Origin of the sequence: Idiomarina seosinensis (genome assembly GCF_003987275.1) — a bacterium.
GTDB classification, from domain to species: domain Bacteria; phylum Pseudomonadota; class Gammaproteobacteria; order Enterobacterales; family Alteromonadaceae; genus Idiomarina; species Idiomarina seosinensis.
Genome location: NZ_PIQF01000001.1, coordinates 1,036,405 through 1,091,850, shown reverse-complemented (window position 1 = coordinate 1,091,850; position 55,446 = coordinate 1,036,405). Strand labels below are relative to the sequence as shown.

Genomic DNA, 55,446 nt, shown 5'->3' with positions numbered 1-55,446 from the left:
GCTAGGGCGTCTAGCTGTGTAAAGCTAAAGCGTTCACCGGCTGCCTTGCAGATTTTGCTATGCAATGGCTCACACGCAATCATGTTTTCTAAGGTTTGTTCTAAGAAACCAAATGGACCTTCTGCGCTTAAGAACTGACCGTCACCTAAGCGGCTACGAGTGCTGCTTGGTTCCATCAGGATACGCGCGACCTTGTGGTCAGTCTTATCACTTGGACGCTTAGCAATGCGACCAAATGGATACATGATAGTGCGTAACACGGTACCGATAGCACCAAAGTTTTCCAGCATCGCCAACTGTGATTCTTGTAACTTATACAAGGTGTCCTGCATCGCCCAATGCATCAGTGGTTTGTCACCGTCTAAACGACCTTGATCTTCAAACCGTTTGACCGTTGCAGATGCCAGATACAAGTAACTCAACATATCGCCTAAGCGAGCAGAGATGCGCTCTTTACGCTTTAAGCTACCGCCCAGTACACCCATTGCAACGTCGGATAACAATGCTAAGTTGGCACTAAAGCGGTTCATTTGCTGGTAGTAGATCTTAGTCGAATCTGTGGTTGGTGCGGCGCTTAAACGATAGCCACCAAAGCCAAAGAAGATTGAGCGAATAAAGTTGCTCGCCGCAAAGCCAATATGACCGAAGATGGCTTTGTCGAACTCAGCTAATGCTTTTGAACCTTCTTGCGCCGATGCTTCCATCTCTTTTAAGACATAAGGATGGCAGCGAATTGCGCCCTGGCCGTATATCATCATGCTGCGGGTCAGGATGTTAGCGCCTTCTACTGTAATAGCGACAGGCACGCCTTGGTAACCACGGCCCAGATAGTTATTTGGACCTAAACAGATACCTTTACCACCATGAATATCCATTGCGTCGTCCATACAGGCACGCAGCTTTTCAGTCATGTGGTATTTGGCGATAGCTGAAATAACTGACGGCTTCTCACCGAGATCGATGCCTTTCGTCGACAACGTCGTAACAGCATCCATTAAGTAGGCATTGCCGCCGATACGTGCCATTGGCTCTTCAACGCCTTCCATTTTACCAATCGGTAATTTGAACTGACGACGAATGCGTGAATAAGCGCCTGTTGCCAAGGCCATTTGTTTAATACCACCGGCACTGTTAGACGGCAATGTAATGGCACGACCAACAGACAGACATTCAACCAGCATACGCCAGCCTTTACCGGCCATTTGCTGACCACCGATAATGTAATCCAGTGGCACAAACACATCGTTACCGCGGATTGGACCATTCTGGAATGGAACGTTTAGTGGGAAGTGGCGACGGCCAATTTCGACACCATCGGTATCGCGTGGAATTAACGCGCAGGTAATTCCCAGTTCTTGTTGCTCACCGATCAGGCCATCCGGATCGTACATTTTAAAGGCCAGACCAAGTACAGTAGCGACCGGTGCCAGAGTAATATAACGCTTATTAAAGTTAAGCTTAATGCCGACGATTTCTTCGCCGTTCCAGTTACCCTTACAGACCACACCCGAATCAGGGATAGCACCCGCATCTGAGCCAGCCTCAGGACTGGTTAGCGCGAAACATGGAATCTCATCACCGTTAGCAAGACGCGGTAAGTAATGGTCCTGCTGTTCTTTGGTACCATAATGCTGTAACAATTCGCCCGGACCTAGAGAGTTAGGTACACCAACGGTTGATGCCAGTACAGTACTGACGCCCGCTAGCTTTTGCAGTACCCGCGATTGTGCGTAGGCTGAGAATTCTAAGCCGCCGTATTCTTTCTTGATGATCATGGCAAAGAACTTATGGTCTTTCAGATATTGCCAGACATCGTCAGGCATATCGGTCAGTTCATGGGTAACCTGCCAGTCGTCGAGCATCTTGCAGACTTCATCGCAAGGTCCGTCTAAGAACGCTTGTTCTTCTTCACTAAGCTCGGCTTTTGGAATGTCGTGCAGCTTTTTCCAGTCTGGATTGCCACCAAACAGTTCGCCTTCCCACCACACGGTACCGGCTTCTAACGCATCACGTTCAGTATCCGACATTTCCGGCATGACTTTACGGTATGCTTTTAAAATTGGCTTCGTCATGAAGTTTTGACGGATGCTGGTAATATTCAGCGGAACCAGGGCAATGGCAAGCAAAACCCATAGCACAGGGCCGACGATATTGAATATATTGCCGACAGCAAACATAATAACCATGCCTAAGCTGAAACCGATTAGGCTGGCTCGTTTGTACGTTAAAACACCAGCAACGATTATCGTTGCGATGATCCATAATGCGACACTCATAGTGATACTCCAAATTAGAGGTCTGACCAGTAATACATGCAAGTTAGATCATGCGAGGATTATTTTCAAGAGAAAATTGAACGCGCGTTTGAAAAAGAAGTCTGATGGAGTGGAAAGTGAACTTTGCGGCAGGAGATAGGCTGATGAAATGGTTAGTGGCTGCAGTAGCTCTGCTGAGTTTTAGTACCGCTGCTGAACAAATAGAACTGGAACCTTACGAAGCCGAGTATCAAGTCACTCGGGGAGGAAGTGAGTATGGTGAAGGTTACCGGAAACTAGAAGTTTCCCCCGAAGGAGAATGGCAGTTACGCGGTAAAACAGATATTTCCTGGTTTATTTTGTCGGATACCCGCGAGACTAGGTCGGTATTCACTTATAACGAAGATAAGCAGCGTTTCATTCCTATAGAGTTTTTGTATATGCGTAGCGGCACAGGTTCGGATAAATCATTTCATGCCAGCTTTGACGCGCAACAAAAACAGGTGAAAAACGTTGATAGTGGCAGGCTGTTGGAGATTGGCTGGAATAATGGACTGTACGACGAAGCGAGTGTCATAGAAAAGCTGCGGCTGGATGTTGCTGCGGGCAGTGAGGATCTAACCTATTCTATTATCGATGAAAAAGGTCGAGAGGATACCTACCGTTTTGCGATAGTCGGCAATGAACAGCTGAAAACACCATACGGTAGCTTTAAGACCGTTAAAGTAGAACGTGTGCGTGATAACAACCGACGCCAAACGTACTTCTGGTTGGCGCCGGAATTGAATTATTTATTGGTTCAAATGCAGCAATTTAAAGAAGGTGACGAGCAAGCCAAAATGACCCTGCGGTCATTAACTCAGTAGCTTGCGCCATTGGTTGTAGCTTGCGTCCCTGACGGTAGCTTGCGTCCTTGACGCAAGTACAAACTACTCCGCAGCGTAGCCACTCTCACCCAAGGGTTGGCCTTCAAGAGTCGCACGGCCACCTTCCAGTTTAAGCCGGTCCTGGCAGAACCAGTTAACCACCATCGGGTAAATACGGTGTTCCTGCTCATGTACGCGCGCCTGCAAGTCATCCGTGCTATCGCCGTCAAAAATTGGGACTTTTGCCTGTAGCACGACCGGCCCGCCATCGAGCTCTTCGGTGACAAAGTGCACACTAACCCCATGCTCCTCATCGCCAGCATCTAATGCTCGCTGGTGGGTATTAATACCTTTGTACTTCGGTAATAAAGACGGGTGAATGTTAAGCATGCGGCCTTCGTAATGGCGGGTGAATTCGCCAGTAAGAATACGCATAAATCCTGCTAGTACCACTAAGTCTGGCTGATAGCTGTCAATCAGAGTTTTAAGCTCTGTGTCGTAAGCTTCACGGCTGGCGAATGACTTATGTGATAAAACGTCGGTATCAATGCCTTTAGCTGCCGCTTTTTCAAGGCCTTTTGCGGACGCTTTATTAGAAACTACGGCAACAATGCGCCCGGCAATTTTGTGCTCTTCACACGCTTTTTGAAGGGCGAGCATGTTGGAGCCCGTGCCGGAAATAAGTACCACAATGCGCTTCATTATTCAGCCTTAGCGAGTTTCGTCAGCTAAAATTTCAACTTGCTCATCAGCATCAGTTGCAGTTGCTATATGGCCGATATTCCAGGCAGTTTCTCCGGCGGCAGTAAGTACTTCGACCGCACGCTCAGCATGCTCATGGGGAACGGCAATGACCATACCAACACCACAGTTGAAGGTTCGGTACATCTCTTTCATGTTGACGTTGCCGTTGTCTTTTAACCAATCAAAAATAACCGGCCAGTCCCAGCTGTTACCATCAATCACCGCTTTTGTGCCTGCCGGCAGCACACGTGGGATGTTTTCCCAGAAGCCACCACCGGTAATGTGAGAAAGAGCGTGCACAGGGACTTGCTTGATTAACTCTAGTACCGACTTAACATAAATTCGGGTTGGCTCAAGTAAATGCTGAGCTAAACTGCGGCCGTGTAGGTCTGATTCAAGGTCGGCTTCGCTCACTTCGATAATTTTGCGAATAAGTGAGTAACCATTTGAATGAGGTCCACTTGATGCCAGGGCTATTAATGCGTCGCCTTCAGCAACTTTTGAGCCGTCAATAATTTCTTCTTTTTCGACCACGCCGACACAAAAGCCTGCTAGATCGTAATCGCCATGCTCGTACATGCCCGGCATTTCGGCGGTTTCGCCACCAATTAAGGCACAGCCTGACTGCTCACAGCCATCGCCGATGCCGGTGACGACGTCCGCTGCAACATCAACGTCGAGTTTGCCTGTGGCATAATAATCGAGGAAAAATAGTGGTTCAGCACCTTGTACGATCAAGTCGTTAACACACATTGCAACTAAGTCGATGCCGACGCCGCGATGCTGCTTAAGGTCTATTGCTAAGCGTAATTTAGTGCCAACGCCGTCGGTGCCGGCAACCAGTACTGGCTTTTTATAACCCTCAGGAAGTTCGCACAGCGCTCCAAAACCACCAATGCTGCCCATGACCTCCGGGCGACTTGTCCGTTTTGTGACCCCTTTAATGCGGTCAACTAGGGCATTGCCGGCGTCAATATCGACCCCTGCGTCTTTGTAGCTAAGAGATGGTTTGTTATTGCTCACGAAAATTCCTCAACAGGCGCAAAATTTGCGCGCAAGTTTACCACGAATTGTGGTACAAAAGGTACTCCAAAACCGGTTGGATTTTAGGCCCCGCGAAATGCTTACAGTTATGCCCGCCACAAAGCTGCATTTAGACGCTGTGGTAGCGTTAGAAAAACAAACCTTTCCTGAAGATGCAATCAGTCGTCGCAGCTTTAAGCGTTTTATTGAGTCAGTATCGGCCGACTTCCAGGTGGCGCTGATTGACGATGATGTCGTTGGCTACTTCGTGGTGTTATACCGAAACAATACCAATCTGGCTCGATTATACGCATTAGTTATAGCGCCCGGCCATCGTCAGGCTGGATACGGACAGCAGTTGCTCGTAACAGCAGAGGAGGCCGCCGACACGCGTCACTGCTTATTCTTACGAACCGAAATTGCCACCTCGAATCAAATTGCAGAGCAGCTTTTAGTAAAGGAGGGGTTCCGTACTATCGAACTACGCGAAGCCTACTTCCCACCCAGTCATAGTCAATCGCGCGATGCGCTGGTGATGCAAAAATTATTGCCGCGTTACGAAATTGGCGATGATTCGGGCGTGGGTGCGACCGAAGAATATGTACCAATGTTAACGCAAACCACAGAGTTTACCTGTGGTCCGGCGAGCTTATTGATGGCGATGGACTATTTTGACCGACCGAGTACCGATCCCGCCGCTGAAGAGCTAGAAATTTGGCGCGAAGCAACCACTATTTATATGACTTCAGGGCATGGTGGTTGTGGTCCTCATGGTCTGGCGCGCGCAGCTCTCAAAAGGGGGTTGTCGGTAACAGTAGAAGTGAATGCTGATGGGCCGCTGTTTATTGATTCTGTGCGGCAGGCACAGAAAAAAGAGGTGATGCAGCGGATACAAGAAGCCGATCGCACCTTTTTAATGGAGCAGGGCGTTGCAATTAATGTACGTGACTATACGACAGCTCTATTAAAAGCCGATTTAGCCAACGGTGCCTTGGTCATGGCACTCATTTCGACCTACTCGTTTGACGGTATCAGAGCGCCGCATTGGGTACTTATTTGTGCCGCCGACGATGATTTTGTTTATATTAATGACCCTGATTACGACACCTTACCCTGGGAGTCCTCCACCCAGCGGCAGTATCTTCCTATTCCTATTGGCACCTTTAATAAGGCCTTTGGTTACGGTGGTCGTAAGCAAAAAGCGGCGGTGGTATTAACGGAAAAGTGATCAATCAGGCTTGAATTCGCCGTATTACATCGCAACAGCTATGCTTAACCGCATATATCGATAGCCAAGCGAAAAGGATTGAAGTATGAGTTCAGCATTTGACGATTTCGAAGTAAACGGCCATAAATTAGATAATCGTTTTGTGGTGGCGCCAATGACGCGTACCAGTGCGGAAAAGAAAGGTAAGCCCACGGAATTGATGGGCGACTATTACGAACGCTTCGCCAAAGGCGGCTGGAGCATGATCATCAGTGAAGGCGTGTATACCGACCGCCAGGCAAGCCAAGGCTACGCAAACCAACCAGGCATTACTGATGCGCCACAAACAGATGCCTGGAAAAACATTGTAGAACGCGTTCATAAGCACGACTGCAAATTTATTTTGCAGTTAATGCACGCCGGTGCGCAGTTCCAACATAACGAATATACCGACACACCAATTGCTCCAAGTGCGGTAATGCCGAAAGGTGAGCCGCTGGATATGTATGGCAAAACCGATGGCTGGACCGAGGTTAAAGCCATGGATGAATCAGATTTTGATGCGGTTATGCAAGGTTTTGTCGGTGCAGTAAACCGCGCCGAAGAAGCAGGTTTTGACGGTGTTGAGTTACATGCCGCGAATGGCTATTTGCTGAACGAGTTTTTAAGTGATTATTTTAACCAGCGCGGCGACCAGTGGGGCGGAGCTATTGGTAACCGTTTAAAGTTTGTGGCGATGGTGGCTAAGGCGGCGAAGTCCGCAGCAAAAGATAACTTTATCGTCGGCATTCGGTTAAGCCAAATCACAGTAACCGACCCCGACTATCAGTGGCCTGAAGGCGAAGATGCCATGATCAAAATTGTCAAAGCCTTGAAAGACGCGGGTGTCGACTATATCCATACCACAGACACTGACGTTAACCGTAAACCTTTCAAAGGCGGTAGCAATAAATCGTTAGCTGAAATTGTTCAGGAATTTAGCGATATTCCGTTGATTGTGAATGGCGGTATCGATGAATCAAATTACGAACACGTTGCGGCGCATTATCCAAATGCACTGCTAGCTATTGCCAAAAAAGCACTGGCTAACCCAGAATTACCGAAACGCCTGAAGTCGGGCGACCCGGTTGAAGACTTAGACTTCGCCATGCTGCAGCCGACTGCTACCCTGGAGAATGAATGGCAGTGGCGTGATCAGCACGACCAGCATGTCGAAGCCGAATAACGAGCTGAGAAGCGGAGGTTTGTGATGAAAAACGTAGCGGTATTATTGTCAGGCTCTGGCGCTTTTGATGGTGCTGAAATTAATGAGGCCGTACTAACGCTCCTGCATATTAGTAAGCAGGGGGCGAGTTACCAGTGTTTTGCGCCGGACACTCAGCAAACACAAGTGATTAATCACCTAAAGGGCGAAGAAGCCAGCGACAAACGCAACGTGCTGGAAGAGTCTGCGCGAATTGCGCGCGGCGAAATTAAACCTTTGCACGAACTGAATGTTGATGAATTTGATGCGCTGATTTTGCCGGGAGGCTTTGGAGTTGCTAAAAACTTCTGTGACTTTGCGGTTAATGGTGCACAGATGACCATTAATGAGCAAGTACTGAAAGTAGGCGAAGCATTTCGCGATGCGCACAAGCCAGCCGGATACATGTGTATAGCACCGGTATTGTTGCCATATATCTATGGTGATGGCGTTAAAGTAACCGTCGGCAACGACGCTGATGTGTCGTCAGCCATTAATGAAATGGGCGGTGAGCATATCGACTGTGATGTGCGAGATATTGTGGTTGATGATAAACACCAGTTGGTCACCACGCCCGCCTATATGCTGGCGCAAAATATCCCCGACGCTGAAGCAGGTATCAGCAAACTGGTCGAAAAAGTACTTTATATGGCTTAGTTTTTGCTAAAAGCCTAATAAATAACCGCTTAAGTGCGGAACTTATAGCACTTAAGCGGTGTCTCAGGTATAGTAATAAATGTTCTATCAGTAAGACTTTGGGGCTGATTAGGATTCGACGGGATACACGAAACCCAAGGTGCATGCCGAGGTGAGGCAGGCCTCGTAAAAAGCCTCAACTTTATAGTTGCAAACGACGACAACTACGCTCTAGCGGCTTAATAACCCGCTAAGCCCATCCCCCGGCGCTTTGTCTGTGAGACCGGACCAGGATGGCTCAAACTAAAGCAGACTCGCGTGGATGCTTTGTCCGGAGCTGAAGCGTTAAAACCAATCGGACTCGTCAGTTGTGAAGCCTGTCAGTCGGCGTCACACTGATTAATTAAAAGACTGAATAAGCATGTAGGACCGAGGATGTAGGTATTGCGGACGCGGGTTCAAATCCCGCCAGCTCCACCAATTCCATAAAAGGGGATGTCTCACGACATCCCCTTTTTTCTTTCTATTTCACGGAAAACAAGGCTTTCAGAGGAGTTTCTCCTCCCAGTTCTTCCCAAGAAAATTGCTAGCAGCCTGAGTTTTTAGTATTCCAATTTGTATTCCAAGCGATTTGGGATACACTCTTTGGAATACAACGAAGGGAGATCTGCTTATGGCGCGCTCTACTATTGGGCTCACGGATACAGCCGTCAGACAACTCAAACCAAAAGACAAGGACTACGTTAAGTCCGATGGGAAGGGCTTGCAGCTGCGAGTGAGAGTCAATGGCTCTAAGCTTTGGAACTTCAATTACATTCACCCTATTACCAAAAAACGCGTGAACATGGGGTTGGGTAGTTATCCCGATGTGAGCCTTAAACGAGCTCGTGAGTTTACAGAAGCTGCTAGAAGTCAAGTTGCTGAAGGAGTAGACCCTAAGCTCGCCAGAGAGGAAGAAAAGGCGGCACAACGCTATTCAGAGAACGCGACTTTGATAAAAGTCGCTGAAGAGTGGTTCGAGATTAAAAAGAGCGAGGTCACTGCTGACTACGCCGATGATATTTGGCGGTCGTTAGAGCTACATGTATTTAACCGTTTAGGTGAAACGCCGGTTAGCCAGATTAGCGCTCAAACGATAATTGACGTGCTACGACCGGTTGAGAAAACAGGGCGGTTGGAAACCGTTAAGCGTGTGATTCAACGATTAAGCGAGATAATGAATTACGCTGTCATTAAGAACTTAATCACCGGAAATCCAATCGTTGCAATTAAATCTGCGTTTAAAAAGCCTAAAAAGCAGCATTTACCGACAATTACAGCAAAAGAGCTTCCTGACTTCTTAAAAAAGCTCCACGAAACAAATGTTACGTATATTACTCGCCAGGTTATTAAATGGCAGTTGCTGACAATGACCAGGCCATCTGAAGCGGCTGGCGCTAAATGGAGCGAGATCCAATGGCTTGATGACGGCCAAGCAAATTGGGTGATTCCGGCTGAACGGATGAAAAAGCGTCGTCAGCACACCGTCCCCCTGTGTGAACAAGCATTGAAGGTACTGGACGACATGAAGAGCGTAAGCGATCAGTATGAACATATATTCATCTCTTTACGAAAGCCACAAACGCCCATTAACAGCCAAACGGCCAATATGGCGTTAAGACGCATGGGTTACCAGGACAAACTCGTTAGCCACGGTTTAAGAGCCTTAGCAAGCACTATTATGAACGAAGAGGGCAAAGATCCCGACTTGATCGAGTCAGCGCTGGCGCATGGCGACCCCAACCAAGTACGAAGTGCTTATAATCGCGCGGATTATTTAGAGCGTCGTCGCGAGTTGATGCAGTGGTGGGGAGGTTATTTGGATGAGGCTTTTAGAATGGGGTTTGTATAATCAAATCAATTAGGTAAATAAGCTCAACCTGTTCATATTACCCCACCTTAGGTAGGCTTAAAAAGTGCACTCTATAAGTTTCGGATAGTTGTTTTAAACTGTGGGACCGCAACTTTTCAGCTATAGATTTTTTATCAATAAGTTGGATTGAATACTTCTTTGTGGCATCAGCTGCTTTTTTTATTTTTTCGAAAGATTCACTTGATAGGTTTGCGGTTGTCCATAACTGAAATATTAGTTGCTTATTTTGTAAATCTGGATGTTCAAGGCAGTACTTTCTAATTGTACTGATTCTGGTAAATAACCACTTATCTACCTCTTCATCTGACAGTGTTGCATTTGGATTGAGACCCTTGCATTCAGCAAAGATAACTTCGTTATTCGTGTGTTGAGGTGAAAAAACGTCAATCTCTGCCTGTTTTGCGTCACTTGTTCTAACTATCTTGTTTAATTCAACGGTTACTGGTTGAGTAGTAGATCTTATTACTTCAGCTACTAAAAACTCAAATAACGCCCCCCTCACTAGGGATGAAGCACCCTCTAGCTTTCCCAGCTTGTCGAAAAGTTCATTTATTTTTTCGGGGCTATCGATGGTATTGGCTGCTACCGTGAGCGTATAAATTAGATTTGATAGTCCTTCAGCGATATCGACGCCGAAAAGATTTTTAACTGTGGCAGCAGAAACGCCAGATTTTTTCAAAAGATTGAAAGCTTCGGCAGTGTATTCAAAGGCGACGAAAAAATGGATTGAAGAGCCTACATTTTTAAGTTGCTTTAAAGAATTTAGTTTTTTCAGATAAGGAGCAATGTCGTGCTCTGATACAATATAGTTTAGCAGTATATCGATAGCGATAAAGCCAGACTTAATTTCATCGCTACCTTTTTTAAAGCTAGTGATTCCAGAAAGGTATGATGGGCCGGCTAAATCCCAAGCTGTTGTAGAAATAACAGGTAGCTCTCCTTTATCTCTTATTTTAAGCTGATTAAAACTTGCCAGGCCCAAATTTCGGCACCAGCTATATAAGCCTTTTAGTAACATGCTTTCAGCTAGCAATCGCCCTTGAAGCTCTGATAGACGAAGCTCTTTATGATTTTCATCTCGAACTAAGTAGAGTACTTCTCTACTATTGAATGTCATAGTGCGGACGATTCCGGCATCAAGTAATCTTTTCTTTATTTGATCTGGGGACAGGTGCCGTTTTTGTCTCAATGGCGCCCCACAAGCTATCTTAAAATGCTCATAGGGCATCATTCCTTGTCTAGCCGTAAGGGCTGATATTGCTAAACCATATGCTGATTTGGTCTTTAATAGGGATTCGTGTAAGGCAGTCCAATAATCTGGAGAACCGTATTGCGACTTGAGGTAAACGAAAGTCGCATTTCTTGGGAAGGGAAGGTTTTTTAGCTTGTATACATCGCCACTTGCTCTACTAATTTTTTGACGCGCGGCTGCAGGCGAAAGTCCATACTGATTGACTAAGATATCTTTCAAGTCGGAGCTTAGGCTCGGGCCGTGAACTAGTAGTATTTTTTCAATTGAAATGGCCATGTCACACTGCGCTATATATATTAATTGAATCTATCTCGCGAAAAGTTTAATACTTCCTACAAAAGGAGCCCGTTTTTAAAGGTCTGCAGGCTAGGAATCTTTTTTCATTTTGAGTTTTTGTCACAGTGGCAATTATCCTTTTATAAAAGTTATAATTTTTGAGCCCAATTTTGAAGCAATCTGTGAAGGTATTAAGCTTCGACAATTAAGTTAAAATTCAAAGAAAAATAGAGCGACAGCCATCAGCTTACACAACGAACTCAAATGCCAGTAAAGCCCTATAGTAGCTGAATTCTCCACCCGTTTGTCTCCAGTGCTTCTCTGTGCTTACTTTGAACATGGTTTTGATGGATTGCCATGCAGAGTAACTTTCTAGGTCTGCTAGCCGCTACATACACTTGTCGCGCAAACTTAATTTTTCTAACCCCTTTAAGTTTACTACTTTCAGTTAGGGATAACCGGTTTACAAGCACCCCTAAATCGAATTGATGGTTTTTCGTTTCTAAAACCAAGGTAGCATCATGTGTTTCGCCCTTGACTGAGTGAATGGTCGATACCTCTACCTCTCGACCCGAAGAAGCTCTGTAAATATTAGCTTTTGGTGTCGTTTCTATATTTGATGCATTGTTATCGCTTCGTGAATAAGTTAAGTAATCTGTGGCGTCAGTATTGTCGGATGATATATCGAACAAGGACATTAACCGAGCGCAGTCTTCGTTCCATTTAACTTCGTTGCCAGCGCCATTTAGTATCCATGAAGTCAAGAGGGTTCGAAACTCCTCGTACTTATTAGATTCCCTGAGAAAGTTAGTCAAACTGGTGTGTGTATGGAAGCGGTTTGGAGTGACGTTTTGGTTGAAAATTTTTGACCTTTTAAGCAAGTCGAGTATGCATTGCACTAGAAGAGAGTATTGTTGTCCGGATTCTTGCTCAAAATCCCACCAGCACCGAGATACCGCATCTATAAATAACTGTGGCTTTGGATTTTTAATTGATTTGTTCTTGTCGTATGAGGTCCAATACGAGCTGATATAACCTCCGGTCCCTTCTGTTGCGCCAACAGCCTTTACAGAACCCATTAAACGATTAGGGTCAATTGTGTCAATCAGCTCACAGAACTTCTCAAGAACCATATTCTTTGTGGAATCTGTATAAAGAAAAATCGTATGTGGCATGTTATGGTCTTCGGCGCATTTGAGTGATTCAAGTTGGCCGATATCTGTAACGCTCAAACCATGTATTTTCTTAGCGATAGAACTTGTAAACCGGTGTGTGCTTTTTAAGGGAACGAGATTGTGGTTACTATTAAATGTTTGGTTTGGACTGCTGCCCCCCATATTATCAAAAATGGCCTGGTCGGGATCTCCCAACCGCTGTACTGATACATCACAATCAGAAAATATAGCTCCGATAAGCTCGTCCTGAAAGTCTTGTGTATCCTGCATTTCATCAATCAAAACATATGGAAACCTCTTTCGTATTGCTGAGAGCATACCATTATTGTTCTCAAGGCTCCGTTGAGCGAAACAGTACATTTCACTATAAAAGAAATAACCACGTCTAATGCGTTCTTTTAATACCTTTAAAAGATCCTTGTAGGTTTTAGATTCGGATTGTTTTTTGAAACCCGGTATTGAAGCTTTTCCAGTTTGATGGCTTATCTTCAAGTCGAAAAGTGATGCTCTCTTTCTATCTAAATATTGCTGTGTCCCATAAGTTACTAAGCCATGCATTAACGTAACGCATGAGTCATCATCAATTCTAGTTGGTTTCCGGTCTATTGAACGTAAATAAGGCACAGCTAAAAATCTATTTACAAACTCCTGAATGGTTCCGATAAAGTTAGGATACTTCGTTAACCTGTAACCTGCGGGGCTATGTCTTATTTTTGATAGGATTTCATGTTTTGCTACATTCGTGTGAGTAAGAACACAAACTCCAGCATCGGAAAGAGGCAGCTTATTTGCGAGAATTAATAATTTAACCGCTACAAGAGTAGTCTTTCCACTACCTGGGCATGCTTGAACATCACTCCAAGATTTTAATATTCTGCGCCTTTCTCTATCCAAAAATAATTGATTTGACGAATCATCAATCTTTCTATTGAAATAATTTAGAAAATTATCAATATCTTGGTCATCAATTATGGTGTGTTGCAAAACCTATTCTCCACTAGTTTGAAGCTTTGGCGATTGTGCAGCTCTTCTTGAGGGATGTGTTGAATCGGTTACATACTCAAGCGCTGACTTTATGTATTCAGGCAGCTTCTTATATAGCTGGTTGGTAAGCGAAGAGCTTGAATAGACATCTATTAGTTTTTGGCTTAATAGATAAGCGAGCTCTGTCTTTCGATGGTTAGATTCGATCAGACGATATATCTGTATTGCCCTTATTTCGTCATCATCAGATAGCTCGCTATAATCGCAGTCGGCTTTAGTCTTCAAAATTTGGTAGATCTCCTTGCCCAATCCGCTCCGAATAAGACAGTACTCAAATGTCCACTCATCTGAGACAAAGACACGTATATTCTCTGGTTCAGTGATAGACTGTGTTTTCTCATTATGAAGGACGTCAAATGACTTTAGGTCGTCCCTTTTATCCTGGGGAGCAGTGCCGATTTTCTTACCCTCTTCGTTTTCTCGAGGTAACCAGTAAATTTCATTTTTCTTTTTTAACTCTTTAAATCCAAATTTCGGATATTTAACTTTGTCGGATCTTTCCGGCCAAAGATCAAGATCTCTCAAACAAGCAACTTTGACTGGTATAGATGGAGCTTCTGCTTCAATTAAAGAATCCCGCCTTAGAAATATCTTGGCATATCGTGTATATGCAGTATTGCCAACGTTTACAATACTGACACCATAGTCTTCTAATGGCTTGCCAATTAATTTAGCGATTGTCGGTAATAAGATATTTTCAGCATCTCCCTCTACAATTAGGACAGACCTAGCAAAAAATAAGTTAGATTTCGTTATGTCAAGAAATTTCTCTAAAAAAACATAATCTTCGTCATCGAGTAGAGTATCGGTTTTTTTAAGTGGAAAGGCTTCGCCATTAGATAGCAGTATTATGCTCTCCAAAGGAGCTTTAGATGCTAGATTTGGGCTATGAGTTGTCATTATGGTTTGTAACGCGGGAGATTTTGTGTCGCGAATAAATTTTAAAAGCTTCATTTGCAACTGAGGGTGTAAGTGGGCTTCCGGCTCTTCTATCAATAGCAAAGGAAACTCGTCACTTTCCTGCTCTAGTAATATTAACTCTGTGGCCATAAACAGGATGTTATTATAGCCAAGCCCTTGGGTAGGTTGTGACTCATCTAAAACCAAGCTTAGCCTATGCAAAATATCCTGAAAGGCTCGTTCTTTCTCAAGTGTATCTAAATTCTCAAACTCTTTGCTTCCGAGCATTTCTATTGATAACTCAAACCTATCGGTATTAAACGTGAGCTCTTTTATATATTTGTCGATATCAGATTTATTGTTTTGTAATCCGTCGTTTTTCTTTGCCTCTATGCTGGCAGCAATAAGTCCCTCTAAGAGGGTTTTGAAAGATTCGCCATCTCGTTTAAAGTGTTTAGAAGATGACAGAATTTGAGCTAGTCTCGAACCACGTCCTGAAGACAACTCTGCTTCCGCATCGCGTAAAGGTTTGAGATAAGTCGCGGCCAAGTACTCACGAACTTCTCTTTCAACTGAAGGTCCATTACCATTTATTCCTGAGCGCCAGTCACTACGGATTATACGCCGACCTCTGCGTATGGCCTCTGTGCGGTGAGCGGTAAGAGTTATGTATAAAGCTAATTGCTTGTCGCCTTCCTCACCTTTCTCATATGTGAGGTGCTCAACAAACCTTCTCGCATGATCAGGAGTAATACCAGAAAACTTTAGTGTTATATGAAAGTTATCAGCGTCATCGTGAAAATCTGTTTCTGTTATTCTGGTCCACTCCGAAGATTTTGTATCTAAAGTAACTCTTATCGCGTCTATTAAAGCGGACTTCCCTGAATTGTTTTCACCTACTATGACATTTAGCCCCGAGTTCAAAGTTAAATATAGCTCTTCAAATATTCTAAAACGCTGGATATAGATTTGGGATACGTACATCGGCTGACATCCTTTTCCTTTGAGCCTTAACTGACTCCATTAAAAAGTTCTGCTAAAAAACTTTAGTAGCGGGCCCAGTTGTCATTTAAAACGAGTCATCAAATTTTAAGAAATATATCATAGTCGAAATTAAAGCTTGTTCCCGAAATACAATAACGGGAACAAGAAAAACCACTAAAAACGGGCTATTTCCCCCTTTATACCCTCTTAAGTACTCAAAATCACGTTTTACAGCAAAAAAGGAACTAGACTATGGCCGAAGTGCAAGCGGTTAAAGATCTGGATACCGTAAAGCTGATTAGCTACCTTCTCAAACGAACATACGGTCAGCAAATTGCTGATGTTTGGGATGTGGGCTTGAACCTGGCATTACGGATCTCAGATTTACTGTCCATCAAGTTTGAAAACATTAACGACGAACGTCTTACCCTGGTTGAAGGGAAGACGTCGAAACAAGCAACCATTAAATTGAACGACAAAGCACGATCTATTATTGCTCGTATAAAGGATGAGCACCCCGAGCATATTTACCTGTTTCAGTCCTACCGGAACCAATGGTCTAAAGGTTTGGACGAGGCCCCGATTAGCCGCCGTTACGTTTCGCGGGCGTTCGCGGCGATAGGGGAGGAGGTTGGCATTAAACTGGGTACTCACTCAATGCGGAAGACACGAGGTTATCATCTTTACAAGAACACCAACGACATCGCCAGGGTAATGAAGATGCTACGTCATAGCTCTGAGGCTGTGACGCTGCGTTATATTGGCATTACTCAGGAAGATGTTGACCGTGACTTTGTGGAGTTGGAACTATAGGGGCCTAGTAAGCCCCTATTTTATTTTTTGTTTGGTTAAAAAGGTTTGAGTTAATGCAACTTACTGTTTAATGCATCGAGGGCTACGGATATAGCCTTGTGATCAAACATATTGAGTTTGCGTTGTGCCCACTGTTCGCCCGCAGGCCGTTGACGTAATGCTGCAAGGACTTTCTCAGGATTGGGCTCTACACTTCCTTCTGTTATGAGCCAGTCAACGGTTGCAAGTAGTTCTAGTCCGTATGGCGACTCAAATCCCTCAATGACGTCTGTTGCTTTTCTCAATGCACTATCGTATTCCATGGCTTCAGTTTTTAGGTAAGCTTCGACTGTTTGGCGTTTGTTATCATTGAATGCAATGATATCTGTTGGTTTTGCATCTGGAATACGTTTGTCAGATTGCAAATAGCTTCCGTCTAGCCGGTTTAATAAGTGAGTTAGGTTGTTGGCATACGGGCCAAACTTCTCTGGCTGGAAGTCCAACTTTAACGGATTAGCGGTTCCTTCTTTTTGCAGTGCACGCTGCAGAAACCATGCTAATTTTTGTACTTCTAGCAAAGTGCATTCGTTGCCAAGTACCCAATAGCGTCTGATTAACTCAGCAACCATGGCTCTGGCTGCTGTTAATTGCTCTACACCGGTTTGCTTACTGACATTCTGATACTGCTCGGTTGGTTGATAAATTTGAATATCAACATCGCTCAGGTCAGCTAAATGCTGTTCAATCAATGGGAGAACAGAATTCCAGCTTAACCCGCCGTTTCCAGCTCCAAGAGGGGGGATAGCAATAGAGCGAACGTTATTGTTAACAATGAATGCTCGAAGATCTTTAAGCCCCTCATCGATCCATTCAATTTTCGACTTGGCTCGCCAGTGCTGTTTGGTAGGGAAGTTGACGATCCACTGGGGGTTAACCAGTTCATTACTATGGGTAAAGAACATTTTGCCGGTGGCTACTTTGTTTTCTTTACAAGCTCGAGCGTAGGCTTCCATATTTGCAGGGAACCGTTCTTTAAACATCAAAGCGATCCCCTTACCCATGACACCGACTGTATTGACGGTGTTGACGAGGGCTTCAGCATCAGACTCTAAGAGGTTTCCTGTCTTAAAATTTAACATTTAAAAGTACCATTCCGAACGAGCTATTATCTTTAGGTTTTGACCGTGCTTGTCTGCTTTTTGTTCAGCTGACTGTTTTACGCTTTCATTAAAGCACACAATACCCTTTAACAGCGAGGTAGGGAAGTGTCGGTGTATCAAAGCCTCTGCCTGATATCTGTCTAACTTGCCAAGATCATCAGGTGCTCTCTTAAAATCCCGCTTTTGAATCAGCTCCCAATCAATCTCCGATAATGAGTCCGGCTCATTGTAATAATTAGCTAAGGCGGAGTAAGCATGACAGTCAGTGTAAACATAGCTTAACCCAGCCTGATAAACGTCATGCAAGCTAGAAACGAGTATTACAATTTCTTCGTTATTGCGCCGAATCACACCGCCACGGCCTGTCTTTATGTTGTAGAGCATTGGTGAAAAGGGGGTGAAATAAAATGGAACGTAATCACTCAGTGTTCCTCCCGGTGCTACTGGAACTTCACGTCGAGACCGTTTATCAATTAGTTCATCACTACCTATGCTCACCCAGTCATCTGATCGGTGATTGCTGCTTGAAGCATAAACACCGTGTTCAAGAATCCAGTCTAGATTATCTCGATGAACAATTCGCCATATTAGCGCCTTGTCAGGATTTAGGTTTTTATACATTAGGTACGTTGTCCAGCACTAAACATTTGTTGATTTAGGTTTACATGAATATTTAATCTGTATTGTTCGGCCAAGCTAGAAACTAGTTGCCTTTGCTCCGGCGTCTTAGTGTAAATACTCGCAAAGTATCGAGGCTCAACTGTTGCTGGAGCCAAACACTCTGCCATACATATATTTTTGCAGTTTTGGTCGGAATAATCACGTCGATCCATTGTATTCCAATCAATAACTTCCATTCCTTGGTCAAATTCATAAATTTCGAAAGGTTGAGCAAGAGGATGACGAGGTATTATCTGCCAATTTTTCTTCTGGGCTAAGGCTCTGTGAACAGCAATAAGGACGAATGCTTTTTCAGCGTTATTTGCCTGCACGTTTCCATCAAAAGGGTTTTTAGCAAAAAAATGAAAAGGAACCTTGCTATCAAGCTGATGTAACTGACGATGGCCTATGATCTCTCGGTCAGCAACATCGTCAAAGTTGTCGAGTTCTGCTCGGGGGATAAGCCCATGGCGTATTATTCCCTCGATGTTATCGATAGATGTTAGGTGGTAGAGAAGCCTTCCATTACGGATGCTCATAAATCGCCCTCGGTAGAGGTTGGCCTGGACGGACTTATTAAATAGCGACTAATTTCTTCGTCACCCACCTTAACTGTTGAATCTAGTACTCCTCCACATGATTCTATCATTGCTTTCGATGAACTATTCGTCGAGTGACAATGAATGTGAACTTCGTTAATGCCAAGTTCTCGTGCCTTGTTGAGACTCATGTTGAGCAATATTTTTCCTAGCCCTTTGCTTCTGTATGAAGGTCGAATACTTAAGCCTATGTGCCCGCCGGCATGCTCTATTTGTTCGTTGAGTGTGTGCCGAATATTGGTACAGCCAAGTATTTCGTTATTATCAATTAGCCAAAACGTTGAACTACTTACCATACCTACTGGAACGGTTTCACCGGATCTGAAACCTTCGATGCGATCTAGCATTCCAAGGAAATCAGTGTGATCGAAATCAAGCGGGAAAGGGTACCGTTCCTCGTCGCCAAGTTCGTCAATGTAATCGCGATAACTCGATTCAAATTTTGGGTTGGGTAGGTCAAGTTTGAGCACGGTATATTTCCCTATATCAGCCGTTTGCTCCAGATTACCCATCATTTTACGAAATCACAAACCTATATCACCTAATGGCAGTTACGGCTGCAGTTAATTAACTGTCAATTAGGAGAATATTTATGTCGAACGTAACGGTCGTACACACCAAGTCAGAGCTAAAGCGGGCTATCGAAAGGCAGGAGAAGACAATTGCCGTAAGAAGTGCCTCGTTGGCTGATGACGTGAAAACATTAAAGTCAGCATCATCCGGTGCTTTTGCGTTAGCTGTCGGCTCAGCAGGAGTCTTTGCCACCAACTTCTGGAATCCGTTGGGGTGGGGCTCAGGTATTATTGGGACGTTATCTACAGGGACACTAGTCACTGCGATTATAGCCATTGGTCTCAGCTCGACATTGCTATTCGCTATCTACAACGATTACTCGATTAAGGGGCGAACATCGATTCAGCTGGCTGGTGGTAACAGCATTGATGCGGATTTGGTCATGGAGAGGGACTAACTATGGCTAGCATGAAACGAAACATTATTGCTGTTAAAACGCGCCCCGGTGAAGTCCGTTTTGTTGCTGTTGCATCCATAGAGCGTGTGGAAGCGTTTGGTAACTACGTGAAGCTCTACTTCGGTAGTGAGCGCGTTCTTCATAGAGCGACTTTATCTGATATGGAAGAATTACTGGACGATAGATTCATTCGCATTCATCGCAGTCACATAGTTAAGCGTGACCAGTTAAGAAAGCTTCTGTCGGAGCTAGGCCGATACCAGGAAGTAGAATTAGCTGACGAGACGGTTCTCCCGTTGGGAGGCCATTATAAGCGCCAGCTAATGTTTGATATTGGCTTGTAATGGGTAAGTCCAGGGAATACCAACCCTGGGCTTATTTTTTGTCTCGATATTTAGTTGTTTTTATTGTGTCTTATGAGAGCTGATACTTTTTAGTAATTTTTGAAATTGAGGGTTTTCCCTTAGTAGCTTTCGGCCTGTACCAATAAGCAACTCAACTTCCTCTTCTGGTAAGCCGAGAGTTGTCGGGATTAAATTGAGGCGATTTCTTAGACGGTCTGATGATACCGATTTCAACTCGATAGATATTAGGTGCGCTTCGACAGGTATTCCTTGTGTTTTTGTTTCATCGACCCACTGCTCTAATTTAAGCTTTATTAAATCGGTTGTTTCATTATTGTACAATTGAAGTTGCGCATCAGTAACCGCGTTTAACGTTTGACGCATTGATGGAGGGGTCGAACTCTTATCCATGCTTGAGTCGACTTTTACTGATGCGTTTACGGCTATGATGGCAAAATGTCGTGGGATTGAATAACTATCCTCTCCATGGATCATGCTAAAGTAATTTACTATACCTCCTGTTAGCTCAACAGGGTCAGTTATAATCCTGAGACCCAAATTGTCCGATACACCTCCGTCTACGAGGTGAACAAAAGGACGTTCTTTTTTATTGGAATAAGAAAGTGCTGCAGAGGCAGTATTCCGAATACTGTGTTTCCCAATGGAAGTTTTACTGGATAAAAAGTTGATGGAATCCGTAATGTCACATGTATCGTAATTCTTCAGTACGATGGGGTCGAACAGTAAAGGCATAGCTGCTGAAGCTGCTACTGCTCTGGCTACGGGGAAGGTAGATAGATCTGAGCATATTAAATTGAAGTAGTCCTGTAGAAAGGAAAATCTAGCACCTTGAGATAAGTCTGTGGCATTGATGGCTATATAGGGCGGACCTTTTTCGAGCATGTCGCCAAATGTATATTCTCCAAATCCTGCATCAGCATATATTCCGACAGTATGATCAGTTATTCCTAAATTTGAAAACCAACGAAGGGGGTTTAAAACTGTTGAGATTATTTGCTCCTTTAAATCCCGTGTTAGAAGCTTATCTTTGAAATCATAAAAAATTTTGTCTCGAAACAAACCATAGTAAGCCGCCGTTATGCTGCCGCCCGAAACAGATGAAATAAAATCAACTTCATCTAAAAGTCTTGTCGATTTGCCACCTATAGTGACATTAGTATCTCTTAGTTCTTCTAATACGCCATAAGACAGAGCAGAAGCCCGTGTTCCACCTCCGGAAAAAGCCAAAATAAGAGTTATTCCCTTGGGGTTTCCAGCTCGAGCCGCTGAGAATAATGTACCAGAAGTTAATTCAGTATCATTTTTTCCAGAAATAGGCTCATTTTTAATTTGCCCTACTGTGCTGCAGCCTAAGCTGGTAACAGAAGCTGATAGGATTACGAGAAGTCTAATTTTATAAAAAAGAAGCTTCATTTAAACTATTCGCTCTATGGTTTTGAACCGTTAGTGTTTTTTTGTAAACTGTGCTTTTGAGACTTTAGTTGTAATGAGAATAGCACTGCCGCTATAAGCATTGGTATAAAGAAAGTTCCTAATAACGCCTGGAAAGCGGCCAATAAGCGCAAGCTTTCAGTGGGTTGAAAGTCTCCATAACCTAAAGTGGTCCATGTCACTACTGAAAAGTACAGGGCGTCAACAGGACTAAAAGAGATTTCCTGACCGTATAAAATCCCAGCTCTTTGATAAAGAGTGGCAAACGCAAAAATAGTTACATAGATGGCTAAAAACATCTTGCTAAGTTGGAGCCCAACCTTGTACTCGCGATACTTTTTGAAGATATTCCAAAGTGAAGTGATGAATACTGTAGAGATAAAAAAAATAGTGACCGACATATTTATTTCTGCATCAGAGGCGAATAGTAATGCGGTATAAGCAATGGGAACAAAAACAAAAATAATAACCATCCACGCTATACCTAGATACTTTAGTATTCTATTTAGCATTTTTATGACCTATAGCATTCCAACAAAAAAACCGACTAATATGACCATGGTTCGTACATAAAGTGATTAAGAAAAAATGGCGCTTTACCGAGTAAGCCAACTCACTTTTCAAAGCAACCAATCAATGGGTAACAATGAAAAAAATCCGGCCGAAAACCTTTGAAACCAGGTTGTTCCTGGCTCTGTATCGTATCGGCGATGATGGCTGCCGTTTTGCTCAAGCCAGTATAGCGAACCGGATGGAGCTAAGCGCACTTCATAGGCGCTGTAAGGGACTTCTTCGATAAAGACATCTGCCATCGTTGATGCTATTTCGGGGCTCTCAATAACAAAGCCAAGCTCAGTATTGAGCCTTGCTGAGCGAGGGTCAAAGTTAAATGAGCCAACAAAAACACGTTGTCCGTCAACGGCAAACGTTTTTGCATGAAGGCTGCTTGCTGAACTGGAGAAACTTGTTTCGACAGATTCATAGATAGTGGTATCGGTGCCAACAGTACCTGGGCGCATCTCAAATAAGCGTATATCAGCTTCTAAGAGACGTTTCCTCCACTTTGCGTATCCCGAGTGCACAACGGCAACATCGGTAGCGGCAAAGGAATTTGTTAACACACTAATACTCACCCCGTTTTCCGCAATGCTCTCTAGCGCTTTTACTCCCGACAGGGTTGGTACGAAATAGGGAGAAACCAGTAATAATTGCTTTTTAGGTTGACCAATTATCTTTCGGAGTGCGTGAACAATGAGTTGATCCGGCTCCGCTTTACCTAAGGCTTTAAGCGGGCTATCACTCACGATTTGAGTTTCAGCCCAAATAATTGAATCGTTATCCAATAACTCACTGAGATCGGATGGTTGATCAATATTAGTTTGATGAATAAATAAAGGGGAGTCTGATGGCGTCGTCGATTGAGAAATAAGTTCATAGGGGTAAGCTGAGTTACTGTTCCAAAAAGCGTCAAAATCGCTGGATACTTTCGCAACTACATCTCCTATCGCAAGAACATCCAGATCAGCAAAAAGAATACCATCAGAGCGGTAAAAATAGTCATCACCGATGTTTCTTCCCCCGACTATCGTAGCTTGATTGTCCACGGTAAGAGACTTGTTGTGCATGCGTCTGTTTGCTCGTGGGAAGTCGGTTATAAACCCCAGTACTCGAGAGCTTCTGGGGAGAAAGGGGTTAAATAATCGCACTTCTATACTAGGATGACCATTTAGTCTTTGTAAGGGCTCGTCGATATCCCGGGAGTGAAGATCGTCCAATAACAACCTAACCTTTACACCACGATTAGCAGCTCGGAAAATGGCTTTAGTTAAACGTTGCCCAGACTTATCGTCACGCCAGATATAATATTGAATGTCCAGTGCAACTTGTGCATTGTTGATTAATATCAGCCTGGCATCTAAGGACGGCTCTGCTTCGGCTAAAGGTATTATACCGGTACTTTGGGGGGAGTTTCGAAGTACCGGAGATAAGAACTGACCAAGCCGAGTGCTTTGAGTTTTTGAAACTGGCACAGAGTAGCTTGGCGTTCGCTGTTCTAAGTCGGGCAGACTGCTGCAGGCGATACAGCTAGAACAAATAATGACCGTTAACACGATATGGTGTAAGCGCATAGTGAAGCCAAGTTTAATTGGCTTTCTCCCTTCTTTGGCCGTCCCAGGCAAGCATTGCCGGAGTTAATAGAAGCGTAATAAACGTCGCAACTAGCAGTCCGCCAACCAGTGCGGTAGATAACTGGATCCAGTATTGTCCCGAAGGTGCTCCCATAAAAATATCACGCTCAAAAAAGTCGACAGTTAAACCCAAGACCATGGGTAACAATCCAACTATCGTTGTCGTTGCGGTGAGAAGCACAGGGTTTAAACGTTGCATTGCTGCTTTCACTGCTGCGTCCATCGGTGATAATCCATCTGAGCGGTACTCGTTATATGCGTCGATTAGAACGATGTTATTATTCACCACAATACCCGCGAGTGCCATAATGCCAATACCACTCATGACCACGGAAAAAGGCTCTTGTCGAACCAGCAGCGCAAGCAGTACGCCAGCTAGAGAAAAGACAATGGCGGATAGCACTAAAGCCCCCTGAAAAAAGCTATTCAACTGTAATAGTAAAACGAAGAGCATTAAGAAAATGGCTAAGGCAAATGCCAATAGTAAAAAGCTCATGGCTTCATTTTGGTCGTCAAGCTCTCCGGTAAAATCAAATTCCACACCTTTGGCAAAATCACTCTGCTTGATTTTTTGTCGCAACGTTTCCGTTGCTTCGACGACGGTAACCCCGGGAACAAGGCCTGATTCTACAGTTTGTACATTGCGCGAATTGACACGAGTTATAATTGTTGGACTTAAACTCGGCGATAACTGGACAAAGTTCTCTATCGGCATCAGACCCCGGCTCGCGGGGATGCGCAAATTGGCTAGGTCGGCCATTGAGCGCTCTTCCCAGGGATAGCGTATACGAATATCAACCTGCTCTGGCGCCGATTCAGGAAGGTAAGTACCAACTAAGACACCGTCGGTCAATAGACGCGCTAAGGTACCTAAGGTCGCGACATCGACGCCATACTCGGCAGCTTTTTCGCGGTCCACATCAATTTTTATCTGTGGCTTAGGGGTCGCCATGTCACTGGATGTATCGATAAATTCATCTGATTCTTTCATCATTTTGAGCAAGTTGTCTACGGCTTCAGGCAATAAGCTCCGATCTTTCGCTGATACTTCTACAGAGACCGGACGAGAAGAGGACGGACCGCTTTGTTGTTTTTCAATCTTTAGCGCTATCCCGGGTAAGTTGTCTGTTTTAGTACGGATGTTTTGTATAATTTTTGTGGCAGAATCACGCTCCTGCCAATCCAGCAAATCGATTTGTAGTGTACCAATAATTTCAGAATCCAGGTTCGCTTTCAGCCTTTCCTCAACTGATCCGATGGTACGAGAATAAATGCGTTCAATGCCTGCGACTGGTGCAACGGTCTTATCGACGAGCTTAACCAGATTGTCGGCTTCACTTACTGATAAATTACCATCGGCTTGAACTTGTATTTGTATCCGGTCGGCTTCGATGTCAGGGAAAAAGTTTATGCCTTGCCCGAGCTTGCTGTAGAGGAAAAATGAAAGTAATAAGACAAACAGGCTGACCAGCAAAGCAAGTAACGGCTTATCCACCATATAGCTAACCAAAGACTGGAGTTTTGAACCGTTGTCTGCTGCATTTGCTGATTGTGAGGTCACTGATACTTTGCTTTTTACTGAGGAGCCAATTATCGGAACGAAAACCAGTGCCATGAGCAAAGACATGAGCAGTGTTATGATAACAGTGGCGGGCAGATAAAACATAAATTGCCCGGCCATACCTGGCCAAAAGAGCAGTGGTATAAATACGGCGAGGGTGGTCATTGTCGACGCAATAATAGGCCACGCCATGCGTTGGGAAGCTGCCAGATAAGCTTGTAATCGGTCTTGTCCTTGTCGACGATAGCGCTCTGCAAGGTCGACCACGACAATGGCACCATCCACTAACATACCAATAACTAAAATGAGTGCGAACAGGACCACGATGTTCAGTGTAATACCCAGCAATTGCAGCGTTAAAATGCCACCAAGAAATGAGCCTGGAATAGCAAGAGCAACGAGCAGGGAAGCTTTTACACCCAAAGCCACCACGACCGTTAGTATGACCAGAATAATGGCGAGTATGACATTGTTTTCAAGGTCGCCCAGAAATTGCTTAACATCGTCTGCCTGGTTTTGCATATAAGCGACATTAACGGTTGTCGGCCATTCAGTGCGCTGCTGCTCGACCATTTGGGTTACACGATCGACAACGTCAATGACATTAGCGCTACTCAGTTTTTTAATATCGAGTGCTATCGACGGTTGACCATCAATGCGGGCGTAACTGACGGGGTCTTTAAAAGTTCGCCTGACTTCGGCGACATCGCTGACCCGTACCACATTATTGGGCGTAGTTTTTATAGGCATCTCGAGTACATCGACAATGTTTTCAATGGTGCCGGGGATGGCGACGCTGATGCGTCCTGCCCCGGTATCCATCGCGCCTGCGGTAACTAAAAGGTTGTTATTACTAATAGCTCTCGACACTTCCGTTAAAGAAATGTTGTAAGACTGCATGGCTAAAGGTTTGATGATGATCTCTAACAGATCTTCACGATCACCTGACATATCGATTTCGAGTACGCCATTAAGTGTTTCAAGTTTATCTTCTAAATTACGTGCCAGTTGGATTAAGTCCCGTTCGGGAATATTGCCTGAGAGCGCAACCGTTAAAATGGGGAATAAAGACAGATCAACCTCTTGCACCGTGGGCTTCTCAGCATCGGACGGTAAATCTTGTTCTGCTTTTTCAGTTTCGTCCTTTACATCACGTAGTGCTTTTTCATTGTCGAAGCCTGCGGCAAACTCCAGTTGTAACATGGCAAAGCCTTCACCGGCTTGAGCGGTTAAAGTATCTAAACCGTCGATGCTTTGTAATTTTCGCTCAAGCGGCTCGACTAATAAACGTGCGCTGTCTTCCGTTGAAATGCCGGGGTAGCTTACGGTGACGGTGAATACCGGAATGTCAATTTCGGGTGCAGCTTCTTTAGGAATTGTGGCGTAGGCAATGCTGCCCATTATCAACAATACAGCGAGTAACAGAATCGCTGCGCGATTGCGTGAGAAAGCGGCGGCAATAAAGGCTTTCATTATAACTCCTCGCCCTTGTCATAATCAGCAGGTACGGGTTTGGGGGTAACTTTTTGACCAGCGGTTAAAGAACTATGGCTAATGATGACTAACCGCGTTTGGTCATCCAGCCCGCTGACCCATAAGGCATTAACGTCTGCCCGCTCCACAGTAACGGGAGAAAAACGTGTTTCGTTATTGTCATTAATGGTTAAAACACCCATGCGCCCAGATGCATCTATTTTGATTTGGGCCGCAGAAATTTTGTGTGCTTTAACTTTGCTCGTTTCTATCGTCACTTCGGCACTCATACCGGAGGGGATAGGATCGTTTTGGTTAGGAATAGTTATTTCAACACGAAATGTCCGGGTCTGCGGGTCGGCAATAGGAGCGATAAAGCTGACCTGCCCTTGACGATCATTACCACCAATGAGTTTGACCGTTGCGGGCATATTGAGTTTGAGCCTGTGAATTTGGCTTTGCTGCACATTGATGATGGCAATTAACGGATCGTTATCGATAAGCTCTAGTACTTGATTGCCGGCTGAGACATAAGCGCCTTGCTCAATAAAGCGTTGATTGATAACGCCGCTGACCGGTGCTATCAGTTCGGTATTTTCAATATCAAATGTAATACGACGAAGCTGTGCCCGTGCTGCTTCTAGTTGTGCTTCTAACGCCTGGAGTTGGGACTGAGATGACAAATTTTGTTCTATGAGCTTTCTCGTCGCATTGAAGTCGCTTTGAGCCTTTTTTAATTGAGCTTCTGCCTGAGTGCGTTGCACTTCGCGATCATCAATGGACAGTTTTGCTATGACATCGCCTTGATCAACGTCAGTGCCACTATCGGTAATCATTTCAAGCATGCCGTCGGTACGTGCACGAATATTAAGTTGCTGATTTGGTTTGATTTCGCCGTTTAGTGTCAACTCGCGAGCCACAAGCTGGGCTTGACTATTTTTTACTGCAACTGATGGTAAATCGCTTTTAGTTGCGCTTGTCTTTTCTGTGTCGCCTCTGAAGATGAAACCACTGGCTATCCACAAAAAAACCAAGGTTACGATGGCAATAAATACGGCTGTAGAGCTACTGATTTGGCCCTGCTGCTTATGCAGTGAACCACGTGATGATGAGGTCATTGATGTTGTACCTAAATTATTTAAATGTTTTCGTCAAACGTCAACTTTTCTGACTATTGAGCATGGCCTAGCGTTCCGACTTCAATTCCAACAGCAATTTTTTCACGCTTTCATCGTAGAGCGTATTAAACCTCTCCAGCTCAGTAATTTTCTCCTGAGCTTTCGAATTCTTAATACTTGCTTTGGCTTCAGTTATTATCTTTTTCGCTTCTTTATGCTGCTTTATCTTTAATTCCAGTAGCGAATCATAAGGGTTGGTGCGCATAACAAAATAGTTTTGGCGCTTACCAGGCAGCGCTCTGCGTTCGACCAGCTGAAGCATTTCCAAAAAGCGAATATTGGTGCTGACACTTCCTTTACTTATTTCAAGTAAGCTCATGAGGTCGGCGGTATTTAGCGGGGCATCAGATATGATAAGAGCCGCAACTATTTGCCCGGCAATGCGAGAAAGACCATAGCCCTGAGTGTGCATGCCCATATCAGTAATAAACTGTAATTCTGCTTCGGTAAGCTTATTCATAGTAAAAACTTGTTAATTTGGATGATTTAAGGCTAAGCTGTTTAATTCGTTCAGTCAAGACTGAACAAGATAAATAAACTTTTCAAGAGATATTAGAGTGATGATTAACCGGTTTTCAGTATTTTCAATTCTTAACCTAACGTTGTTCGCGATACCTATTTGTCATGGTGAGCAACTTAGTGAATATGAACTCTGCATTTTAGATCGAGTGAAGGGCTCCGGTTCTATCGATACTGTTGAAGCTATAAAAAAAGAGTGTCGTAAACATGTTGAAAACGACAAAAGACAGAACTTATCAAGTGTGGATGTTCCTAAAAGAGAGAACGGCGTATTAACTCAGCGTTTGAGGGAAGAGCAACAGACGGAGTTTGAACCTTATGTTATTACTCCCCATCGCAGAAATTATATTCAACCCATGCTTACTACAAATGACATCAACCACGAGCAATACGCTCAAATTGAAGGTTATGAGAGGAATCTGGAAGATTATGAAGCTAAGTTTCAACTGAGTTTAAAAGTTCCCTTAAGCAAATCTAGTCTGCTATTTGAAGAGGACAAACTATATTTTGGTTTTACTATTCAGTCATGGTGGCAGATCTACTCTGACGGCATATCCAAGCCGTTTCGGGAAACGAACTATATGCCGGAAATAGTGTATGCCATTAAGACCGACTGGGAGCCTTTTAACGCTAATACCGGTGTTATTTTTGGCGCAGAGCATTTGTCAAACGGTCGGAGCCAGTTACTGTCTCGTAGCTGGAATCGCCTGTATACACAGTTCGTGGTTGAAAAAGGGAGCTGGGTATTTTCGCTTAAACCGTGGGTTCGGTTGCAAGAGGACGCTAAAGAAAATCCAATAGCATCACGAGGCGACGATAACCCGAATATAGAAGATTATGTCGGAAACTATGAGTTTTCGGCTGGGTATAATGATGGTCAATTTGAATACGGCTTTAGATTAAATCATGCGATTGAGACTGGTCGAGGCTCCGCAGAAGTAAGTTTTTCATTCCCTTTGTGGGGTAAGTTTTATGGGTACGCGAGCGTTTTCACTGGCTATGGTGAGAGTTTAATTGACTATAATCATAAGCAAACACGGTTTGGCTTGGGAATAGCTTTAAATAACCTTTTGTAGTGCGTGGACGAAATTCGTCCACTTAAAATCGGCTATCAAGTTGTACGTTTTACTAGGCCTTTACCACTGCCTTTAGCGCGCTTATTCACACAAGTTAATTACTCATGAAACTATCGCAGCTGTTAATAGCTCCTTTGGAGTTTTTATACTGGTGGTGTTCCTAGGCTTCGAAAGTGGTGTACCAGCACAGATATTAATACCTGATGTTTGGCACCGATAGACCACGCTTTTCATCAATACGGTCCATCATCCATTCATCAATCTCCGAGTCTACCCAGGCGACGTTCCTACCCAGGATATGAACAGGCTTGGGGAATTTGCTTTCACCAATCAGTTTGTAAATTGAGGTGCGTCCCAGCCCGACGCGCTCTTGAACCTCGTTTAACCTTAGAAACCTCATGTGCTCCTCCTTCTTTTGTGTCATAGCATTAGTAAGAATTGAGATGAATGAGTACGAACAATAGACCACAAAAACTGCGGTCACGATGGAGCGTAGGCGCTTCCACTAACCCAGCTCCCACACCCAACAGGCACGCAAAGGCGCACCTGTCAGGTGTTGTCATGCAAGTTAAGGGTATGTTGGGGACTAGACGTTGAATGTGATGTCAGTGGCTATATGCGCTGCTATTTGAGCCGTTATGTGGTTTGAGTCATCGCATTCGTTGGTTTCATGTGCATCGCTAATTACCTGCCGCTTGGTCTCTCCTACGTACTTGCCATGTGCATGAGGACTGATACCTAATAGGTTCGACTTGATGACACGATGAATGATACCGGCTTCCTGGCGTTGAATAGCTGCAAGCAGCTCAGGCCGGACTACTTTGGGCATGTTTTGCCCTTGAGCTCTGAGGTAGACCGTTATTAGCTTGCCGATAAATAGCGCCAGCTCCTTGTTATCGTCTTCGTTATCGCTGGAGACAAAGTAATATATTTCCCTCGCAGTAGATGCAATGTGAAGCGTTGGGTCGCCCGCGTGGGCAGCGACCTTAAAGCTGCTAATCACGATGGGTAACATGTATTGTCGAAGCTTGCGGTCGTTAGCCTCGCTCCACTGGTTGATATGGGTTGTTGCCAGTATCGAGTCAAGCAGCTCGAATGTTACTGGCGGCATGTTTAACCATTGCCTAAACCTTTGCTCGTCATACACTTCGTGCATTTGAACTGAGTTAGTGCGACCCGTTAATGGGTCGCGTTGGCTGACGGTGCAAATACCTAATTTACGAATGGTATCGGTGTATCCTGTTGTAAAATCAAACCGCATGACGTGGTTCCTCCCAGTCTGATCCACGAACCTCGCGAACCTGCTGCAAAATCCAATCATCAATCTCTGATTCAATCCAAGCTGCTGACCGGCCTGCCAGGATAATTGACTTAGGAAAGCTATCTTCCTGCATCAGTCGGTAGATTGTTGAGCGGCTTAGACCAACTTTGGCTTTGACTTGGTTTAATCGTATTAATCGCATGAGTTTTCTCCATATCTTGGTTTCTCTCATGGGATGAGTTGATCCTGTAAGAAATAACCATGGACTGAGATTCCAACCGATTTCAGGCCTATATCACGCACGTGCATTCAAGAATCGAAAACATGGAGACACAAAATGCACGAGCAAAACGCTGAGTATGTAACGAATGGGCCGATGACTGAGGTTGATGTGTTGAATAAAGCGTCTGAGATCTTGGAGACGAAGTTTTTGAAGGGGGAGGGCTTTACCAGCCCGTCTGCAGCAAAAGACTTCCTTAGGTACAAGCTGGCGCATCAAAAGCGTGAGGTGTTCGCCATACTGCTGATGGACTCACAGCATCGCCTGATTGAGTACAAAGAGTTGTTCTTTGGGACCATTAACGCGGCCCCGGTGTATCCCCGTGAGGTGATGAAGGAAGTGCTTCAGCAAAACGCTGCTGCTGTCATCCTGGCACACAACCATCCATCGGGTGTGACTGAGCCTTCGGAAGCAGACAAGCGTGTGACGACGCGTATCAAGGACGCACTCAATCACATAGACGTCCCCGTGCTTGACCACATCGTAGTAGGCCAAGACACGGTTTCGTTTGCCGAAAGGGGATTATTGTAGGTGAATGTCGCTAAGCACGTAGAAGAGGTTTTCCCTGGGCCTTTTCTACGTTGCTTAATGGCTTATGCTGGCGCTTTATTTTTTGCATTACTGCTGTAAAACGACTGGTGTCGTCCCTGATACTTGGTTGTCGCTTCTTTGCACAGATAACTGATACGCTTAAACACCACCTCGTGTTGCTTATTAAGGCAGGTTAACGGTCCTTCCAATGAATAACTGACGGGATTTGAAGCATGTAGTAACGCCGCTGTTGAATCAGTGGATATCCCGTGTACTTTCAACCAAGCATGACGAATGATTCTACCGAGCTGAGTCCTGTCCTCATGGCTTAAGTTACCGACATTGTAAAAGGTATCCTTGTTGAGGAACAAAACGACGTGGTAATGCTCTAGCGGGCTCTCAATGGTTTGCTCTACCTTGGCGACATACTCGATTTGCGTATGGTGTATCCGTTTCTTTTCCCGTTGCTGCTTTAGTTGATAACTTTTGATGCCTCGTTTGATGTTCTCAATGAACTCCGTTATTGGATTCCGAACCAAGCTATGCTGACTGTAGAAAGGTAAGTGCAAGTCAAAACACACCACTAGTGTTCGAGGATGATTGTAAAAGCTTCTTTGGAACACCTCGTACAACTTATCCAGGTACTGCTCAATGTAAGGGGCATTCTGCTTCCACATATCGAAGCCTTTATATCGGGAGCCGTAGCAAAGGATGTGGTTAGGATTGTATTTACTGCGTTTGGGTTGATTCATTTTGACCTCCTAGATCGTTGTTGAGTCATAGGAGATCTGATCCTGTAATTTTTAACCATGAGTCAGACGGTAAGCTTTGGGGCTTACCTCATCTCTGGCTAAGTATTGGTTACTAGACGTACCAATGAATGATGTAAACAGTGGTAGTAGTGATTGTTGTATATATTATTATTACCGACAAACCACACGTATAGCTCCGCCTAATTTCCAACCGTAAATCTTCATTTAACTTTATTATTTTTTATGATCTTATTGTGTGATAGTTTATAATTTTCGTGTACCTATGGCTGCGCAAAAGTATTGATAATAGTGGTTATAAGACTTAATGAAAAACTTGTTTGCAACAAGTTGTCAACTTTGTTGAAAACTTTTAAATTCTTTATAAATGAATTTTTTATTGACCTTTTTCTAAGGGAGTAGACTGGACTAATGAAGGAAGATGTACATGGTGATGAAGTACCAGAGTGGATCAAAAAGCTTGACCCCAAAAAGGACCAGGATGGTGCCTGGTTGGTTCGGTACTTAACTAGTAGGAATATATCGATTCACAGGAATTCAGGAGAGGACACTCGGGAAGCAGCTAAACGGATTGTCATTAAGTTTTATCAGCAGGCTGACCCAATACATTATCAGCTTCTCAGAAATCTTTCTGAGTCCTACCGGCAAAGGCAAAAGAGACGCGATAAGAGAGAGTATGTTGATAGGACTTACCGCTTATCAAAATCTGCGGTCGACAAGTTAGATGGCTTAGCAGCTAAGCTTGAGGTTCCAAAAGAGAAGATAGTAGAGGCCTTGATTGAGGAACAAGCTAATGTCGACTCTCTTTATGACCTTTCTGATAAAAAGGGGGCTAAGCTGACCTCAGAGCAAATAGCCCGCTCATATGCGAAGTTCAATCGAGTAGGGGATTTAATCTTTGGCACACGAGCATTTCCTAACGAAGAACAGCTGGTTCAGCGTATAAAAGCTATCGTTAAGAAGCTAAACATTTCAATTGCAAGAAGAAGAGACAGTAAACCACTTCTTACGACTCATGAGTTTGTCCGAGTCATGGAGAAAGAAGGGGTATTATACGACGTTGGAAAGTCTGTCGCTAACACAGATAGTTTTGAACGTTTAAAAGACCCGATATCAGACACTAGACTAGGTGATTACTCTGATGATTTGATGATAGAAGACTTCATTTACTTGAGTGAGACGATTGAGTCCCGATTGAGACAATACAGAAGTGCTGTATATAAGCATGATGATATCAGATCAGAGGAGCTGCTGATTGGTAAGCTGGTCGACGATGCATACAGTTGGTATCGTGAAAACGTGGAGACGAAAAGCCTAAGACAAGAGTGTGATCATTTGAGAAGGCAAGTGAACTCTCACAGGAGCGAACTGGCTAAGCAAGTTAAAGATATTGAGTTTGATGATGAGCGGTTTTCTGAGATAGTGAAACTGTGTGAGAATCTTCAGTCTATGGTCATAAAGCTCTTTGAAGAATATGATTTAGAAAAGCTTAATCACTACCTTGATGTAGAGGGGCTAAAAGGTAATGCGCCAAGTCGCCGACCAAATAGGTTCCAAGATATTGAAAGGATGAGATCAATCAAAAAATTCCGAGAAACAGTTGCCCTGGCAATAACGGGAAACGTCGAACCTGACTCTGTTTTAGATCATGAGTTTCGGTGGATAAGCGAAAGATGATTTACGTTTGATGAAAATAGTATTTGCTGGCTAGGGCTTAGAATAGATTTTAGTATTCCAGATTGTATTCCAAAATCTTTAGCTTTATTAAAATATTTAATATTATCAAGTAATTAAATCTAAAATAAGACTCCCGCCAGCTCCACCAATTCCATAAAAAGCCGCTCAACCGAGCGGCTTTTTTGTTTGCGTAGCTTGCGTCTTTGACGCAAGACCACTCCTTTGTGGTAACCTCAAGTTATCGAAACGACTCCGCACAGTATTACCATGAAAAAACTCTTCTTAACCTATATTGGAGGCTCGGCCCCGGGTGCAAATATCGAACTGCATGATGTTCGGTTTGTGGTGGGCGAGAGCATGGAGCAGGCCTATCCGGCGGTGCGCGCGGGCTGGTTCGGCACACAGAAAGGCTTACACTTAGATAGCTATGTACACCTGCACCATGTTGATGGTTATCGAATTGAGTTAAAAGAGGCACCTTCAGAAAACTCAGGCAAAAAATTGTTCTTCGTGAACTTTGGCGGATACTTCGAGGGTAAGTTAGCCGAGTTCCATGATTTTACCGTAGTGGTTGCTGATTCAGCTCAATCGGCTAAGCAACTGGCGAAGGCGCAGGTCCTTAAAAGCGGCCTGGCTGGTGCCGAGCAAGTCCATAAAGACGATCTCATTGAGGTTGATAATTGTTTATGTCTGGATTTGATCGATAACTATTACATTCATTTGCATTATGATGGTCAGCAACAGCCGCTTTTACCGGACTGGAAAGGTTATCAGCCGTTAAATTAGTTTGATCAAATAACGACAAACCACAACATCGCCATCTTGGACGGTAGAGCTTAATACACCGCCACAGGCTTCGATCATCGCTCGCGATGAATGATTGTTCGAATAGCAATGAATATGGATGTCATCAATCCCTAACGTCTGCGCTTTCTTAAGGCTCATGTTGAGCAAGATCTTGCCCAGTCCTTTGCCTCTATGCGATGGACGAATGCTCAGTCCTATGTGCCCACCAGCATGTTCTATTTGTTGGTTCAGTCGGTGTCGGATATTACTGCAGCCAAGTATTTGGTCATTATCAATTAACCAATAGGTGGAGCTTTGCACCATTCCGGCAGGAACGGCCTCACCAGATCGAAACCTTTCAATACGGGCAAGCATTTCGGCAAAATTACGGTGGTCAAAATCAAGCGGGAAAGGGTAGCGTTCTTCGTAACCCAGTTCATCAATGTAGTCGCGATAACTTACTTCAAATTTGGACGTTGGCAAAATAAGCTTAAGCACGCTCGATTCCTTTACCGGTCAAAACGCGTTCAATATCTGCATCTATTTTCAGCGTCGCAATGTTGTCTGCGCGCGTTTTTCCGCGGGTTAAAATTGCGATTGGCTGGCCATGTTCGTCGGCCTGGCGGGCGAATCGATAACCGGAGAATACCATTAGTGATGAGCCGACCACCAACAATCCGCCGCTTTCTGAGAGAGCCTGCCGGGCTTCGGCCACCCGTGTTTTCGGCACTGTGTCTCCAAAATACACGACGTCGGGCTTTAAAATGCCCCCGCAATTCAGGCAGTCGGCAATATTAAACTGCGAAAAATCGGTCTCAACATCGGCATCGCCGTCAGGCAGGGCAGTGGCATTGAGCTCGGCGAACTCGGGATTTAGCGCTAAGCAGCGCTCATGCATGTCGATACGTGGCGATTGAGCGCCGCAACTCATACACACCATTTCGTTGGCGTAGCCGTGCAGGTTGATAACATCGGTGGCGCCGGCTTTTTGATGCAAGCCGTCGACATTTTGGGTAATGATGGTGCCAATTAAACCTTGCTGCTGCATGTTGGCCAGTGCAACATGCGATTCATTAGGTTGAGCATTATAAAGCACTGGCCAGCCATGCAGTGCGCGCGCCCAGTAACGCTTCCTAAGCAGTTCGTTGGTCATAAAGTCTCGGTGCTGAACCGGCGGCGCACTTTTCCAGTTGCCGTCGCTGTCCCGATAGTCAGGGATGCCTGATGCGGTGCTTAAGCCGGCTCCGGTTAATACCGTAACGGGTTTATTTGTTTCTAAAAAGCGTTCAAGTTCGCGGATATTTGATTGCATGACTTCATTGATCATCTGCCGATACGTTCAAAGCCTATATGATCAGAGAAAATAAATGAACCAAAGTAGCGATAATAAATGGCAAAACCGTGCAGTTATTGCACGGTCATCTTAGCCAGTTGGGTTACTAATTGGGCAGGCTTTTCCATCGGCTGGCTTAGGCCTTCTATGCGTTCAGCAATAACCCCGTGCTTATCAAGAATAGAAACTAAATTACTATGGTCAAAATCACCGTCCGGGCGCTGGCGATATCTAACACCAAGCACCGTCGCTAATGTCCTGATGTCTTGTTCAGAGCCATTCAAAAACAGCCAGTTGTTGTTTAGGTTATATTGCTTCGCATAGTCGGCGAGTGCTTCGGGAGTATCGCGAGCTGTGTCAAAGCTGACCATAACAAGCTTAACTTGTTTTTGTGTGGCTTCATCCAGACTGTTGTATAAGCGTTTGGCATCATGAACCAGCACCGGACAGGCGGTGGTGCAACTGCCGTAAATCATCGAAATAATAACCGGTGTGCCTGCAAGCTCGGACAGCTTTAATGAGCTTTGTTGATGAGTATTCCATAACGCATCAATTTGGTATATCGACTGAGAGTGTGACACTTCTGCCGCATTCATCGTTGTATGATCGGTATGATCGCCGTGCTGAGTGTGGTGTGAATGATCTTGAGCCATAAGTGGTGCAGAAAACACCAGTGATGCCAGAGCGGTAACTTGCAGTAATCTATTCATCGTGATTCTCCAGATCGTATGCGCAGCGAAACCCCATGGTGCTGGTTGTACTTTGTGGGGCATAATCACTGCGCGACTGATAACGAAAAAATGTGGCGTAATTGGCGTTAGTAAAACTGGACATAAAGCGCGCTCCGTCGCCACAGGAACCGGAAAGCAAATCGACATCATCACCGTTACTAAGCAATAGTTGATAGTCGTCAACCCATTCATTGACCCGGTCGTGCATATGCATCAATTGATCAGCATTGGGATTAACGGTCTGTTGTTTACTGTGAGGCTGGCTGTACCAGGCAAATAGCTTACGTGCATAATCATTGTCGCTAATGTTCTGCTGCTGCCGATATTGCATAGACGCATATTCCCATTCATTAAGACTGGGCAGCCGACCGCCTTGGGCCGCGCAGTATTCTCGCGCAGTAAACCAGGACACATAAGTAACCGGTTCGTTTTCTTTCCCCTGAGCAAAAGCGGTATTGTTGTCCCAGTGTTTCAGGTAGTTGCCATCATGGAATAGGGCAGCGATGTTATCTCGCTGCCAGCGAGGGTTGCTACTCACAAACTCCAGATAAGCTTGGTTAGTGACCGGAGTTGCATCCAGCATGAAACTGTTCATTTCTATACTGAGTCGCTGTTTGTCCAGCAATACCGGAGGTTCGAAAGTACCCCCGGTTACCAGCACAGGGTCAGCCAGTATTAACGGAGAAAATAAAACACCGGCAACTCCGAGCCACTTAACCATAACCTTCCCCTTACTTCTGTTGACGAGGGCCAGCGATTAACGCACCGGCGGCACCTAATTCTGCGTCTGCAAATTCGTGATCAACCAGTTTATAAATACCTTCTTCCGGTACAATAAAGTCCATGGTCGCACTGTTACTGGCGCCTAACAGAACGGTTTGCATTCCGTACCACTCGTTGCGAGGGTCACCTTCGTACCAGATACGGTCAAAAATGGCACCGATCACGTGGAAGCTGGAAGTACCGGACGGACCGGCATTTAGTACGTGCAGTCGTACCCGATCGCCTTCGTTAGCGCGCAGAGGAGTGTCGCTAAGAGCTGCAACATGACCGTTAAAAGTGACATGGCTTGGCTTACGATCCAGTGCTGCACCATGGTTATAGATATAATTACCTTCTGCTGCTTCTTCTAAATAGTGCTCTGACTGAACCAGCACGTATTCGTGATCCACATCACTGTCGGTTGGGTAACCGTCTTTTGGAGACACAACCACGGCACCGTACTGACCCATAGCGGTGTGCATCAGTACACTTGAGGTACCACAGTGATACATATAAGTACCGGGGTAGTTTGCGATCCATTCAAACTCGATAGTCTCGCCCGGAGAAATAGTACGCCACTTATCTTCCGCCGCTACGGTGCCGCTATGAAAATCCATAGAATGTGGCATAGGGTTAATTACAGGTTGGTTTTTCTGATAAGGGTTGTCCTGTATCTGCTGGAAGAATGGCGCGCCATTTTTAACCGGCTTAGTAATGACTACGTCTTCATCAGAGCGGTTTTTCATTTTGAAAATTACACGGTCGCCTTCGCGCACATGCAATACAGGACCGGGGACTGAGCCGCCGAAGGTCCAGGCTGAATAACTAACGCCCGGCGCAACCTCAACTTGTTGAGAGAAAACATCCATGCGTACGTCGTGAGTTTTATTACCTTCATAGTCCAGTTTCGCTAAATGCGGAACCGAAGTCAGGTAGTCACCAACTACTGCCGGGCCATTGTATTCTTCGCGATAAACCTTAGCTTCTGGTAAACCATAGATTTTACCGTCGATAACGTACTCGCTGTCGTGTTTAAGTTTCATATCAGTAGCTGTGGCAGGAGCAGAGACAGAAGCCATAGCGGCGAGCAAAGAAGCACTAATAATGGATAAGCTGAGAGTTTTCATCGTGTTTTTCCTTTAACAACTAATAAATTGATTTAACGTAAACTGCTAACCGCATCGGCAGTTGTTTCTTGGCTGCCTTGCGATAGTTGGGTGTTGATGTAATTCACTAACGCAGCAATGTCTGCATCTTTTAGGTAGCCCATTGCTGGCATTGAACCGTTATACTGAGTTCCGTTGACTGTGATAGGTCCTGACTTACCTTTAATGATGACTTCGGCAATATAATGCGGGTTATCTTTCAGGTTTGAATTACTAGCAAGCGGCGGGAAAACGCCTTGCATGCCTTTGCCGCTTGGCTGATGACAGGCCTGGCAGTATTTTTTGTAAAGGTTTTCACCGCTACTGGCATCGGCGGGTTGAGTGAAAAATAGTCCCGCGATGGAGGCAGCGATAAGTGAAACCTTAATAAGAGAATGAATGCTCATGATGACCTCTTAGTGACTTGCTTAAGATGTCTCTAGAATATCGCTATGGCGGGGTTTAGCTAGTGATATGAGGAGGTACCAAAAAGCTACTCCTTTGTGTATAAGAAGAGTGATAAACTAGGCCACTATACGGGTAAACATAAAGAGGTTTTATGAGTGAAGAACAACAGATAATGCAAAGCAAACATACGCAACAGTATAGTGCCGAAGGTAAAACGGTAGATATTGATATTTACCGCACGGAAGACAGTAGCTGGATTTTAGAAATTGTCGATCAGGACAATAACTCGACATTGTGGGAAGACCAGTTTGAACAAGAAGACGACGCTCTTGCCGAAGCACTGGATGCTTTGAAAGAAGAAGGCATAGGTAGTTTTATTGGAGCCGCCGAATAAAATGATTCAGGTTTCACAGCGCGTTGAATTTGCTGAACATGAAATCGAATGGCAATTTATCCGTTCTAGTGGCGCCGGCGGTCAAAACGTAAATAAAGTGGCGACCGCTGCTCAGCTTATTTTTGATATTAATGCATCCTCTTTACCAGACTTTTATAAACAGCGCTTGCTAAAAAAAGCGGACCACCGTATTACCCAAAGCGGTAAAGTGATTATCAAATGTCAGGAAACCCGCAGTCAGGCGCGCAACCGGGAGTTGGCGTTGGAACAGCTGATTGAGCTAATCCGCAGTGTTGGCCAGGTGCAGAAAAAGCGCATTCCAACCAAGCCGAGTCGCTCTGCTAAAGAACGACGATTGACTGGCAAAAAGCAGTTAGGACAGAAAAAGGCGCTGAGGAAAAAAGATTTTTAAGCTTTTTTCAAAAAGGCGTCCAGTTCATTTTCCTGCATCGGTTTTGCAATGTAGAAGCCTTGAATACGGTCACAGCCCAGTTCGGTAAGTTTATCTAAGGTTTGTTTATCTTCAACGCCCTCGGCGACGGTTTTCAGTCCCAGATCATGGGCTAGATTGATGGTCGATTTAACAATCGTTAAGCTGCGCCGACTATTACAAAGTGCCTGAACAAACACCTGGTCCAGCTTAATTTCCTGTACCGACAGCTCATTCAGATAATACAGCGACGAATAACCCGTGCCAAAGTCATCGACGGCACAACCAATACCCATTGAAGCAAGGCTATAGATAACCTCTTTGGCATGAGAAGACTCTTCAATAAGACCACTCTCAGTAATTTCAAATAGTAATTGAGATGGATTTATATCAGTGATTGCACTGCGAACGAAGGCTAAAAAAGCCTCATCTAATAAGTCGTGAGAACTGATGTTAACACTCAGTTTTAACGGGTTTTGCGGATCGCTGCGAGCAGCTCTCTGGATTTTATTGACCGCTTGCTGAATAACCCAGCAAGTTAATTGCTTAATGCCACCGGATTCTTCCAGCAACGGAATGAACTTATTGGGTGGTACCAGGCCAAGCGACGGGTGCTGCCAGCGAATAAGGGCTTCTGCGTGAGAAATATTCTGCCGGGCAATATCGAGCTGCGGTTGAAAATAAAGAACAAATTGTTGGCAACCAAATTTATGAAAATCATTCAGTAACTGCAAATTTTGTACATCGGGTTCATCTGCATCACTGTAGATACAATATTGAATTTTTCTTTTTTGTGCAGCGGTTAATGCGGTAATAGCACGTCGTACAAGTTCTGCTCCATCTATGTTTTCGACCGCGCAGTGGGATTGAGCGATCCCGAAGGCGAGCTGAGGTTCAATTTCACCGGCCTTGGAAAATAGTGGCTCACGCAATGCATCAATTACATTGCCCATTTTCGATTCGTCTCTCAATGTTAACCCGAATAGACCTGAACCAAAGTGTGCAGACGTATACTGACGCATTGCTTTAAGACGTTCACCAAACTTGGCAACGGTGTTAAAAGCAGTTTCATAACCAAATACCGTTATCATCGATTCTATATTCGTAATTTGTATGGTGACTAGGGTAACGGCGTGGGCGTGATCGTTAGCGTCCGGTTCTAACTGTTTATCCAGCTCTCTGAAAAATGCAGTTCGGGTATAAAGACCCGTAATATTGTCGTGCGCAGCATTAAATTCTATTTGTTGCTGTAACGCTTTATTCTGTTGTAATTCTATTCTTAGCGCGGCGGTTTTTTCGCGAACCTTGTAACGTAGTGTGACGGACCAGTATAGCCCGATAAAAGCTAATAAGGTTAATGGAATGATAAACCATAGTGCATTGAGTATCGCATTCCAGACGCCATGCGCACGTGGTTCGAGCAAATGCTCCCAGCGTTTATAGATGGCTTCGTATTGGCCGTTAACAATAATAGTGGCCAGTTTATTATTCAAGTGGTTGAGTAGCTCATCATTGCCTTTTTTTACGCCAAAGGCATAGGGTTGAGGCCAAAACTGTATTCCAGCAGAGGTGACGGGTAGGTCGTACCGGTTAATCAGTTGGTCCGAGGTGATATTGACTTCGATACAGGCATCAGCCGCTTTGTTGGCTACTTTGCTCAGGCAGTCAAGTTCGTCGGCGGCGATGAGCATGGTTAGATCCAGGTTTAGCGAACGTAATTTGTTCGCGGCAAAGGCACCTTCAGCGACGGCGACTGTTTGCCCGGCAAGTTGCGACAACTGCGTGTACTGTGAACCGTTGGTGTGCGAAAAAATACCGTGACTTAAGTAATGTATAGGCTGAGTGAAGCTAAAGAAATCTCTTCGGTCATCAGATGGAATTAGTGCCACGGCATCGGCCTCACCCTCGATGACTGCATCTAGAGCAGCCCTCCATGAGGACAGCTGAAATTCAATGTTTGTGTTATCTGTTGCAGCCATGGCGCGCTGTAAATCGGTAATAAACCCATGCGCATCGCCATTATCGTCCAACCATTCAAAAGGCGGGTAATATTCCGAGCCAGCATACAAAATAGTATTGTTTTGTAGGGGGGATTCAGAGTTCGAACGAGTATTCCCGGAACTCGGTAAAAAAGTGGCTGCGACTAAAGCGATAAGACCGACTGCGTTAATGAGTGATCTCATCTATGAATATCCATGAGTTAAAATTTTTTTTGTGTTTATATTATCATTAATAAAGCTTAGTGCATTTTGTCATATGTGCAATTTTAATAGGAAGGAAGAGATAATAAATGAACCAAAAACCAGGCATTTACCAGCACTATAAAGGTAATCGTTATCGTGTTATTGATACGGTAACGCACAGTGAGACCGAAGAGGTTCTGGTGCTATATCAACCGCTTTATGGTGATCAGAAACTGTGGGTGCGGCCCTATGCTATGTTTAATGAGTTGGTGGAAGTTGCGGGTGAAGAGCTGCCACGATTTCGGTTTATTAGCGAATTATGAGGTTCGCTAACATAAAGTTTAGGGTGCTAAACCATGACTGATGTCGATTTTTCTGTGTTTTATGATCGGGCCTGTGAGCGCAAAGGCGGCGAAAAAGCGATGCTGCAGCGGTTACCCAGAGTTGCGTCGAATGAGGAAATTGCTCAGACTCCGGATGATCGTGTTTTATCGTTGCTGACTCGTTGTGTTTTTCGGGCCGGGTTTGTCTGGCAGATTATCGACAATAAATGGCCCTCGTTCGAAGAGGCATTTAAAGGTTTTGTCCCTTTATACTGGCAACAGGCGTCGCCGGAAGTATTAGAAGAGCTTGCGCAGGATCCAAGGGTGGTACGTAACTTTCAAAAGATAATGACGGTGCCGGTTAATGCCAGAATGATTGTTGAGGTAGCAGAAGAATACGGTAGTTTTGGCCAGTTTTTGGCGCAGTGGCCTAACTCAGAACAAGCCGAATTACTGGTTTACTTGAAAAAGAATGGCGCCAGGCTGGGTGGCAATACTTCGCAATACGCATTGCGTGCCATGGGTTGGGACGGCTTTGTGCTTTCCAGTGACGTAATTACAGCGTTAACCAACTATCGGTTGCTCGATGCTTCAGTAACTAGTCAAAAGGGGCTTAAACAGGTACAGACTGCGATCAATCACTGGCACCAACAGACAGGTTTGCCGCGCAGTCATATTTCCAGAATTCTCTCATACAGTGTTGGATAGTAGGGTATTACATGAACGCACAAATGGTTTTGGAGTTTTGGTTCCAACAACTAACACCCAAGCAATGGTTTATAAAAAGTAAGGAGCTAGATAGCACGATTAAAGAGCGATTCACGAATACTTTGATCGCAGCCGCTAAAGGTGAATGTTGGCAGTGGCGCGAGACTGCAAAAGGACGTTTGGCTGAAATTATCGTGCTTGATCAGTTTTCTCGTAACATCTATCGTGACACAGCAGATGCTTTTTCACAGGACACAATCGCGCTGGTGCTGGCGCAGGAAGCGGTGGCGCGAGGAGCCGATAATTCACTCAATGCGGACGAAAAAGCATTTTTATATATGCCCTATATGCACAGCGAGTCAAAGCTGATTCACCAACAGGCAATGTCACTGTTCCAGCAGCCCGGTCTTGAAAACAATTACAAGTTTGAGGTAAGGCATAAGGAGATAATCGACCAGTTTGGTCGGTACCCGCATCGAAATGAGGCGTTAGGGCGTGAGTCGACATCCGCCGAAAAAGAGTTTTTAAAACAGCCCGGCTCCAGCTTTTAAAGTGCCGGGCTTATGTCGATTATTGTAATACCATTGCGGGGTTACAGGTCGTTGCGCTTCCATTTACTAAAGGCAATGAAGTACAACAGCGCAAGATTAGCGAATGGAACCAACATTAATAATGAAAGCGGTGCCGGGTAACCAATGCGTTGGCAAATCCGCCAAACAGGAACGACCAATAAAATGGCACCAACCAGCATCCAGAGAAATCCCATTCCGGCAAACATTTCGTGACCCATAATAATTTCCTTATTTGCTAACTGTATGTTTTACCTTAGACTGCTCGCTTTGAAGTTGCAAAGGTGAAATTACCGATGAGCTCGCCAGAACTCTGCCCCTGCGGCAGTCAAAAAGAGTATCAGCATTGCTGCCAGTTACTGCATAACGGACATGCCAATGCCGAAACGCCGGAGCAATTGATGCGCTCGCGTTACAGCGCGTTTGTGAAAAAACTGTCGCAGTACCTGTTAAAAACCTGGCATACCAGTACTCGGCCAATGACCCTGGACTTAACGGATTCACCAGACTGGGTAGGGCTGCAGGTAGTGTCGTCCGCTGCGCATGGTGATAAGGGCCAGGTGCACTTCCGCGCTTTTTATAAGGACGGCGGTGCCACTGGCTTTATGGAAGAACATTCAGAGTTCGTTCGCGAAAACCAACAGTGGCTTTATCTGAACGGCAAGGTCAGTTAGTTGCTATTGAATTAACGAATCAAATGCCATTCGGTTTGCCGGCTTGCTGCATAGATAACACGACGACCGTCAAAGTAGGCCGTTTGCTCTAGCATAATCTGTACGGTTTGATCGCCCCATTCCGGCACTGTTTGCTTAATATTACCTTCGATCGCGTAGGCGGTATTCGGGTACAACAACCAGTCACCAGTAACGTCGGTGGGGCCTTGATTATCCCACATGCCGATAGTTGGCCCGGGTGCGTGGCCAAAGAAACCAATAGGGTGTGTGTAGGTACTGCTGTCGATACCTGCCTGCTGGCTGGCATGCATTGTTGCGGCGAGTATTTCATTGCCAGTGCGGCCGCTGATAAACTCATTAGTTAACAGGTCCTGCCATTGGTTACCGGTTGCCAGTGCATTTTTTAATCCCGCAGGGGCGCTGTCTTCATCGACCTTCAAAACGTAGCCCATCTCCTGGGTGTCGGTGCACATTTTCAAGTAACAGATGCCTACGTCTGTATGCAGCACATCGCCGCGTTTAATGACTCCTTTGCCAACACTGCAAAACGGCATATCGCTAGTGCAGTCATTGCCTTCACGCTGAAAGGTGACATAAGGCATAAACCAGGCATCCAGCCCGAGCTCTTCAAAACGCTGACGAATGAACCAGGCCACATCTTCGGTGGTTGTCGCATTTGGGGTAATGGCTTTTGCACTAAATGCTTCGGCGATAACGCCGCGGGCGAGGGATACTGCCGTACTCAGTACGCTAAGTTCGCTGTCAGTGCGGGTTTCTAACCAACGTACCGTGAGGTTCTCAGCGGGCTGTAAACGGTTTTGATAAGTCTCCGGAAGTACTGCGACCAGGCGATCATAAAGGCCTTTGGTTAAACCGTCTGCCTCGGGCCAATGTTCAGATTGATTAATACCGATAGTCTGCGGATCTTTTTCCTGAATCAGTTTAGCTAAAGCCTGCCACTGCTCATTTAAATCGCCTCCTGACCAATACGATTGGTAGGGGTCTCCGAATGGATAGGTATTAACCGAGAGTTTCTCAACGGTGCCATCGTCTAGCCGGTTAAAAATCAGCATCGTTGTTCGACGAGCGGCAAAAGTAGGCTGTGGCACCAGTGAAAAATACACCGGATCTTCGGCATACTCGCGATTAATAACAAGCCACATATCCAGCTGCGCTGACTCCATCAATTGCGGCAGTAGCTTTTCCAGTCGCTCGTTCAGCATACGGTTTTGCGGCGCTACCCGCTCCCGGTGTTCAAGCACTTGTCCTTGCTGCGCTGCGCTGGCCGTGCTGGTTAATAGGAATAAACCGGCCACTGCACTGAATAAAGAAAACTGTTTTCGAAAAGACATGGGAAAATCCTTTAAGGTTACTCTGTTTACTCAGTGCGTCTATTTACGACGTAGGAAAAAGGCAACAATAGCGCTGGTGATGGCGCCCATACCGATCGCACCTGCTACAGCCTGAAACATATAGGCATTCAGGTTAAAATATTTTTCAGCTCGTGTTTCGCTCATCATATCTGAGGCGACACTGTATTCACGCATGTTCTGGAAAAAGTCCGGCGAAATTACATGGTGCGTTAATAGCTGCACTAGTGGCGAGAGTATGGCAACCACAATGGCGATCTTTAAACCGCTGATAAAACCTTGTAGCCAGGTCATTTTTTGATCGGGCAACGCGGCACGCTTATCCCTTAAAGCCAAAATGTAAATAATCACGGCAACCACCGCAAAAAAGTTTGAAACGACAGCGTGGTAGTTAATGTTTTCGTCGTGCAGTCCGGTCGCGCGTTCGAGCAACATCCAGCCAAGCAGTGCCAGCGCAAAAATGACGCCCCATTTAATTTCCTTCATTGGTGTTATCCTTTTTTTATTAAACCGGTAGCCAGTTTAGCCTGACTTTTCGAGCTTAGCCAACAGGCTAAGCGCCTCCCGGAACAGGTTAAGTTGAGTAAATTCCATGCAATTGCCGTCAAGCAGTGTTAATTTCGGACATTATGACTTAAACCGGGTTAAAACGCTGTTATGAAAACTATTATTCAGTCTTTATTAAAAGGCTTTGCAATTTTGCTGCCGATTATTGTTACCGTGTTTTTGGTGCAGTGGCTGTTGGTCACTATAGAAACCTGGCTTAGCCCAATATGGCTGGCTATTCTCGGTGAAACCTATTACTTCCCTGGATTAGCGTTCATTAGCTTTTTGGGACTTGCTATTTTGATCGGGTTTAGTGCCCGCTGGCGCTTTATGAACTGGATCTGGCAACTGCCGGGCATTTTAATGAATAAACTGCCGTTGCTGCGCAGTCTGTACGGTACCGTTAACGATATCTTTGAAATGATGTCGGGTAAGGACTTTGCTGATGAATCGGTGGTGATGGTGACCTTACCGGGCAGCAATATGCGCTTAATCGGTATTGTTACCAAAAAAAGTGGTAAAAAAGACGATCGCTTATCAAAAACATTAAAAGACGATCAGGTCGCGGTTTTCTTACCAATGAGCTATAACGTCGGCGGTTACATGGTGATTGTGCCCAGTGACTGCGTTGAGTCGTTAGATATGAAGCCGGCCGACGCGCTGCAATTAACCATTAGTGCGGGCCTCGGTAAAAATCGGGATTACCGTTGAGTCATTATTCATATACTTTTGATCCAAATGCGCTCTTATTCGCTAAAACACAATGAATGTGTTTTTATGAGGAGAATATGATGGAAATTGTGCAGTTTGGATCGAACGATATTGAGAATAAATTAGCCTCTATGGACAAGGGTCAGTTAGATGATGTAGCGTTTGGCGCAATACAACTGGATGGGTCAGGTAAGATCATTCAATATAACGCTGCTGAGGGTGATATCACAGGCCGTGATCCATCGGCAGTTGTTGGTAAGAACTTTTTTACTGATGTAGCGCCTTGCACCAATAGTTCTGAGTTTAAAGGCAAGTTTGACGAAGGTGTTAAAAACGGTGACTTAAATACCATGTTTGAGTACACCTTCGATTATGAAATGAAGCCAACCAAAGTAAAAGTCCATATGAAAAAAGCGCTGTCCGGTGACAGCTACTGGGTGTTTGTAAAACGCCTGTAATGCTTGAATTATCACAAACTTCGATTGTAAGTCTCATTGGCGCTTTAGCCGCCGATGAGCTTACCCGCATACGCAAACAAGATAACCAACTGTGGAAAGGCCGGCAATGGCTACCCGATACCGTTATTACCACCGCAGGCAAAGCAAAAGGTGATGACGACGAGGTGGTTGTTGATTCGTTCGAATGGATGTCGATTGCCAGTCGGGTGGTTGATTTTTTTCAGATAGAAAGCAGCGGACTGGAAGACTACTTATTGCGCGTTGCCCGCCTTGGCGATTGGGCCGATGTGGTTGCAACCAGCCGCAGCAAAGCCAGCAGTAATATCAGCTTCTCGACATCAGGCTCGACCGGCCAGCCACAACGGCATCAGCAGCAGTGGTCACATTTGGTCGCAGAAGCCCAATTTTTTGCTGAGTACTTAAAGCAAAATCAGATTCAACCCCAACGTGTTATTGGTGTGGTGCCACCGCATCACATATATGGCTTTATTTTTTCTGTATTACTTCCCGAACTTCTAGACGTTTCAGTGGTGCGTGGGCTTAAAGCTTTTTCCCAGGTGCAGGGACAGCGCTTGCAAAACGATGATTTGATCGTGGGCTTTCCGAGTTGGTATGAACAGCTGGCGCAGCAACCCATTGGGTTTCCTGAGCGAGCGAGTGCAGTTTGCTCGGGTGGTCCAGTTGAACAACAGGCGCTCACTACGCTGCAAAAGAAAGGGTTGGACACTGTTGTTGAAGTTTACGGTAGCACAGAAACGTCGGGCATTGGAGTGCGCACTGAGCGGCAGGGACTTTATCAGCTTTTGCCAAGCTGGCAACGGTTGTCAATAAAACAGCTGGCCCGGCTCGGTACGGACGAGACGGTGGCACTACCAGATTCTCTGGAGTGGCATGATCAACGGCATTTTCGTCCTTTAGCGCGTCATGATCAAGCCGTTCAGGTTAATGGGATCAATGTATATCCCCGAAGAATCGCTGAAGTAATTGTCGCGCACCCGGGGATTAAAACGGCGCGAGTCAGAACCTTGGCCTCTAACGACAGTAGTGGTCTGAAAGCGCTACTGGTTCCAACATCGACGTTATCAGATCAAACTGATGAAATGCTTATTACGAAGCTTCAAGAATGGTTGCGAGACAAGCTTGAATCGCATGAAATACCAAAACAATTTAGAGTCGCCAGTCAGGTTCCTACTAACGATATGGGTAAGGAAATTGACTGGGATTTACAACCGGATTTAATGAGTCGTTAATTGAATGTGTCAATCCATCATTTTTAGTCGTAGTCCGCTGTCAGTCGCCGATGTAGTTAACTTAAGCCAGGCAAAATCGTCCGCAGTACTCGATGACTCCGCTGATTTTATCGAGTGGATAGAAGCGGGCGCTCGTGTTATTGATGATGTTCTGCGTAAAGACGGAAAAATTTACGGCGTTACCACCGGCTATGGTGATAGCTGCGAGGTAAGCGTGCCGCTTGAATCGGTGAATCAGTTACCCGTTAATTTGACTCGTTTCCATGGTTGCGGCTTGGGTAAATATTTTTCTGAAGCTGAAACTCGGGCCATTCTTGCGGTTAGGTTAGGCTCGTTATGCCAAGGCTATTCGGGTGTCAGCTATAAGCTATTACAGCGCCTTAGTTTGATGTTACAGCATGATATTTTACCGCTAATCCCTGAAGAAGGCAGTGTTGGAGCAAGTGGTGATTTGACACCGTTGTCTTACATCGCGGGCGCGTTAATTGGTGAGCGAGAGGTGCGCTTCCAAGGCAAAACAATGCTCAGCTCCGAAGCTTTTTCGGCATTGGGTATCGAGCCCTACCAGTTACGCCCGAAAGAAGCATTGGCGTTAATGAATGGCACGGCTGTAATGACCGCTTTAGCTTGTTTGGCTTACGATAGTGCGCGCTATTTGTGTCAGCTTTCTAGCCGCATTACCAGCCTCACTCTGGCCGCTGTTGGTGGCAATCCGTATCATTTTGATGAGCAACTGCATGCGGTAAAACCCCACGCAGGACAACAGCAAGTCGCTGCTTGGATACGCAGTGATCTCGTAGTGGCCGAAACGCACCCGACACAGACGCGTTTACAAGATCGTTATTCAATTCGATGCGCGCCACATATTGTTGGTGCTGTACAGGACGCGTTGCCGTTTATAGAGAGAACGCTACTGGATGAGCTGAATAGCGCTAACGATAACCCTATTGTTGACAGCCAAGCGCAGCGAATTCATCACGGCGGGCATTTTTACGGCGGTCACATTGCCATGGTAATGGACTTGCTAAAAACTCAGGTGGCTAACCTTGCGGATCTGCACGATCGGCAGATGGCTTTGATGCTGGATGAAAAAAGTAATAACGGCTTGCCGGCTAATTTATCTGCTGCGACGGGTGAAGAAAAACCATTAAGCCACGGCTTTAAGGCGGTACAAATAGGCTGTTCCGCCTGGACCGCTGAGGCTTTAAAGCTGACCATGCCAGCCAGCGTGTTTTCCCGCTCTACTGAGTGCCACAATCAAGATAAAGTGAGTATGGGGACCATTGCCGCCAGAGACTGCAGACGTGTTATAGAACTGACAGAGCAAGTAGCTGCAGCGGCTTTCATGGCAGCATCGCACGGCTGTCTGTTAAGAAAAAATATATCTGAGTTGGTGCTTACGGAACCACTGCAAGCTTTCTTAGAGCAGCAACAAACAGAGTTTCCGTTGCTGACTAAAGACCGGCCGTTGGAGATGGAATTACGAAAGATGCTGAATTATATAGCACAACAGCATTGGCAGTTTTATAAGGCGACGTAATGGCTCAGCTACAGTAAAGGAATCGTAAACCTGTCTCCAGAATTTGAGGCACGTGCTATGTTTATGATGAGTTGTTGATAATAAGGATATGTGACTATGAAAAAATTGATTCTTGTTACCGCTCTGTCTGCGTTTGTCGTAGCTGGTTGCGCTAATATGAATAATACCCAGAAAGGTGCGGCGATTGGTGCAGTCACTGGTGCTTTGCTGGGTAAAGGCACCGGCGATCACGATAAAAGTCGGTACATCTGGGGGGCCGCTGTAGGTGCGCTGGCAGGCAGCGCCATTGGTAACTACATGGACAAGCAAGAGCAGGAGTTTCGTGATGAACTGTCCGGCAGCGGTGTTCAGGTGATTCGTGATGGCGATAATATTCGTTTGCAGTTGCCGGGGAACATTACCTTTGCCACGGACAGTGCTTCTATCTCGCAGAACTTCTATCCGGTCTTAAACGACGTAGCGAAGGTGCTGAAAAAATATGAAAAAACCACAATGATGGTGGAAGGTCATACAGACAGTACTGGCGCTGCAGAATACAATCAACAGTTGTCCTTAAATCGGGCAATGGCGGTTCGTAATTACCTGACAGGAAATGGCGTTGATCAGCGTCGTTTAACGACTTACGGCTATGGCGAAAGCCAGCCAATTGCCGATAATAATACCGCAAGTGGTCGCGAACAGAATCGTCGTGTTGAACTAAAAATTATTCCAAATACCGAACAATAAAGCTGATTACTTGTTCTGAGCGTTGCGCTGTCGGCGACAGCGTTCGGAACAATACTTTACCTCGTTCCAGCAGTCTTTCCATTTTTTTCTCCAATTGAACGATCTCTCACAGACCGGGCACAGCTTACTGGGAAGGTGACTTTTTTGGTGCGACATGTCGGTTAAGTATCCTTTTTCTGGAGTTTCTCACTTGTGGTTTTTTGCGCCATTGCCATAGCCTCTCGCGCGCGTCTTTTGCGGCTTGTTCAAGGTTGATTACAGGCTCGGGGTAGTGTTCGCCCAACTTAAAGTCGTATAGCTGTTGCTCTAAGGCCGTTACTTGCCAGGGTTGGTGCACTAAATAGTCGGGGAGATCGGTTAATTCGGGACACCATCGTTTGATAAATTCGCCCTGCGGGTCTTTGTCTTCACCTTGCTTTACAGGATTATAGATACGGATAGTATTAATTCCGGTCACGCCAGCCTGCATTTGAAATTGGGCGTAATGAATGCCCGGCTCAAAATCTAAAAATAATTGGGCTAAATGAGTGACTCCCTCCCGCCAGTCAAGTGCCAGGTGGTGCGTTAAAAAGCTAACCAACATCGCACGCATACGGAAATTTATGTAGCCGGTATGGTGCAGACAGCGCATGCAGGCATCAATCATAGGTACACCGGTTTGACCGTTTTTCCATGCGTGCAAATAGTGGTCTTTGGTGTTTCCTTTATTGACCGGCATATCGCGATAGCCTGGGTTAAGGTGGTCAAATTCCATACTGGGTTCACTTTCAAACTTTTGAATAAAGTGGCAGTGCCAATGTAACCGTGATGAAAGTGCTCGTAGTGAACGACTCCAGCCGGGTCGTTTGCGCGACCGTAAAACTGTATGGTAGACCTGCCGCAGACTAATATTGCCCCAGGCGATATAGGGCGACAATCGTGAGCAGGCGGTTTCTGCAGTCAATGGGCTCGATAGTTCACGATAGTAATTTTTACCACGTCCGGCATAAAATGAGTTCAGTGTGGACCACGCGTTTATTTCCCCACCTTGTTGGAAATGGTGGTTTGATTGTTGCCACTGATCAGGGAGTGAATCAGATTGTGGTGTCGGCTGTAGCCACTGAATTTGCTCTAATTGAGGATGTTGGGCAGAAGCACGCATCTGTTGGTGCCAGCGTTTATCCCAATCGTGACGGTGGGTTAATCCACGGATAACGGCGCCGCTCGAAGATTCAGCCCAATTGATCTGGTTATTCCGGCACCACTGGCCTACTTCAATGTCTCGCTGAAAGGTATAATTTAATCCAATCTCCTGGTGGCTCAATAACTGGTTGATACCAAATTCGCAATGCAGCTCCGTTAAAATGTTTAGAATCGAATCGCGTTTAACCAGTAACGCGGCTTCGGGGTTTTGCTGCTTGATGTCGTTTAGGCTCTCGATAATAAATCTAAAATGACGTTCGCTTAGATGAGGATCGGCTTCCATACCCGGTTCGAAGGCATATAGCAAAAGCGCAGGAAAAGTCGATTCAGACGCTTTCTTTAACGGTTCATGATCGTGCAAACGAAGATCACGTTTTAACCAGATAACATTGATCGGCATGAGGTCTATAGAGCGAAAAGTCGTTATCTGATAAACGGCAAAAGAGTACCGTTCGGATCAATTACCTATATTAGCGCTCGAATTCCAATAACTGATTATTTGCTGGCATTTTATGGTCGGCGACTAAACGGAATCCGCACTCTTTAGCCAGGCTGACAATCCATTGCTGATCACGCAAACCCATGCTTGGGTCTTGCTGTTTCAGTGATTGATCAAACGCAGCATTGCTGTCGCTGGTATAGTCACCGTTGTTGTTAAAAGGCCCGTAAATACAAAGTTTACTAACGTTAACAAGCGACTGTTCAAGGTGCTTAAATAGGGCTTCCACCGCCAACTTCGGCATTATGTGGCAAGTGTTTGCGGTAAACAGTGCGTCGAAACTTCCCTGAGGAGCAGCATCAAAAACATTAAATTCTAAAGGCGGCCGTAAATTAGCGACAGGCTGCTGTTGTATTCGAGCGGTTACAGCCGGTAGATATTCACCTTGATCAGATGGCTGCCAAACCAAGTGTGGCAGCTGTTCAGCAAAGTACGTGGCATGTTGTCCGGTGCCACTGCCTACTTCAAGAACCGCTGATGATTTGGCAAACGCCGACGTTAATACACTTAAAATTGGCTGCTTATTGTTCTCGCAGGCTTGCGAAAAGGGAAGACTCATGTTCATCTCATTTTTGCTACGCTGTTATCAGGATACATTACCATAACGAGATGGAGTTACCGATGAAATATCTATTTCTGGTTCACATCAACGAGGGATACACAGCTGAAGATTATGCCGACGCGTGGGTCAGAGCTAGTGAGCTAATTCAACAAGCTCCGGGGGCGCGAGGCACAGAATTGCATCGGAAAATTGGCGATGATAAGACGTTAATAGCGATTGCCAGCTGGGACAGCAAAGCCCAGCGTGATGCAATGGAAAACAAGGATAATTCGGAAGTCAGCAGGATCATTAAAAGCGCGGCACCGTTTTGTGAGATAACCCCATTAGGCGAGTTTGAAGATCCCGAGTGGGTGGTTAACCCGTCTGAATAATTAAGTGATACGGGCAAATTGGTGTTTGGTCAAGGTTATTCAGCAATCTGTATTGATCCAATAGCCTAGCCTTATAACTACTTAATTAAACACTCTGGTTAGGTAATAGGACGATCAATATGGCGAACAACATTAAAGCATTGCGACTAAAAGACCCGTTTGGATTGAATAACATTGAGGTTACAGAGATAGAGGACCCGGGTCAGCCAGGGCCGGGTGAAATTCGGGTGAAGATTAAAGCAAGTTCGCTGAATTTCCATGATTATGGAGTCGCAAGTGGCTTTATTCCGACTGACGATGGCCGTATTCCAATGTCAGACGGTGCCGGCGTGGTGGAGGCCATTGGCGAAGGCGTCCAGGAATTCTCAGTTGGTGATAAGGTAGTATCCACGTTCTTTCCACAGTGGTTGAGCGGTCCCGCTCCGGTTGGTGACTTTAGTAATACCCCCGGTGACGGCATCGATGGCTATGCGCGCGAAGTGGTGGTAAAACCTACCGAATTTTTTACTCATCAACCTAGCGGCTATAGCCATGCAGAATCAGCAACATTAACGACTGCTGGACTTACCGCTTGGCGGGCCTTGGTGGTTGATGGTCAGATTAAGCCTGGTAATTCGGTACTGGTATTAGGCAGTGGTGGTGTTTCTGTATTCGCTTGCCAGTTAGCAAAAAGCCTGGGAGCGACTGTCTATGCAACTTCTTCATCGAACGAGAAACTTGACCGCTATAAACAACTCGGCGCTGATCATTTGATTAACTATAAAGAAGATCCGGAGTGGGGCAAAACAGTGCGTAAGCTAACCGGAGGTCGTGGCGTCGATCATGTGATTGAGGTTGGCGGACCAGGAACTTTACCGCAGTCCATTAATGCGGTTGCAATTGCCGGTCATATTGCTTTGATTGGCGTATTAACCGGTAGCGAGGGACAAGTACCTACTGCTAAGTTGATGGCCAAACAAGCGCGCTTGCAAGGCTTAATTGTTGGTAGTCGGGATAACCAAAAAGACTTTGTCCGAGCGTTGGAAACCAATGGTATTAAGCCGGTGGTCGATAAGGTCTTTGCGTTGGAAGACTTAGCTGATGCATTTCGTTATGAAGAGACGGGTCAACACTTTGGTAAAATTTGTCTGGAGTTTTAAAAGAATAGGGGCCAGCGTGTGCTGGCCCCTAATTAGATAGTATTAATAATTACCGGATACCATAATATCGTTTTCTACGTCTTCAACGCCATCGACGCCTTCCGCTAGTTGGCCTGCGGTTTCAGCATCAACATCTGAGCTGACAGTTCCCGATAAATAGACCACCCGATCTCGGGTTTCGACGCTGATATTGCTGCTGTTTAGACCACCATTATCAAATAAAGCCGTTTTTACCTTGGCTGTAATAGCTGCGTCGCTGAGGTACTCACTCGCTTCTTCCATTTGCGCTTCAGCAGCTTCGCCCATTTCATCTGCTGTTTGTTCGGCCGATTGCATTGCATCCTCGGTTTTGCTGTCCGCAGATTCTTGGCTGCAACCAACGATTGTAAACAAACTGAGTGCAACTACGGTTGGTAACCATACGTTTTTCATAGTAATTTCCTCTTTCCTTGAAACCTGTAAAAAACTATAGTTGATTTAATTTATTTCGCCACAACCTTTACGCCAGTTTTACGTAGGAAAACATGAATTTACAAGAACTCTTGAACGCATTGCTAGAGGAGCTTAAGAGCTCGGACTCGTTATTACGGCTAGTGATTAGCACCGTTGTTTTGATCTGTGTGGTGATTTTTGCACG

Annotated in this window: 59 protein-coding genes, 1 other RNA gene and 1 pseudogene (2 of these 61 cut by a window edge); 27 read left to right on the top strand and 34 right to left on the bottom strand. The window is 45.2% G+C overall.

Features of this window, described 5'->3' with window-relative positions; translation table 11 throughout:
• Positions 1 to 2,276, bottom strand: the 5' portion of a protein-coding gene (gene fadE / locus CWI81_RS05245; RefSeq protein ID WP_126784227.1) for an acyl-CoA dehydrogenase FadE. It extends 178 nt beyond the left edge of the window; 2,276 of the gene's 2,454 nt are visible here — the first part of the coding sequence; the start codon lies at positions 2,274 to 2,276; its stop codon lies beyond the left edge, outside the window.
• Positions 2,277 to 2,419: 143 nt separating this feature from the next.
• On the opposite strand from fadE, the gene CWI81_RS05240 reads away from it, so the two are divergent.
• Positions 2,420 to 3,121: a DUF3108 domain-containing protein gene (locus CWI81_RS05240; RefSeq protein ID WP_241970348.1), complete on the top strand. Its 702-nt coding sequence runs from the start codon at positions 2,420 to 2,422 to the stop codon at positions 3,119 to 3,121.
• Positions 3,122 to 3,184: 63 nt separating this feature from the next.
• On the opposite strand, the gene purN is transcribed toward CWI81_RS05240, so the two are convergent.
• Together purN and purM are read right to left on the bottom strand one after the other, a co-directional pair.
• Positions 3,185 to 3,823, bottom strand: a complete 639-nt coding sequence (gene purN / locus CWI81_RS05235) for a phosphoribosylglycinamide formyltransferase (protein ID WP_126784225.1) — start codon at positions 3,821 to 3,823, stop codon at positions 3,185 to 3,187.
• A gap of 9 nt (positions 3,824 to 3,832) precedes the next feature.
• Positions 3,833 to 4,888, bottom strand: coding sequence for a phosphoribosylformylglycinamidine cyclo-ligase (gene purM, locus CWI81_RS05230; protein ID WP_126784224.1), 1,056 nt, complete (start codon positions 4,886 to 4,888; stop codon positions 3,833 to 3,835).
• Positions 4,889 to 4,985: 97 nt separating this feature from the next.
• Between purM and CWI81_RS05225 the strand changes: the two genes are divergently transcribed.
• The 5 genes from CWI81_RS05225 (at position 4,986) to CWI81_RS05205 (ending at position 9,865) form a co-directional block, all read left to right on the top strand.
• The gene (locus tag CWI81_RS05225; protein ID WP_126784223.1) at positions 4,986 to 6,116 is read left to right on the top strand and encodes a peptidase C39 family protein; all 1,131 of its coding nucleotides are present in this window, start codon (positions 4,986 to 4,988) and stop codon (positions 6,114 to 6,116) included.
• 85 nt (positions 6,117 to 6,201) lie between these two features.
• Positions 6,202 to 7,320, top strand: a complete 1,119-nt coding sequence (locus CWI81_RS05220) for an NADH:flavin oxidoreductase (RefSeq protein WP_126784222.1) — start codon at positions 6,202 to 6,204, stop codon at positions 7,318 to 7,320.
• Between the two features lie 24 nt (positions 7,321 to 7,344).
• Complete coding sequence (elbB, locus tag CWI81_RS05215; protein WP_126784221.1) at positions 7,345 to 7,995, top strand: isoprenoid biosynthesis glyoxalase ElbB; 651 nt, start codon at positions 7,345 to 7,347, stop codon at positions 7,993 to 7,995.
• Between the two features lie 100 nt (positions 7,996 to 8,095).
• Positions 8,096 to 8,454, top strand: a transfer-messenger RNA (tmRNA) gene (ssrA, locus tag CWI81_RS05210).
• A gap of 193 nt (positions 8,455 to 8,647) precedes the next feature.
• On the top strand, positions 8,648 to 9,865 hold the full coding sequence (locus CWI81_RS05205) for an integrase domain-containing protein (RefSeq protein WP_126784220.1): 1,218 nt from the start codon (positions 8,648 to 8,650) through the stop codon (positions 9,863 to 9,865).
• Positions 9,866 to 9,902: 37 nt separating this feature from the next.
• On the opposite strand, the gene CWI81_RS05200 is transcribed toward CWI81_RS05205, so the two are convergent.
• The 3 genes from CWI81_RS05200 to CWI81_RS05190 all read right to left on the bottom strand — a co-directional run bounded on the left by CWI81_RS05200 (position 9,903) and on the right by CWI81_RS05190 (position 15,517).
• Positions 9,903 to 11,414, bottom strand: coding sequence for a hypothetical protein (locus CWI81_RS05200; RefSeq protein WP_126784219.1), 1,512 nt, complete (start codon positions 11,412 to 11,414; stop codon positions 9,903 to 9,905).
• Between the two features lie 278 nt (positions 11,415 to 11,692).
• Positions 11,693 to 13,573, bottom strand: a complete 1,881-nt coding sequence (locus tag CWI81_RS05195; protein WP_126784218.1) for a UvrD-helicase domain-containing protein — start codon at positions 13,571 to 13,573, stop codon at positions 11,693 to 11,695.
• A gap of 3 nt (positions 13,574 to 13,576) precedes the next feature.
• Positions 13,577 to 15,517 carry an ATP-dependent nuclease gene (locus CWI81_RS05190; protein ID WP_126784217.1) on the bottom strand — a complete coding sequence of 647 codons (1,941 nt, stop codon included), beginning with the start codon at positions 15,515 to 15,517 and terminating at the stop codon, positions 13,577 to 13,579.
• Between the two features lie 252 nt (positions 15,518 to 15,769).
• On the opposite strand from CWI81_RS05190, the gene CWI81_RS05185 reads away from it, so the two are divergent.
• Positions 15,770 to 16,330, top strand: coding sequence for a tyrosine-type recombinase/integrase (locus CWI81_RS05185; protein WP_126784216.1), 561 nt, complete (start codon positions 15,770 to 15,772; stop codon positions 16,328 to 16,330).
• Positions 16,331 to 16,380: 50 nt separating this feature from the next.
• On the opposite strand, the gene darG is transcribed toward CWI81_RS05185, so the two are convergent.
• From darG to CWI81_RS05165, 4 genes are read right to left on the bottom strand one after another with little or no spacing between them, the layout of a single operon-like run.
• Positions 16,381 to 17,448, bottom strand: coding sequence for a type II toxin-antitoxin system antitoxin DNA ADP-ribosyl glycohydrolase DarG (darG, locus tag CWI81_RS05180; protein WP_126784215.1), 1,068 nt, complete (start codon positions 17,446 to 17,448; stop codon positions 16,381 to 16,383).
• Positions 17,449 to 18,090 (bottom strand): type II toxin-antitoxin system toxin DNA ADP-ribosyl transferase DarT, encoded by a 642-nt coding sequence (gene darT / locus CWI81_RS05175; RefSeq protein ID WP_034821475.1) that lies wholly within the window; start codon positions 18,088 to 18,090, stop codon positions 17,449 to 17,451.
• Positions 18,090 to 18,668 carry a DarT ssDNA thymidine ADP-ribosyltransferase family protein gene (locus CWI81_RS05170; protein WP_034821472.1) on the bottom strand — a complete coding sequence of 193 codons (579 nt, stop codon included), beginning with the start codon at positions 18,666 to 18,668 and terminating at the stop codon, positions 18,090 to 18,092. Before CWI81_RS05170 ends, darT begins: the two co-directional genes overlap by 1 nt.
• The gene (locus tag CWI81_RS05165; RefSeq protein WP_034821556.1) at positions 18,665 to 19,198 is read right to left on the bottom strand and encodes a GNAT family N-acetyltransferase; all 534 of its coding nucleotides are present in this window, start codon (positions 19,196 to 19,198) and stop codon (positions 18,665 to 18,667) included. The genes CWI81_RS05170 and CWI81_RS05165 overlap by 4 nt, the downstream gene beginning before the upstream one ends.
• A 122-nt stretch (positions 19,199 to 19,320) precedes the next feature.
• On the opposite strand from CWI81_RS05165, the gene CWI81_RS05160 reads away from it, so the two are divergent.
• Together CWI81_RS05160 and CWI81_RS05155 are read left to right on the top strand one after the other, a co-directional pair.
• Positions 19,321 to 19,698: a hypothetical protein gene (locus CWI81_RS05160; RefSeq protein ID WP_126784214.1), complete on the top strand. Its 378-nt coding sequence runs from the start codon at positions 19,321 to 19,323 to the stop codon at positions 19,696 to 19,698.
• 2 nt (positions 19,699 to 19,700) lie between these two features.
• Entirely contained in the window at positions 19,701 to 20,042 is a 342-nt protein-coding gene (locus tag CWI81_RS05155; protein WP_126784213.1) for a LytR/AlgR family response regulator transcription factor, read from the top strand.
• A gap of 60 nt (positions 20,043 to 20,102) precedes the next feature.
• Here the strand turns inward: CWI81_RS05155 and CWI81_RS05150 are convergent, their stop codons facing one another.
• The 6 genes from CWI81_RS05150 to CWI81_RS05125 all read right to left on the bottom strand — a co-directional run bounded on the left by CWI81_RS05150 (position 20,103) and on the right by CWI81_RS05125 (position 28,355).
• Complete coding sequence (locus tag CWI81_RS05150) at positions 20,103 to 21,476, bottom strand: patatin-like phospholipase family protein (RefSeq protein ID WP_126784212.1); 1,374 nt, start codon at positions 21,474 to 21,476, stop codon at positions 20,103 to 20,105.
• Positions 21,477 to 21,490: 14 nt separating this feature from the next.
• Complete coding sequence (locus tag CWI81_RS05145) at positions 21,491 to 21,967, bottom strand: potassium channel family protein (protein WP_235598939.1); 477 nt, start codon at positions 21,965 to 21,967, stop codon at positions 21,491 to 21,493.
• A 147-nt stretch (positions 21,968 to 22,114) separates the two neighbouring features.
• Complete coding sequence (locus CWI81_RS05140) at positions 22,115 to 23,623, bottom strand: phospholipase D family protein (RefSeq protein ID WP_126784211.1); 1,509 nt, start codon at positions 23,621 to 23,623, stop codon at positions 22,115 to 22,117.
• Between the two features lie 13 nt (positions 23,624 to 23,636).
• Positions 23,637 to 26,717: an efflux RND transporter permease subunit gene (locus tag CWI81_RS05135; RefSeq protein WP_126784210.1), complete on the bottom strand. Its 3,081-nt coding sequence runs from the start codon at positions 26,715 to 26,717 to the stop codon at positions 23,637 to 23,639.
• Positions 26,717 to 27,835 carry an efflux RND transporter periplasmic adaptor subunit gene (locus CWI81_RS05130; protein ID WP_126784209.1) on the bottom strand — a complete coding sequence of 373 codons (1,119 nt, stop codon included), beginning with the start codon at positions 27,833 to 27,835 and terminating at the stop codon, positions 26,717 to 26,719. Before CWI81_RS05130 ends, CWI81_RS05135 begins: the two co-directional genes overlap by 1 nt.
• Before the next feature lie 67 nt (positions 27,836 to 27,902).
• The gene (locus tag CWI81_RS05125; protein WP_126784208.1) at positions 27,903 to 28,355 is read right to left on the bottom strand and encodes a GbsR/MarR family transcriptional regulator; all 453 of its coding nucleotides are present in this window, start codon (positions 28,353 to 28,355) and stop codon (positions 27,903 to 27,905) included.
• A 100-nt stretch (positions 28,356 to 28,455) separates the two neighbouring features.
• On the opposite strand from CWI81_RS05125, the gene CWI81_RS05120 reads away from it, so the two are divergent.
• Positions 28,456 to 29,490 carry a phospholipase A gene (locus CWI81_RS05120; RefSeq protein ID WP_126784207.1) on the top strand — a complete coding sequence of 345 codons (1,035 nt, stop codon included), beginning with the start codon at positions 28,456 to 28,458 and terminating at the stop codon, positions 29,488 to 29,490.
• 193 nt (positions 29,491 to 29,683) lie between these two features.
• Here the strand turns inward: CWI81_RS05120 and CWI81_RS05115 are convergent, their stop codons facing one another.
• The 3 genes from CWI81_RS05115 to CWI81_RS05105 all read right to left on the bottom strand — a co-directional run bounded on the left by CWI81_RS05115 (position 29,684) and on the right by CWI81_RS05105 (position 30,953).
• Entirely contained in the window at positions 29,684 to 29,890 is a 207-nt protein-coding gene (locus CWI81_RS05115) for an AlpA family transcriptional regulator (protein WP_034821449.1), read from the bottom strand.
• Between the two features lie 186 nt (positions 29,891 to 30,076).
• Positions 30,077 to 30,751, bottom strand: coding sequence for a hypothetical protein (locus tag CWI81_RS05110; protein WP_126784206.1), 675 nt, complete (start codon positions 30,749 to 30,751; stop codon positions 30,077 to 30,079).
• Positions 30,741 to 30,953, bottom strand: coding sequence for an AlpA family transcriptional regulator (locus CWI81_RS05105; protein ID WP_126784205.1), 213 nt, complete (start codon positions 30,951 to 30,953; stop codon positions 30,741 to 30,743). Before CWI81_RS05105 ends, CWI81_RS05110 begins: the two co-directional genes overlap by 11 nt.
• Before the next feature lie 135 nt (positions 30,954 to 31,088).
• On the opposite strand from CWI81_RS05105, the gene radC reads away from it, so the two are divergent.
• A complete protein-coding gene (gene radC, locus CWI81_RS05100; RefSeq protein WP_126784204.1) occupies positions 31,089 to 31,562 on the top strand; it encodes a RadC family protein in 474 nt (157 codons plus the stop codon).
• Positions 31,563 to 31,624: 62 nt separating this feature from the next.
• Here the strand turns inward: radC and CWI81_RS05095 are convergent, their stop codons facing one another.
• Complete coding sequence (locus CWI81_RS05095; RefSeq protein WP_126784203.1) at positions 31,625 to 32,314, bottom strand: YagK/YfjJ domain-containing protein; 690 nt, start codon at positions 32,312 to 32,314, stop codon at positions 31,625 to 31,627.
• A 429-nt stretch (positions 32,315 to 32,743) separates the two neighbouring features.
• Between CWI81_RS05095 and CWI81_RS05090 the strand changes: the two genes are divergently transcribed.
• The gene (locus tag CWI81_RS05090) at positions 32,744 to 34,009 is read left to right on the top strand and encodes a hypothetical protein (RefSeq protein ID WP_126784202.1); all 1,266 of its coding nucleotides are present in this window, start codon (positions 32,744 to 32,746) and stop codon (positions 34,007 to 34,009) included.
• A 267-nt stretch (positions 34,010 to 34,276) separates the two neighbouring features.
• Positions 34,277 to 34,795: a DUF1543 domain-containing protein gene (locus CWI81_RS05085; protein WP_126784201.1), complete on the top strand. Its 519-nt coding sequence runs from the start codon at positions 34,277 to 34,279 to the stop codon at positions 34,793 to 34,795.
• Here CWI81_RS05085 and CWI81_RS05080 read toward each other — a convergent pair.
• The 6 genes from CWI81_RS05080 to CWI81_RS05055 form a co-directional block, all read right to left on the bottom strand.
• Complete coding sequence (locus CWI81_RS05080; RefSeq protein ID WP_126784200.1) at positions 34,787 to 35,293, bottom strand: GNAT family N-acetyltransferase; 507 nt, start codon at positions 35,291 to 35,293, stop codon at positions 34,787 to 34,789. The two genes, CWI81_RS05085 and CWI81_RS05080, sit on opposite strands and share 9 nt — an antisense overlap.
• Positions 35,286 to 36,122 carry an NAD-dependent protein deacetylase gene (locus tag CWI81_RS05075; protein WP_241970347.1) on the bottom strand — a complete coding sequence of 279 codons (837 nt, stop codon included), beginning with the start codon at positions 36,120 to 36,122 and terminating at the stop codon, positions 35,286 to 35,288. The genes CWI81_RS05080 and CWI81_RS05075 overlap by 8 nt, the downstream gene beginning before the upstream one ends.
• An 80-nt stretch (positions 36,123 to 36,202) precedes the next feature.
• Positions 36,203 to 36,838 (bottom strand): SCO family protein, encoded by a 636-nt coding sequence (locus CWI81_RS05070; RefSeq protein ID WP_126784199.1) that lies wholly within the window; start codon positions 36,836 to 36,838, stop codon positions 36,203 to 36,205.
• Positions 36,831 to 37,580, bottom strand: a complete 750-nt coding sequence (locus tag CWI81_RS05065) for a formylglycine-generating enzyme family protein (protein ID WP_126784198.1) — start codon at positions 37,578 to 37,580, stop codon at positions 36,831 to 36,833. The genes CWI81_RS05070 and CWI81_RS05065 overlap by 8 nt, the downstream gene beginning before the upstream one ends.
• Before the next feature lie 10 nt (positions 37,581 to 37,590).
• Complete coding sequence (locus tag CWI81_RS05060) at positions 37,591 to 38,748, bottom strand: multicopper oxidase domain-containing protein (protein ID WP_126784197.1); 1,158 nt, start codon at positions 38,746 to 38,748, stop codon at positions 37,591 to 37,593.
• 32 nt (positions 38,749 to 38,780) lie between these two features.
• The gene (locus tag CWI81_RS05055) at positions 38,781 to 39,173 is read right to left on the bottom strand and encodes a c-type cytochrome (RefSeq protein WP_126784196.1); all 393 of its coding nucleotides are present in this window, start codon (positions 39,171 to 39,173) and stop codon (positions 38,781 to 38,783) included.
• A gap of 152 nt (positions 39,174 to 39,325) precedes the next feature.
• On the opposite strand from CWI81_RS05055, the gene CWI81_RS05050 reads away from it, so the two are divergent.
• Together CWI81_RS05050 and arfB are read left to right on the top strand one after the other, a co-directional pair.
• Positions 39,326 to 39,568 (top strand): hypothetical protein, encoded by a 243-nt coding sequence (locus tag CWI81_RS05050; RefSeq protein ID WP_126784195.1) that lies wholly within the window; start codon positions 39,326 to 39,328, stop codon positions 39,566 to 39,568.
• Between the two features lies 1 nt (position 39,569).
• Complete coding sequence (gene arfB, locus CWI81_RS05045; protein WP_126784194.1) at positions 39,570 to 39,980, top strand: alternative ribosome rescue aminoacyl-tRNA hydrolase ArfB; 411 nt, start codon at positions 39,570 to 39,572, stop codon at positions 39,978 to 39,980.
• Here the strand turns inward: arfB and CWI81_RS05040 are convergent.
• Positions 39,977 to 42,181, bottom strand: a complete 2,205-nt coding sequence (locus CWI81_RS05040; RefSeq protein WP_126784193.1) for an EAL domain-containing protein — start codon at positions 42,179 to 42,181, stop codon at positions 39,977 to 39,979. The genes arfB and CWI81_RS05040 overlap by 4 nt on opposite strands.
• Before the next feature lie 107 nt (positions 42,182 to 42,288).
• On the opposite strand from CWI81_RS05040, the gene CWI81_RS05035 reads away from it, so the two are divergent.
• Genes CWI81_RS05035 through CWI81_RS05025 form a run of 3 tightly spaced genes read left to right on the top strand, consistent with a single transcriptional unit; the run spans position 42,289 to position 43,763 of the window.
• The gene (locus tag CWI81_RS05035) at positions 42,289 to 42,504 is read left to right on the top strand and encodes a DUF1653 domain-containing protein (RefSeq protein ID WP_126784192.1); all 216 of its coding nucleotides are present in this window, start codon (positions 42,289 to 42,291) and stop codon (positions 42,502 to 42,504) included.
• Between the two features lie 33 nt (positions 42,505 to 42,537).
• Positions 42,538 to 43,212: a DNA-3-methyladenine glycosylase I gene (locus tag CWI81_RS05030; protein WP_126784191.1), complete on the top strand. Its 675-nt coding sequence runs from the start codon at positions 42,538 to 42,540 to the stop codon at positions 43,210 to 43,212.
• An 11-nt stretch (positions 43,213 to 43,223) separates the two neighbouring features.
• Positions 43,224 to 43,763, top strand: coding sequence for a DUF924 family protein (locus CWI81_RS05025; protein WP_126784190.1), 540 nt, complete (start codon positions 43,224 to 43,226; stop codon positions 43,761 to 43,763).
• A gap of 41 nt (positions 43,764 to 43,804) precedes the next feature.
• On the opposite strand, the gene CWI81_RS05020 is transcribed toward CWI81_RS05025, so the two are convergent.
• Positions 43,805 to 44,002, bottom strand: coding sequence for a hypothetical protein (locus tag CWI81_RS05020; RefSeq protein WP_241970346.1), 198 nt, complete (start codon positions 44,000 to 44,002; stop codon positions 43,805 to 43,807).
• A 75-nt stretch (positions 44,003 to 44,077) separates the two neighbouring features.
• Here CWI81_RS05020 and CWI81_RS05015 point away from each other — a divergent pair, with 75 nt between their 5' ends.
• On the top strand, positions 44,078 to 44,455 hold the full coding sequence (locus CWI81_RS05015; RefSeq protein ID WP_126784188.1) for a YchJ family protein: 378 nt from the start codon (positions 44,078 to 44,080) through the stop codon (positions 44,453 to 44,455).
• 11 nt (positions 44,456 to 44,466) lie between these two features.
• On the opposite strand, the gene CWI81_RS05010 is transcribed toward CWI81_RS05015, so the two are convergent.
• Complete coding sequence (locus CWI81_RS05010) at positions 44,467 to 45,807, bottom strand: M24 family metallopeptidase (protein ID WP_126784187.1); 1,341 nt, start codon at positions 45,805 to 45,807, stop codon at positions 44,467 to 44,469.
• 39 nt (positions 45,808 to 45,846) lie between these two features.
• A complete protein-coding gene (locus tag CWI81_RS05005; protein ID WP_126784186.1) occupies positions 45,847 to 46,311 on the bottom strand; it encodes a DUF4199 domain-containing protein in 465 nt (154 codons plus the stop codon).
• 171 nt (positions 46,312 to 46,482) lie between these two features.
• Between CWI81_RS05005 and CWI81_RS05000 the strand changes: the two genes are divergently transcribed.
• The 5 genes from CWI81_RS05000 to CWI81_RS04980 all read left to right on the top strand — a co-directional run bounded on the left by CWI81_RS05000 (position 46,483) and on the right by CWI81_RS04980 (position 51,056).
• Positions 46,483 to 47,082, top strand: coding sequence for a DUF502 domain-containing protein (locus tag CWI81_RS05000; protein WP_126784185.1), 600 nt, complete (start codon positions 46,483 to 46,485; stop codon positions 47,080 to 47,082).
• 77 nt (positions 47,083 to 47,159) lie between these two features.
• Positions 47,160 to 47,540 carry a photoactive yellow protein gene (gene pyp / locus CWI81_RS04995; protein ID WP_241970345.1) on the top strand — a complete coding sequence of 127 codons (381 nt, stop codon included), beginning with the start codon at positions 47,160 to 47,162 and terminating at the stop codon, positions 47,538 to 47,540.
• Positions 47,540 to 48,790 (top strand): AMP-binding protein, encoded by a 1,251-nt coding sequence (locus tag CWI81_RS04990; protein ID WP_126784184.1) that lies wholly within the window; start codon positions 47,540 to 47,542, stop codon positions 48,788 to 48,790. Before pyp ends, CWI81_RS04990 begins: the two co-directional genes overlap by 1 nt.
• A gap of 4 nt (positions 48,791 to 48,794) precedes the next feature.
• Positions 48,795 to 50,330 (top strand): HAL/PAL/TAL family ammonia-lyase, encoded by a 1,536-nt coding sequence (locus tag CWI81_RS04985; protein WP_126784183.1) that lies wholly within the window; start codon positions 48,795 to 48,797, stop codon positions 50,328 to 50,330.
• Between the two features lie 96 nt (positions 50,331 to 50,426).
• Complete coding sequence (locus CWI81_RS04980) at positions 50,427 to 51,056, top strand: YiaD family glycine zipper/OmpA-like lipoprotein (RefSeq protein ID WP_126784182.1); 630 nt, start codon at positions 50,427 to 50,429, stop codon at positions 51,054 to 51,056.
• Positions 51,057 to 51,140: 84 nt separating this feature from the next.
• Here CWI81_RS04980 and CWI81_RS12920 read toward each other — a convergent pair.
• The 3 genes and pseudogenes from CWI81_RS12920 to CWI81_RS04965 all read right to left on the bottom strand — a co-directional run.
• A pseudogene (locus CWI81_RS12920) lies at positions 51,141 to 51,212 on the bottom strand (DUF2256 domain-containing protein); the annotation flags it as partial.
• The gene (locus tag CWI81_RS04970) at positions 51,181 to 52,638 is read right to left on the bottom strand and encodes a cryptochrome/deoxyribodipyrimidine photo-lyase family protein (RefSeq protein WP_126784179.1); all 1,458 of its coding nucleotides are present in this window, start codon (positions 52,636 to 52,638) and stop codon (positions 51,181 to 51,183) included. The pseudogene CWI81_RS12920 and the gene CWI81_RS04970, both read right to left, overlap by 32 nt.
• Positions 52,639 to 52,708: 70 nt before the next feature.
• Entirely contained in the window at positions 52,709 to 53,296 is a 588-nt protein-coding gene (locus tag CWI81_RS04965) for a DUF938 domain-containing protein (RefSeq protein ID WP_126784177.1), read from the bottom strand.
• Between the two features lie 62 nt (positions 53,297 to 53,358).
• On the opposite strand from CWI81_RS04965, the gene CWI81_RS04960 reads away from it, so the two are divergent.
• The gene (locus CWI81_RS04960) at positions 53,359 to 53,670 is read left to right on the top strand and encodes an antibiotic biosynthesis monooxygenase family protein (protein ID WP_126784175.1); all 312 of its coding nucleotides are present in this window, start codon (positions 53,359 to 53,361) and stop codon (positions 53,668 to 53,670) included.
• 119 nt (positions 53,671 to 53,789) lie between these two features.
• Complete coding sequence (locus CWI81_RS04955; RefSeq protein WP_126784173.1) at positions 53,790 to 54,809, top strand: zinc-dependent alcohol dehydrogenase family protein; 1,020 nt, start codon at positions 53,790 to 53,792, stop codon at positions 54,807 to 54,809.
• Positions 54,810 to 54,851: 42 nt separating this feature from the next.
• Here the strand turns inward: CWI81_RS04955 and CWI81_RS04950 are convergent, their stop codons facing one another.
• Entirely contained in the window at positions 54,852 to 55,241 is a 390-nt protein-coding gene (locus CWI81_RS04950; RefSeq protein ID WP_126784172.1) for a BON domain-containing protein, read from the bottom strand.
• 92 nt (positions 55,242 to 55,333) lie between these two features.
• Between CWI81_RS04950 and CWI81_RS04945 the strand changes: the two genes are divergently transcribed.
• Positions 55,334 to 55,446, top strand: partial view of a mechanosensitive ion channel domain-containing protein gene (locus tag CWI81_RS04945; protein WP_126784170.1) — the beginning only. Its footprint extends 751 nt past the window's final position; only the first 113 of its 864 coding nucleotides appear in the window; the start codon lies at positions 55,334 to 55,336; its stop codon lies beyond the right edge, outside the window.

Excerpts from the sequence above, each read along its gene's own strand:
- CWI81_RS05240 (WP_241970348.1), top strand. The coding sequence starts at position 2,420 with ATGAAATGGTTAGTGGCTGCAGTAGCTCTGCTGAGTTTTAGTACCGCT.
- purN (WP_126784225.1), bottom strand. The coding sequence starts at position 3,823 with ATGAAGCGCATTGTGGTACTTATTTCCGGCACGGGCTCCAACATGCTC.
- CWI81_RS05225 (WP_126784223.1), top strand. The coding sequence starts at position 4,986 with ATGCTTACAGTTATGCCCGCCACAAAGCTGCATTTAGACGCTGTGGTA.
- CWI81_RS05220 (WP_126784222.1), top strand. The coding sequence starts at position 6,202 with ATGAGTTCAGCATTTGACGATTTCGAAGTAAACGGCCATAAATTAGAT.
- elbB (WP_126784221.1), top strand. The coding sequence starts at position 7,345 with ATGAAAAACGTAGCGGTATTATTGTCAGGCTCTGGCGCTTTTGATGGT.
- CWI81_RS05205 (WP_126784220.1), top strand. The coding sequence starts at position 8,648 with ATGGCGCGCTCTACTATTGGGCTCACGGATACAGCCGTCAGACAACTC.
- CWI81_RS05200 (WP_126784219.1), bottom strand. The coding sequence starts at position 11,414 with ATGGCCATTTCAATTGAAAAAATACTACTAGTTCACGGCCCGAGCCTA.
- CWI81_RS05190 (WP_126784217.1), bottom strand. The coding sequence starts at position 15,517 with ATGTACGTATCCCAAATCTATATCCAGCGTTTTAGAATATTTGAAGAG.
- CWI81_RS05185 (WP_126784216.1), top strand. The coding sequence starts at position 15,770 with ATGGCCGAAGTGCAAGCGGTTAAAGATCTGGATACCGTAAAGCTGATT.
- darG (WP_126784215.1), bottom strand. The coding sequence starts at position 17,448 with ATGTTAAATTTTAAGACAGGAAACCTCTTAGAGTCTGATGCTGAAGCC.
- darT (WP_034821475.1), bottom strand. The coding sequence starts at position 18,090 with ATGTATAAAAACCTAAATCCTGACAAGGCGCTAATATGGCGAATTGTT.
- CWI81_RS05170 (WP_034821472.1), bottom strand. The coding sequence starts at position 18,668 with ATGAGCATCCGTAATGGAAGGCTTCTCTACCACCTAACATCTATCGAT.
- CWI81_RS05160 (WP_126784214.1), top strand. The coding sequence starts at position 19,321 with ATGTCGAACGTAACGGTCGTACACACCAAGTCAGAGCTAAAGCGGGCT.
- CWI81_RS05155 (WP_126784213.1), top strand. The coding sequence starts at position 19,701 with ATGGCTAGCATGAAACGAAACATTATTGCTGTTAAAACGCGCCCCGGT.
- CWI81_RS05150 (WP_126784212.1), bottom strand. The coding sequence starts at position 21,476 with ATGAAGCTTCTTTTTTATAAAATTAGACTTCTCGTAATCCTATCAGCT.
- CWI81_RS05145 (WP_235598939.1), bottom strand. The coding sequence starts at position 21,967 with ATGGTTATTATTTTTGTTTTTGTTCCCATTGCTTATACCGCATTACTA.
- CWI81_RS05140 (WP_126784211.1), bottom strand. The coding sequence starts at position 23,623 with ATGCGCTTACACCATATCGTGTTAACGGTCATTATTTGTTCTAGCTGT.
- CWI81_RS05135 (WP_126784210.1), bottom strand. The coding sequence starts at position 26,717 with ATGAAAGCCTTTATTGCCGCCGCTTTCTCACGCAATCGCGCAGCGATT.
- CWI81_RS05130 (WP_126784209.1), bottom strand. The coding sequence starts at position 27,835 with ATGACCTCATCATCACGTGGTTCACTGCATAAGCAGCAGGGCCAAATC.
- CWI81_RS05125 (WP_126784208.1), bottom strand. The coding sequence starts at position 28,355 with ATGAATAAGCTTACCGAAGCAGAATTACAGTTTATTACTGATATGGGC.
- CWI81_RS05120 (WP_126784207.1), top strand. The coding sequence starts at position 28,456 with ATGATTAACCGGTTTTCAGTATTTTCAATTCTTAACCTAACGTTGTTC.
- CWI81_RS05115 (WP_034821449.1), bottom strand. The coding sequence starts at position 29,890 with ATGAGGTTTCTAAGGTTAAACGAGGTTCAAGAGCGCGTCGGGCTGGGA.
- CWI81_RS05110 (WP_126784206.1), bottom strand. The coding sequence starts at position 30,751 with ATGCGGTTTGATTTTACAACAGGATACACCGATACCATTCGTAAATTA.
- CWI81_RS05105 (WP_126784205.1), bottom strand. The coding sequence starts at position 30,953 with ATGCGATTAATACGATTAAACCAAGTCAAAGCCAAAGTTGGTCTAAGC.
- radC (WP_126784204.1), top strand. The coding sequence starts at position 31,089 with ATGCACGAGCAAAACGCTGAGTATGTAACGAATGGGCCGATGACTGAG.
- CWI81_RS05095 (WP_126784203.1), bottom strand. The coding sequence starts at position 32,314 with ATGAATCAACCCAAACGCAGTAAATACAATCCTAACCACATCCTTTGC.
- CWI81_RS05090 (WP_126784202.1), top strand. The coding sequence starts at position 32,744 with ATGAAGGAAGATGTACATGGTGATGAAGTACCAGAGTGGATCAAAAAG.
- CWI81_RS05085 (WP_126784201.1), top strand. The coding sequence starts at position 34,277 with ATGAAAAAACTCTTCTTAACCTATATTGGAGGCTCGGCCCCGGGTGCA.
- CWI81_RS05075 (WP_241970347.1), bottom strand. The coding sequence starts at position 36,122 with ATGATCAATGAAGTCATGCAATCAAATATCCGCGAACTTGAACGCTTT.
- CWI81_RS05070 (WP_126784199.1), bottom strand. The coding sequence starts at position 36,838 with ATGAATAGATTACTGCAAGTTACCGCTCTGGCATCACTGGTGTTTTCT.
- CWI81_RS05065 (WP_126784198.1), bottom strand. The coding sequence starts at position 37,580 with ATGGTTAAGTGGCTCGGAGTTGCCGGTGTTTTATTTTCTCCGTTAATA.
- CWI81_RS05060 (WP_126784197.1), bottom strand. The coding sequence starts at position 38,748 with ATGAAAACTCTCAGCTTATCCATTATTAGTGCTTCTTTGCTCGCCGCT.
- CWI81_RS05055 (WP_126784196.1), bottom strand. The coding sequence starts at position 39,173 with ATGAGCATTCATTCTCTTATTAAGGTTTCACTTATCGCTGCCTCCATC.
- CWI81_RS05050 (WP_126784195.1), top strand. The coding sequence starts at position 39,326 with ATGAGTGAAGAACAACAGATAATGCAAAGCAAACATACGCAACAGTAT.
- arfB (WP_126784194.1), top strand. The coding sequence starts at position 39,570 with ATGATTCAGGTTTCACAGCGCGTTGAATTTGCTGAACATGAAATCGAA.
- CWI81_RS05040 (WP_126784193.1), bottom strand. The coding sequence starts at position 42,181 with ATGAGATCACTCATTAACGCAGTCGGTCTTATCGCTTTAGTCGCAGCC.
- CWI81_RS05035 (WP_126784192.1), top strand. The coding sequence starts at position 42,289 with ATGAACCAAAAACCAGGCATTTACCAGCACTATAAAGGTAATCGTTAT.
- CWI81_RS05030 (WP_126784191.1), top strand. The coding sequence starts at position 42,538 with ATGACTGATGTCGATTTTTCTGTGTTTTATGATCGGGCCTGTGAGCGC.
- CWI81_RS05025 (WP_126784190.1), top strand. The coding sequence starts at position 43,224 with ATGAACGCACAAATGGTTTTGGAGTTTTGGTTCCAACAACTAACACCC.
- CWI81_RS05020 (WP_241970346.1), bottom strand. The coding sequence starts at position 44,002 with ATGGGTCACGAAATGTTTGCCGGAATGGGATTTCTCTGGATGCTGGTT.
- CWI81_RS05015 (WP_126784188.1), top strand. The coding sequence starts at position 44,078 with ATGAGCTCGCCAGAACTCTGCCCCTGCGGCAGTCAAAAAGAGTATCAG.
- CWI81_RS05010 (WP_126784187.1), bottom strand. The coding sequence starts at position 45,807 with ATGTCTTTTCGAAAACAGTTTTCTTTATTCAGTGCAGTGGCCGGTTTA.
- CWI81_RS05005 (WP_126784186.1), bottom strand. The coding sequence starts at position 46,311 with ATGAAGGAAATTAAATGGGGCGTCATTTTTGCGCTGGCACTGCTTGGC.
- CWI81_RS05000 (WP_126784185.1), top strand. The coding sequence starts at position 46,483 with ATGAAAACTATTATTCAGTCTTTATTAAAAGGCTTTGCAATTTTGCTG.
- pyp (WP_241970345.1), top strand. The coding sequence starts at position 47,160 with ATGATGGAAATTGTGCAGTTTGGATCGAACGATATTGAGAATAAATTA.
- CWI81_RS04990 (WP_126784184.1), top strand. The coding sequence starts at position 47,540 with ATGCTTGAATTATCACAAACTTCGATTGTAAGTCTCATTGGCGCTTTA.
- CWI81_RS04985 (WP_126784183.1), top strand. The coding sequence starts at position 48,795 with ATGTGTCAATCCATCATTTTTAGTCGTAGTCCGCTGTCAGTCGCCGAT.
- CWI81_RS04980 (WP_126784182.1), top strand. The coding sequence starts at position 50,427 with ATGAAAAAATTGATTCTTGTTACCGCTCTGTCTGCGTTTGTCGTAGCT.
- CWI81_RS04970 (WP_126784179.1), bottom strand. The coding sequence starts at position 52,638 with ATGCCGATCAATGTTATCTGGTTAAAACGTGATCTTCGTTTGCACGAT.
- CWI81_RS04965 (WP_126784177.1), bottom strand. The coding sequence starts at position 53,296 with ATGAGTCTTCCCTTTTCGCAAGCCTGCGAGAACAATAAGCAGCCAATT.
- CWI81_RS04960 (WP_126784175.1), top strand. The coding sequence starts at position 53,359 with ATGAAATATCTATTTCTGGTTCACATCAACGAGGGATACACAGCTGAA.
- CWI81_RS04955 (WP_126784173.1), top strand. The coding sequence starts at position 53,790 with ATGGCGAACAACATTAAAGCATTGCGACTAAAAGACCCGTTTGGATTG.
- CWI81_RS04950 (WP_126784172.1), bottom strand. The coding sequence starts at position 55,241 with ATGAAAAACGTATGGTTACCAACCGTAGTTGCACTCAGTTTGTTTACA.